Genomic DNA, 55,332 nt, shown 5'->3' with positions numbered 1-55,332 from the left:
CGATCCGGCGGATCCTGGGCGAGGAATTCGCCGCCAGCCTCCGCTGACCTTTTCCCGGCCTTCGGAATGGCCTAAAAGACGCCAAATTCACAGGAGTTCCCGATGGCGTCCTATCAGTTCGTGTATCACATGGACGGCGTGTCCAAGACCTATCCCGGCGGCAAGAAGGTGTTCGAGAATATCCGCCTGAACTTTCTGCCCGGCGTCAAGATCGGCGTCGTTGGCGTCAACGGCGCGGGGAAATCGACCTTGCTGCGCGTGATGGCGGGCCTGGACAAGGATTTTACCGGCGAGGCCTGGGCGGCCAAGGGCGCGACTGTCGGCTATCTGCCGCAAGAGCCGCAGCTTGACCCGACGCTTGACGTGCGCGGCAACGTGATGCTGGGCGTGGCGGCAAAGAAGGCCAAGCTGGATCGCTACAACGAACTGGCGATGAACTATTCGGACGAGACCGCCGAAGAGATGGCCGCGCTTCAGGACCAGATCGACGCCGAGAACCTCTGGGATCTGGACAGCCAGATCGACGTGGCGATGGAGGCCCTGCGCTGCCCGCCCGACCATGCCAATGTCGAGACCCTGTCGGGCGGTGAGCGTCGTCGCGTGGCGCTGTGCAAGCTGCTGCTGGAAGCGCCCGACATGCTGCTTCTGGACGAGCCGACCAACCACCTCGACGCGGAAACCATCGCCTGGCTGCAGAAGCACCTGATCGAATACAAGGGCACGATCCTGATCGTAACCCATGACCGCTATTTCCTGGACGATATCACCGGCTGGATCCTCGAACTGGATCGCGGCCGCGGCATCCCCTACGAAGGGAATTACTCGGCCTGGCTGGAACAGAAGGCCAAGCGGCTGGAGCAGGAAGCCCGCGAGGACAAGGCCAGACAAAAGACGCTGGAACGCGAACTGGAATGGATCCGCGCCGGCGCCAAGGCACGCCAGGCCAAGTCCAAGGCCCGGATCAACGCCTATAACGAAATGGCCAGCCAGTCCGAGCGTGAAAAGCTGTCGCGCGCCCAGATCATCATTCCGAACGGCGAGCGTCTCGGCAACAAGGTGATCGAGGTCGAGGGTCTGAAAAAGGCCATGGGCGACAAGCTCTTGATCGAGGATCTGTCCTTCAGCCTGCCGCCCGGCGGCATCGTCGGCGTGATCGGCCCGAACGGCGCGGGCAAGTCCACGCTGTTTCGGATGCTGACCGGCCACGAGACGCCGGATGCCGGCACGATCACTTTCGGCGATACGGTGCAGTTGTCCTATGTGGACCAGTCCCGCGACGCGCTGGACCCGAACGCAACCGTGTGGGAGGAAATCAGCGGCGGCGCCGAGCAGATCGTTCTGGGCGACGCGCAGATGAACAGCCGCGCCTATTGCAGCGCCTTCAACTTCAAGGGGGGGGATCAACAGAAGAAGGTCGGCCAGCTTTCGGGCGGGGAACGCAACCGCGTCCACATGGCCAAGCTGCTGAAATCGGGCGGGAACGTCCTGCTGCTGGACGAACCGACCAACGATCTGGACGTGGAAACCCTTCAGGCACTGGAAGCCGCGCTGGAGGATTTCGCAGGCTGCGCGGTCATCATCTCGCACGACCGGTTCTTCCTCGACCGTCTCTGCACGCATATTCTGGCGTTCGAAGGCGATGCCCATGTCGAATGGTTCGAGGGCAACTTCCAGGCCTACGAGGAAGACAAGATCCGTCGGCTCGGCCCGGATGCGGTCGAGCCCAAGCGCGTGAAATACAAGAAATTCACGCGCTGATCCCCGGCATGACAAACAGAAACGCCGCCCCGAGGGGCGGCGTTTTGCGTTCCAGTGCGGATGATCCCGGACCTATTCCGGCACCACGCGGACCGCGCCCTTGGCGGCGCTGGTCGTCATCGCGGCATAGGCCCGCAGGGCGGTCGTGATCTTGCGCTTGCGCGGCCTGGCGGGCTTCCAGCCCAGGGCCTCGCGCGCGGCACGGCGGGCGGCCAGGGTCGCGTCATCCACGACCAGTTCGATGGTGCGATTCGGGATGTCGATGCGGATCAGGTCGCCCTGCTCGACCAGGCCGATCGTGCCGCCCTCGGCCGCCTCGGGCGAGACATGGCCGATAGACAACCCCGACGACCCGCCCGAGAAGCGCCCATCAGTCACCAACGCACAGGCTTTGCCCAGCCCTTTCGATTTCAGATAGCTGGTCGGATACAGCATCTCCTGCATCCCGGGCCCGCCGCGCGGACCCTCGTAGCGGATCAGCACGACCTCGCCGGGCTTGACCTTGCCGGTCAGGATGGCGCTGACGCTATCATCCTGACTTTCAAAGATATGCGCTGGCCCCTCGAAGGTCAGGATCGATTCATCGACGCCTGCGGTCTTCACGATGCAGCCGTCCTCGGCCAGGTTGCCGTAAAGCACGGCCAGACCGCCATCCTTGCTGAAGGCATGGTCGGCACTGCGGATCACGCCCTTTTCGCGATCCAGATCCAGCACGTCGTATCGGCGGTCCTGCGAGAACGCCGTCTGCGTCCGCACACCCCCCGGCGCTGCCCGAAAGAAGCGATGCACCTCGGCGTCATCGCTGCGCCTGATGTCCCATTTCGCCAGGGCCTCGCCCATGCTGGGCGCATGGACGCAGGGCACATCGGTATGCAGCAGGCCCGCGCGGTCAAGCTCGCCCAGGATTGCCATGATGCCGCCCGCGCGGTGAACGTCCTCCATATGGACATCCGGCTTGGCCGGGGCAACCTTGCACAGGACCGGCACCTTGCGCGACAGGCGGTCGATGTCCGACATGGTGAAATCGACGCCCGCCTCATGCGCGGCGGCCAGCAGGTGCAGCACGGTATTGGTCGAGCCGCCCATGGCAATATCAAGCGTGATCGCGTTCTCGAAGGCGCGGAAACTGGCAATACTGCGCGGCAGGACCGAGGCGTCGTCGCCCTCGTAATAGCGTTTTGCCAGATCGACGATCAGGCGTCCCGCGCGCAGGAACAGCTGCTTGCGGTCGGCATGGGTCGCCAGGGTCGAGCCGTTGCCCGGCAGCGACAGGCCAAGCGCCTCGGTCAGGCAGTTCATCGAATTCGCGGTGAACATCCCCGAACACGAACCGCAGGTCGGGCAGGCCTCCTGCTCGATGGCGGAAACATCCTCGTCGCTGATCGAATCATCGGCGGCGGCGACCATCGCATCGACCAGGTCCAGCGCCTTGACGGTGCCGTCCTTCAGCACGACCTTGCCCGCCTCCATCGGCCCGCCCGAGACGAAGACGACCGGGATGTTCAGCCGCAGCGCCGCCATCAACATGCCCGGCGTGATCTTGTCGCAATTCGAGATGCAGACCATCGCATCGGCGCAATGGGCATTGACCATGTATTCCACGCTGTCGGCGATGATTTCGCGCGAGGGCAGCGAATAAAGCATCCCATCATGGCCCATAGCAATGCCGTCATCGACGGCGATGGTGTTGAACTCCTTGGCGATGCCGCCTGCGGCCTCGACCTCGCGGGCGACCATCTGACCCAGATCCTTCAGGTGGACATGGCCCGGCACGAACTGGGTGAAGCTGTTGACGATAGCGATGATCGGCTTGCCGAAATCGCTGTCCTTCACGCCTGTCGCGCGCCACAGGCCACGCGCGCCGGCCATGTTGCGGCCATGGGTGGTGGTGCGGGAACGATAGGCGGGCATGGGTCATCTCCTGTTGCTGGCAGTCGCGTTTAGCATCCATTCCAGCGGAAGGAAATTACCCTCGGGCGACTATCCAGGACGGTTTATGTCGCTCTTGCCAAGGCTGCGGCACCGGACGGCCCGAGGCGGGGGGGCCGGGGCAGCCCCTGGCGCTTCGCGAGACCCAGCACAGGCTGCTTGCTGTCAGTGCAGGCCCAGCCCTGCGCGCATCATCAGTCGGCGGACTGGGGCGATACCGTAAAGCCCGCCCAGCGCGGCGGCGCGCAAGTCGCGCAAGGGGCGCAGGCCGGCCTGACTGGCACGGTTCAGCACGTCGATGCCCAACAGACGGGCCAGCGCCTCGGGGCGGCGGGCGCGTTCATAGCGCGCCAGGGCCGCCGCATTGCCCGGATCGCTTCGGTTCAGTTCGACCAGCAGCGCCAGATCGGCAAGGCTCATGTTCAGCCCCTGGGCGCCGATGGGCGGGACGACATGCGCCGCCTCGGCGATCAAGGCGGTGCGCGGCGCGGTGAAGCGGTCCGCGATCTGGCTGATGATCGGCCATTCCGTCAGCCGGGTGGCCTGCCGCAGATGCCCCAGCACCCCGGCCGAGCGCGCATTCAGTTCGGCCTCGAAGCCCTCGGGCGGCAAGGCGCGCAGGCGGGCGGTCTCGCGGCCGTTCTCCATCCAGACGACGGCAGAACAGGGGCGGCCCTCGCGGTCGGGCAACGGCACCAGCGTGAAGGGCCCGCCCGAGCGATGCACCTCGGTCGAGACGTTGTTGTGCGGGAATTCATGTGTGACCGCAAAGGCCAACGCCTTCTGGCCATAGCGCAACCGCCGCGCGCCGATGCCAAGTGCCTGCCGCACCGGCGAATCGCGGCCATCGGCCCCGATCAGCAGCCGCGCGCGCAGGCGGCGGCCATCCGATAGCGTGACGATCGCGCCCTCGTCGCGGGTCAGGACCGAGACCGTGCCGATACCCGCATGAAACCGCACGGATTGCAGCGATTCCAGCCGTGCGACGATCTCGCGCCGCAAAAGCCAGTTGGGCAGGTTCCAGCCAAAGGGCTGATCGCCGATCTCCGCCGCGTCGAAATCGCGCGTCAGCCGGGCGCGCGGCTCGGCGCCGCCCGCATCGACGATCCGCATGACCTGCAAAGGCGTCGCATGGGGTGCCAGCCGGTCCCATAGCCCAATCCGCTGCAACAGCACGACCGAGGGCGCCAGGATCGCGGTGGTCCGCAGATCGGCGCCCTCGTCGGATTCATCCGTCACGGGCGGGGCCGGGTCGATGCAGAGGGTCGAGAAGCCCTCGGCCCCGAAGGCCGCCGCCGCGATCAGCCCGGCAATCCCGCCGCCCGACACAAGGATATCGACATCTTCGATTGCTGGTGCCGGCAAGGCGGACTCCTGCGGTCAGTTCCCGGCGGTGAAAGCCAGCATGACGCCAAAGATCAGCACGGTCGCCACCAGCCCGAAGATCCCCAGGCCCGCCACACCGAACAGCATCACGCAGGACGCCAGCAGCACCGCAACAAGGGTCAGCAGCCCCAGGATCACGCCAAGGGCAGCACGGTTGGAAAGGTCGGTTTCGTCATGCGCAGTCATCGCTTCGGTATCCTCGGACAAGTTGCGCGCGTTCACATCACACCTAGCCGGCTGCCGAGCCGGTTGCAATGCGACCAAGAAACGCGGTCAGATCGTCGGTCTGGTGCTGGACATGGGCGGGCACCGGCGCGCCACGCAGGATGGGAACGGGCCCATCAAGGCCCTGCCCGACCAGCACGGTCCGCATCCCAAGCGCATGGGGCACGGCCAGATTGCGGGGATCGTCCTCGAAAAAGGCCGCCTCGCGCGGGTCGATCCGGGCGGCGTCCAGAACGCGGCGAAACGCGTCCGGGTGCGGTTTGGGGCGGAAACCGGTCTCCTCGATGCCATAGACGGCCTCGAACAGATCGCCATCCAGCCCGCGCGCGGCCAGAACGCGGCGGGCATAGGCCGCGTCGCCGTTGGTGTGGATGATCCGCCGCCCCGGCAGGGCCGCGATGGCATCGGCCAACGCCGCGTCCGGCCGCAGAACCGAAAAGTCGATATCATGCACGTCGCCGAGGTAATGAACCGGATCGACCCGGTGTTCGGCCATCAGCCCCGCCAAGGTCGTGCCGTGCAGTCTCCAGTATTCGGCGCGCAGCCGGTCGGCGTCTTCCTGGGGCACACCGAGGACGCGCATCATGTAGGCCGTCATGCGCCGCTCGATCTGGGCGAAAAGCTGGGCCTCGGGGGGATAGAGCGTATTGTCCAGATCGAAGATCCAGACGCGAACATGCAGAAAATCCATCCGTTCCACATAGCGCCGCGCCGCCGCGCTTGCAATTCGCGCCGCCGCGGCCAATCGTGGCGCCATGAAGGACGCCTATTCCCTGATCCTGGCCGCGATCGAAAGCGGCACCTATCGCCCTGGCGACCGGCTGGTGGAATCCGAACTGGCCGACCGTTTCGGTGTCAGCCGCACCCCCGTCCGCGAGGCGCTGCAAAGGCTGGAAACACAAGCCATGCTGGTCCGCGACGGGCGCAGCCTGATCGTCGCCTCGCTGGATCACAACCAGCTGGCGGAGCTTTATGTGGTGCGCGCCGAGCTTGAGGCGCTGGCAGCGCGCCTTGCCGCCCGCCATGCCAGCCCCGAGGAGGTGCGCGTCCTCAGCCAGATGGTCGAAGAGGACCGCCAGAACCAGCACGACCCCGAGGCTCTGGCGCGGTCGAACCGGCGCTTTCACCGGCAGATCCATCTGGCCTCGCACAACCGCTATCTGGTGCAGCAGCTTGATCTGGTCCATCGCAGCATGGCGTTGATGGAAAAGACCTCGCTGGCCGCCGAAGGACGCAGCGCGGCGGCGCTGGTGGAACATGCCCGCATCGTCGAGGCGATCGCCTCGGGCGATGGGGTGGCCGCAGACAAGGCGCTGCGCCAACATATCTCGATGGCTTGGGAGACTCGTCTGAAGCTGGAGGCCCAGGCCCATGGCTAGGTCATGATCCGCCTGATCCGGACCGAGGCCGACCTGGCCGAAGGCACCGCTTATCTGGCGCGCATCTGTCCTGTCTGGGCAAAGGCCCTGCCGCTGATCCAGCCCCTGCCCTTGCGCCGCCGCGAGGCCGGTTTCGCGACAATGGCCGAGGCGATCATCGGACAGCAGATCTCGGTTGCGGCGGCGGCCTCGATCCGGGCGCGGCTCGAGGCGGCGGGCCTGTTCTCCGAGGCAGCAATCAGGGCCGCCACGCCCGACGACCTGCGCGCGGCCGGCCTGTCGCGGCCCAAGGCGCGCTATCTGGCCGCCATCGCGCAAGCGGGGCTGGACTGGGACGGGCTGGCCGCCCTGCCCGATGACGAGGCAATCGACCGGCTGACCGCCTTGCCCGGCGTGGGCGTCTGGACGGCCGAAATCTACCTGAAATTCGCGCTTGGCCGCGCCGATGTCTTCGCGGCGGGCGATCTGGCGCTGCAGGAAGGCGCGCGGTTGCTCTATGGGCTGCCCGAACGGCCCCGCCCCGCCGCCCTGCGGGTGCTGGCCGAACCCTGGCGGCCGTGGCGGGCGGTTGCGGCGCGGGGGCTCTGGGCCTATTACCGGCTGGCCAAGGGCCGCGAGGGCGTAACATGACCGACCGACTGACATCCGACCGCAAGGGTCCGCCACAGGCGGATTCGGCGGTGATCTTCCTGCACGGCTACGGTGCCGACGGCGCCGACCTTCTGGGTCTGGCCGATCCCCTGGCGCCGCACCTGCCGCGCACGGCCTTTTTCGCGCCGAACGCGCCCGAGCCCTGCCGGAACAATCCGATGGGCTATCAGTGGTTTCCGATTCCCTGGCTGGACGGCTCGTCCGAGGCGGATGCGCGATCTTCCATGATACGTTCGGTGGGCCTGCTGGACGCCTATCTCGACAGCGTTCTGGCCGCAGAGGGGCTGACGCCGGACCGGCTGGTGCTGGTGGGTTTCAGCCAGGGCACGATGATGGCGCTGCATGTCGCGCCCCGCCGCGACAAGGCGGTGGCCGGGATCGTCGGCTTCTCGGGGCGGCTTCTTGCACCCGAAACGCTGGCGGCCGAGGCGCGTGTCAAACCACCCGTGCTGCTGATCCATGGCGACGAGGATCAGATGGTCCCGTTCGAGGATATGGGTCTTGCCGGCAACGCGCTGATGGCGGCGGGCTTTACCGTCTATGGGCATGTGATGAAGGGAACCGGCCACGGCATCTCGCCCGACGGGCTGTCGGTAGCCTTGGCCTTCATCCGCGACCGGCTGAGCGCCTGACAACCGGGTTGCCATCGCCACGACGCACCCTGCCGAGACACGGATTGCCACATTCCCGGGCAGGACGCGTCATCGCGCTGTTACCTGATGCGGCTATCTGTCCGAGGGGCGGCTATAGATGCAGAGGCTTGCCAGACGGCTTGCACGAGATATAGTCGGACCATGGATCTGATGGATGCCCCGGTCGATCCAAGGGGCCAGGCAGGGCAAGCGACATGCTGGACGACCATCACCAGACTGAATTCCGAACCAGGTTCGTGCGCGAGCCCGCGGCCTTGCGCCACCACCCCGCCCTGGTGCTGAATGCCGATTACCGCCCGCTGAGCTATTACCCCCTGTCGCTGTGGCCCTGGCAAGAGGCAATCAAGGCCGTCTTTCTGGACCGGGTCAGCATCATCGCCGAATATGACGAGGTCGTGCGAAGTCAGAGGCAGGTCTTCCGGATCCCCTCGGTCGTCGTTCTGAAGGATTATGTCAGACCCCAGAAGCGCGTGGCATTCACGCGCTTCAATCTTTTTCTGCGAGACGAATTCTGCTGCCAGTATTGCGGGGCCAAGGGCGATCTGACCTTTGACCACGTGGTGCCGCGCTCGCGCGGGGGTGTGACCAGTTGGGAAAACGTCGTGGCCGCCTGTTCGCCCTGCAACCTGAGAAAGGCCAATCGCAGCCTGCGCCATTCCGGCATGAGCCTGCGCCGCAAGCCGCGCCGGCCCACCCCCGAGGAAATGCACGCGATCGGGAGGCGCTTTCCACCGAACCACCTGCATGACAGCTGGATGGATTACCTCTACTGGGATGCCGAGCTGGAAAGCTGATCAGGCACGCGGGTCGCGATGGTCACGCGGCACCAGATGCAGGACCAGCGCGGCGCCAAGCGCGACCAGTGCCAGAGCTGCCAGCGGCACGCCCGAGGCGAAGGCGGCCCAGAGCGTCAGCCCCGCGGCCAGGATGACCGAAGCGATCAGCAGAAGGAAATGCGGCAGCGGCATGGGCGACTCCTCTCCTTGGACAGAATATGTGCTTGCCCGAGGGGTTTGAAAAGGCCATGCGACAAATGCGCGATATTCTGCCCGAAGGATGATCAGATCAGACCGGCATGTTCCATCGCGGCATCAATCTGGCGGCGCACCCCCTCGCTGAGCGGGGTCAGCGGCAGCCTCACCCGTTCGTTGCACAGACCCAGCCGCGACATTGCATATTTCGCACCGACAAGACCGGGTTCCAGGAAGATTGCATGATGCAGCGGCATCAGACGATCCTGATATTCCAGCGCGGTGCGGTAATCGCCGCGCAAGGTCGCCTCCTGAAACAGCGCGCAGAGGCGCGGCGCGACATTCGCGGTGACGCTGATGCAGCCCACGCCGCCATGCGCGTTGAAGCCAAGCGCAGTCGCATCCTCGCCCGAAAGCTGCACGAAATCCGGCCCGCAGGTCATGCGCTGCAGGCTCACACGCTCCAGCTTGCCGGTCGCGTCCTTGACGCCGATGATGGTGGGCCGTTGCGCCAGAATACCCATCGTCTCGGGCGTCATGTCCACGACCGAACGGCCGGGAATGTTGTAGATCACGATCGGCAGGTCGCAGGCTTCGGTCAGGGCGGTGTAATGCGCGATCAGGCCGGCCTGGGTAGGCTTGTTGTAATAGGGGGTCACGACCAGCGCGGCATCCGCGCCGACGCTGGCAGCGTGCTGCAAGAGGCCGATCCCCTCGCGGGTCGAGTTCGACCCCGCCCCCGCAATCACCGGGATGCGGCCATCGACGGCGCGCACAACTTCTTCGATGACCAGGCGGTGTTCCTCGTGCGACAGCGTCGGGCTTTCGCCGGTGGTGCCGACCGGCACGATGCCGTGGCTACCCTGGTCCAGATGCCATTCGACCAGCTTCCTGAGCGCGGTCAGATCCAGCTCGCCGTCCGCAGTGAACGGCGTGACGAGGGCTGGCATGGACCCTTTGAACATGACACGCTCCTTGGTGGTCGATCGGGTTTTCGTTGCGCCGCTCTCAGTAGCGAGAGGCGCGGCACTTGCCAAGGATGTGTATTGCATCGGCGGGCTTTGGCCGCGACACAGGGCGGTGATGCGACTTCTGCGTGACATGATGCTGGCCGCGATGCTGGCAACCCTGCCGCTGGCCGCCCCCGTGCGGGCCGAGGAACCGGGCGCGATGGCGCTGGCGCTGGCCGCTGCCGATGCCCGCGACTGGACGACCGCGCGCGCCGCCGCCGCCCGTGCGGGCCCCCTGGCCGAGGCGCTGATCGGCTGGCAGGCCCTGCGCGCGGGCCATGGCGACTTTACCGATTTCCTGGATTTCGTGGCCCGCAATCCCGACTGGCCCGGCCTTGACCAGATCCGCCAGCGCGGGGACGCCAAGCTGCGCCCTCTGACCCCGGACGAAGCCGCGATCTGGTTCGCCGATCGCCGCCCGGACACCCTGCGCGCGCATGAGGCCCTGATCGCCGCCCTGCCCCCCGCCGAAGCCCGGGCCGAACGCGCACGCTTCTTCATCGAGACCCCTCTGGAACCCGCCGATGAGGCCGCGCTGCTGGCCGCCCATCCCGATATGCTTGTCCCCCTGATCCCCGATCGGATCACCCGGATGCTGGACCGCCGCCAATGGGCACAGGCCGAACGCCTGCTGGACCGGCTGCCCGAAGAGGACCGCGCCCTGCCCGCCGCCCGTATCGCGCTGCAAGCCGGGCGCGAGGGGGTGGACGCGCTGATCCTGGCCCTGTCCGACGAGGCGCGGGCCGATCCCGGCCTGACGATGGACCGCTATCTGTGGCGCGTCGGCGCGCGGCTGCACGAGGGCGCGCAGGCGCTGATGCTTGAGGCCTCGACCAGCGCGGAAGCACTGCGCGATCCGGCGCAATGGGCTCCGATGCGGGTCGATTACACGCGGCTGGCGATGCGGAACGGCGACTGGCAGCGGGCGCTGGACCTGGCCGCGCCGCATTTCCTGACGCCCGACAACCGCCACTATGCCGATCTGGAATGGCTGGCGGGCTGGGCCGCGCTGCGAACCGGCGATCCGGCCCGCGCGCTGGAGCATTTCCGCCATCTTGAAACCGTGGTCGGCAGTGCAATCAGCCTGGCGCGGGCGCATTACTGGCAGGGCCGCGCGCATGAGGCACTGGGCAACCCGGCCGAGGCCGAGGCCGCCTTTCGCCGCGCCGCCGCTTGGCCGGGCGTCTATTACGGTCAACTGGCCGCTGATCGCGTGGGCGTCTCCCTGCCCGCGGATTACGCCATCCCCGGCCCGGGCCATGACACATTGCCCGACTGGCGCGGCTCGGCCCTGGCCGGGAACGCCGTCTATCGCGCGGGGCTATGGCTTCTGGCGACCGGCCGCGCCGCCGAGGCGCAGCGCTTCTTCCTGCATCTGGCCCGGGATGCCGCCCCCGAGGATATCGCCCGCATGTCGCGCCTGATGTATGAGGCGGGTTATCCCTGGCACGGGCTGCGGCTGGCCAAGCAATCGGCCAATCGGGGCGTGATATGGCCGGTCGCGCATTTCCCTCTGACAGGGCTCGAAACCCAGGATCTGGGCCCGCCGCCGGAACTGGTCATGGCCATCGCGCGGCAGGAATCGGAATTCAACCACACGGCCTCCAGCCCGGTGGGCGCGCAGGGTCTGATGCAGGTCATGCCCGCCACCGCCGAACAGGTCGCGCGCCAGATCGGCCTGCCCTTTGACGCCGCGCGGCTGTCCGGGGACGCGGCCTATAATGCGCGGATCGGGTCGCAATACCTGATGGACCTGACCGAGCGCTTTGGTCCCTCGGTTGCGCTGATCGCGGCGGGCTACAATGCCGGGCCGGGCCGCCCGGCGCGGTGGATCAACGATTTCGGCGACATCCGCAGGGGTGCCGACCCTGTGGAATGGGTCGAACTGATCCCCTTTGACGAAACGCGCAACTATGTCATGCGCGTGGCCGAGGCGCTGCCGGTCTATCGCTCGCGCATCCATGGCCGGCCGGCACCGATCGTGCCGCGTTGGGATCTGTCCGGCGGGGGCATGATGCCGCCGCCTCCGCTGCGGCTGACGCTGGCCCTGTCGGCGCGGCCTTCGCCGAACCCGGCGCGGCTTATCGGTCCGGCCCTGCCGCCCGACTGGCCTGCCGTGATCTCAGCCGCTGCCGAAGCAGAGTGAACACCCCCGCAGCGACCACGATCACCGAGCCGAATACCACATTCGCGCGCAGCGTCTCGGAAAAGACCAGCACGCCGATGATGCTGACCCAGACAAGCTGCGTGTAGGCGAAGGGCTGCAAGACCGCGGCCTCGGCCATCTCGTAGCTGCGGATCATCAGATAATGCGAGGTCATCCCGCAGATACAAAGCAGCCCCATCCAGACCCAATCCACCGGCGCCAGCCACTGCCATTCCCAGATCCCGGCCAGGGTGATCGCCACCGCCCCCGCGATGCCCGTCCAGAAAAAGCTGACCATCGCCGGGTCATCGCGCGAGACATGCCGCGTCAACAGGCCATAAAGCGCAAAAAGCAACGCGGCGATCAGCGGCAGCAACGCCTCGATCGTCAGGACGCCGCCGCCGGGATTCAGGATCACCAGGATTCCCGCGAAGCCAATGCCGATGGCGCTCCAGCGGCGCCAGCCGACGCGCTCGCCCAGGATCGGGCCGCTCAAAGCCGCGACCAGCAGCGGATAGACGGCAAAGACGGCATGAGTCTCGATCAGCCCCAGGCGGACAAAGGCCTCGACCATGATCAACACCTCGAAGGCCAGGATCACGCCGCGCGCAATCTGGGTCAGCGGCCGCCTGGTGCGGATCGCCCGACGCAGCCCGCCCGGCTGGCGCGAGACCAGCGCGATCACGAAAACCGCAAAGACCCAGTAGCGGATCATCACGATCAGGACAGGCGGATAATCGCCCCCCAGGATGCGTGAAAACATGTCCTGAAGCGCGAAAATGAAGCTGACCGCGCACATCAGGATGATCGCCAACCCGGTGCGGTCGCGCGGCGGCTGTGTCACCGGAGGGATCGGAGGCGGTGCCGAGGCCGTGGCGGCCGATGCGGCATAGGGCGGGTGAGATCGGTCGTCGGACATGAGCGCGCCTTTCGGGTCGCGCCCGGTCTGCGCCCCGCCCGCCCCAAGGTCAAGCCGCCCGCCGCCTTGCACGTCCTGCAAGGCGGCGCCTGTTGCGGCTTAGTCGCGGGCGCGGATGATCCTGGCGAAAGGCTCGAGCAGGGTCGGGTTCGCGGCGATGATACGGCCCGATTCCAGCGGGTTGTCGCCTTCGCGGATGCCTTGGACGAAACCGCCCGCCTCGCGCACCATCAGGATGCCTGCGGCCACGTCCCAGGGCTTGGTGCCGCGTTCCCAGTAACCGTCGAACCGCCCCGAGGCGACATAGGCCAGGTTCAGCGCCGCCGAACCGAAGCCGCGCACACCGGCGGCGGCGGGCATCAGTTGCGCCAGATCCTGGATCATCGCGGGCAAGGGGCCGGTGCCGGAATGGGGAATGCCCGTGGCAAAGACCGAATCGGCCAGCCGCGTGCGCCCCGAGACGCGCAGACGCTGGTCGTTCATGAAAGCCCCGCCGCCCTTTTCGGCCACGAACAATTCGTCCTTGGCCGCGTCGAAGATGACGGCGGCGACGATCTCGCCCTTGTGTTCCAGCGCGATGCTGACGGCCCAATGCGGCAGGCCGTGCAGGAAGTTCGTCGTGCCGTCCAGCGGATCGACCAGCCAGCGGCGGGTGGGATCGTCGCCTTCCTCGGCGCCGGTCTCCTCGCCCAGCCAGCCATAGCTGGGGCGGGCGCCGCGCAGTTCTTCCTTGATCAGACGCTCGGCCTCGCGGTCGGCGCGGGTGACGAAATCGCCCGCACCCTTGACGCTGACCTGAAGGTTCTCGACTTCGCGGAAATCCTTGACCAGCGCACGCCCAGCCTTGCGGGCGGCCTTGATCATGACGTTCAGATTGGCGCTTGCCATCACATGCTCCGGGAATAGGGGTTGGGCGCGTCATAGGGCAGGCGCGCCGGAAAGCCAAGCGGCAGGCGTCCGGCCCTAGCTGGCGGCGCCGCGCAGCATCCGCAACGGCTCGGTCCGCGACAGGCGCAGGACATGCGCCATGTAGGGCTGGGCCAGATCGCCGGTCCGCACCGCCGCGTAAAGCCTGCGCCGGATGCCCTGCGGCCCAAGCGGCAGCAGCGCCAGTTCCGGGTTCGCCGCCTCGCGCCGCAGCACCCAGTCGGGCATGACCGCCACCCCGCGCCCCGAGGCGACCAGCATCAGCGCCACGGCGGTCAGCTCGACCGTGCGCTGGCGGGCGGGCTCGATCCCCGCAGGGGTCAGGAACTGGCTGAACACGTCCAGCCGCGCGCGGTCCATCGGATAGGTGATCAGCGTCTCGGCCGCCAGATCGGCCGGGTCGGCATGACCCTTGGCGACCAGCGGATGCCCGGCAGGCACGACCAGCGTGGGCGCGTAATCGAACAGCGCCTGAAAGGTCACGTCGGGCAGATCCTCGGGATCGGACGAGATGACCAGATCGACCTCTTCGCGCACCAGGGCGGGCAGCGCGCCAAAAGCCAGGCGCTGGCGGATATCGACATCCACATCCGGCCAGGCGCGGCGGAAGATGTCCAGAACCGGCAGCAGCCAGTCGAAACAGGCATGGCACTCCATCGCGATATGCAGCCGGCCGACGCGACCGGCCTCGACGCCCTTGAACTCGGCCTCGGTGGCGGCGACCAGAGGCAGCACCTGCTCGGCCAGCCGCAGAAGGCGCATCCCCGCCGCCGACAGCCGCATGGGCTTGGCGCGGCGGACGAACAGCTCCACCCCGGCCTGTTCCTCCAGCGCCTTGACCTGATGGGACAGCGCGCTTTGGGTGATGTTCAGCGCCTCGGCCGCGCGGGCCAGACCGCCCTGTTGGTGGATCGCGTGGACCGTGCGCAGATGCCGCAATTCCAGATGCATGATGAACGGAACTCAGGTTGATCTTGAGGATTATGAATTTGTCTCACGCCGCGCCGCGTGGCACAAGGGGCGCCAACAGAAAGGAACCGCCATGCCCGCGCCGAGAGTGAGCTTTGAATTCTTCCCGCCCAAGACGCTGGAGGCATCGTTCAAGCTGTGGGAAACCGCCCGCGCGCTGGCGCCGCTGGCGCCGGATTTCGTGTCGGTCACCTATGGCGCGGGCGGCACGACCCGCAAGCTGACGCATGAGGCCGTGACCACGATCAACCGGCAGTTCGGGCTGGAGGTCGCGGCGCATTTGACCTGTGTCGAGGCAACCCGCGCCGAAACGCTGGAGATCGTGCAATCCTACGCCGATGCCGGCATCCGCGAAATCGTCGCCCTGCGCGGAGACGCGCCCAAGGGGGCCAAGCGCTTCACGCCCCATCCCGAGGGCTTCGCCCATTCGATCGAACTGATCGAGGCCATCGCCGCGCGCGGCGACATGACGATCCGCGTCGGCGCCTATCCCGAGCCACACCCCGACAGCACGGGCCCAGAGGCGGATATCGCCTGGCTCAAGCGCAAGATCGACGCCGGCGCCAGCAGCGCGATCACGCAGTTCTTCTTTGAGCCGGACACGTTCTTCCGCTTCCGCGACCGCTGTGTGGCGGCGGGCATCGAGGCGCCGATCATTCCGGGCATCCTGCCGGTCCAAAGCTGGGCCGGAACCAGGCGTTTCGCCGCGACCTGCAACACGACCGTTCCCGACTGGGCGGAACAGGCGTTCCAGCTGGCAGCCCTGGACGGCCCCGAAGCTGAACGCGCCTTGGCCACCAGCCTCTGTGTGGATCTGTGCGAGACGCTGATCGCGGGCGGGGTGGACAGGCTGCATTTCTACACGCTGAACCGGCCCGAACTGACACGCGATGTCTGCGCGGCGCTTGGGGTGCACCCAGCGCGGGGACTGGACGCCGTCGCCTGAGGCGGGCTCAGCCCCGGCGGGCGGCGCGGCGGCGCGTGACGCGATGCGCCGGGTCGGCACAAGAGGCCAGATCACCCGTCAGCAGCGCGGGACCGGGATAGGGGACCGGAACCGTCTCGTGCAGGCTTTCGGTCGAATAGCGCCCAGCCATGCGCGGGGCGCGGGCCAGGAACAGCACGCCCCACCGCCGCCAGGATCCGATCGGAGGCGCGGAAGCATCGACCGGAAACAGCGCCTGCCAACCGGTCGGCAGCGGCAATCCAAGCGCCTGCGCCCGTTCCAGCATCCAGACCAGCGGAATGTTCGCCAAGGGGCGCGCGGGTTCGAACCCTGACAATTGGCCGCCAATATCGGGATGGGCACCGCGGAACCAGACTTGCTCGATCCGTCCGGCGGCGTGGTCGTCATCCCAGAGCAGGGGCGCAAAGGCCGCCCGCGTCTCGTCCAGCGCCAGGGCGTGAAAGCCGTGTTCGATCCCCTGACCCAGATGCGCGTCGTGAAAGCGAAAACGCGGCTCGGTCAGCATCCACAGCAGCGGCAGACGCAGGCCAAGCGCCATGACCGTGTCGAAACAGCCCAGCATCCGGATCGGCGCGTCATCGTGGCAGCGCCGCCGGAAGGCCGCCATCGCCTGTGCCGCGCCGCCATTGCGATAGAGGTGCCAGGCCAGCCGGATGTTGCGTTCGGTCGCGTGTTCGGGCCTGAGCAGACCGACCCGGTCGATCATTCCCGCAAGGCTGCGCAGCGCAAAGGCGCCGCGTGAATAACCCAGCATGAAGATCGGCTGGCCCGGCCGCCAGCCCGAGGCCAGCCAGCCATAAGCCTCGGCGATGCGGGCTTCCAGAACACCCCCTGCGGCCAGTTCCGGCAGGGTGCGCCAGCGATTCCATTGCTGACCCATGCCGTAATGGATGCGCAGCCGCCCCGGCGCGGGCGGCAGGCCCAGTTGGCCCGTCACCAGCCGATGGATGCGCCCGATCGAGCTGCGCTGCCCGTCCAGAAGCGAGGCGAAGGTGCCGTCCATCAGCACAAGATGGGTGGTCGAGGCGCTCACGGTCATGGACTCAAGTCTGGCACAGGTCCATAAACGAAGCCTTGATGCAAGAGAATGCGTCCCTAGTCCAGACGCATGACGGTTGCGTGCCCCATCAGGCCGAATCCGTTGAAACGGGTATTCGTCACCGTCGAATAGGCGCCCGCGCCGTGGAAGATGACGAAATCGCCCTCGGCCACGTCTTCGGGCAGGCTCAGTTCACCGGGCAAGCGGTCAACCGAATCGCAGGTCGGGCCGAAGATGACGCGGCCGCTGCGTTCGCCCTGACGAGGACGGCCCGCAGGGTCCAGCACCTCGATCCGGTCGATATTGCCGATGATCGGCAGTTCCGCCAGCCCGCCATAGGTGCCGTCATTCAGAAAGACATGCGCCCCGTCGCGCACGCCCTTGACCCGTGTGATCAGCGAAAACGCATCCGCGACCAGCCCACGGCCCGGCTCGCAGACCAGTTCGGGCGCGTCCGCGCCGAACATTTCGGTCGTGGTCTCGCCGATCTTGCGGAAGATGGCCTGCAGGTCGGGTTCGACCCCCACGACGCGATACGAGGGAAAGCCGCCACCGACATTGAGGCGCCGCGCCCGCAGGCCGGCCATATCGCAGATTTCGCGCGCAACGCGGATATAGCTTTCCCACGCGATCGGATCGGTGCATTGTGTGCCCGGATGGAAGGTCAGCGAGGCGACATAGCCCCGTTCGGCCACGCGGCGCAGGATCTCGGCGGCCAGATCCGGCGAAGCGCCGAATTTCGAGCCGAAATCATAGGCCGCCCCCAGAACCGGCAGCTTGAAGCGGGGCGAGATCTCGACCCCCTTGCCCTCGACCGTCAGGGGAACCTGCTCGAACAGCTTGTCCAGTTCCGACAGGCTGTCCACCGACCAGGCGCGGATGCCCGCCGCAACGCCATGCGCGATCTCGGCGCGCGAGCGGACAGGGTTGTGGTAATGGCGCGCGGCACGGGGGGCGAGCCGGCCGATCAGGTCGATCTCGAAGGGCGATGCCACGTCAAAGCCACGGATGCCCGCCGCGGTCAGGTTCTGGATCACGGCCTCGTCGGGATTGGACTTTACCGCATAGGTGACAAGACCCGGAAACCCCTGAAGAAACTGTTGGGCGCGATCCTGCAGCACCGTCGGCGCAAAGACCATCAGCGGATGTTCGGGCGCAAGGTGCCGGACGATGTCGGCGGGATTGTCCCAGACGGTCTTGTGCTGTCCCATGGCAGTTCCTTTCGCGCGCAAGGGTGGCAGGGTGGGGTGAAAACCCAGAATGGCGCGTATGATTTCCGATTTCACCGATGAAAAGGATAGATTCGCGCGTTCGATCAGATAATATGCCCGAATTCATGTCATTCTGACGAAGGCTGCCTGTTTGGACGATCTGGACCGCGCCATCATCGCGCAACTTTCCACCGATGCCCGCATGTCCGTGGCGGTTCTGGCCCGCAAACTGCGCGTCGCGCGGTCCACTCTGCAAGCCCGGCTTGAGCGGCTGGAGGCCAACGGCACCATCGCAGGCTATACCCTGCGTCTGGGCGAGGCCGCGCGCGCCGGGCGCATCCGCGCTACCGTCCTGTTGGGGATCGAGCCGCGCAGCCTGCCCAGCATCCTGTCGCGCCTGAAGGTCATGCCCCAGATCGAACGCATCCACACGACCAGCGGGCGCGTCGATCTGCTATTGCAACTGGCCACGGCCTCGACGGCCGAGCTTGACGACACGCTGGACCGGATCGGCGCGATCGAGGGGGTGCGCTCGTCAGAAAGCCTGATCCACCTGTCATCCAAACTGGACCGCGCACCCTGACGGGGGTGGCTAACATCTATCGGCTTGCGTTCTCGGCGCGGGGGATCGACCATCTACCCACAACCAGAGGAGGCGACCATGACCTATTACACCGGCTTCGTGCTGCCCGTCCCTGCGGAAAACAAGCAGGCCTATGCCGATCACGCAACGGCAAGCTGGCCCATGTTCAAGCGCCTCGGCGCGCTCAGGATGGTCGAATGTTGGGGCGAGGATGTCCCGCATGGCGAACAGACCGACTTCTACCGCGCCACCAACGCGCGCGAGGGCGAGGTGCCGATGTTCTCGTGGATCGAATGGCCAGACCGTCAGACCGCCGATGCTGCCTGGGCGCGGATCATGGAGGACACTCAATCCTTCCGCATGACCGACATGCCCTTTGACGGAATGCGGATGTTCTGGGGTGGATTCTCTCCGCTGGTGGACGAACGCTGAGAGCCCAGAGGCGCAGGCAACAGGTGCTTGGCCTTTTCCGCTGCTTTCGCTAATCCCGCTGCAACAGATGGGGATTTCGCGATGACGATGGACAAGAGCTTTGACGCGGCGGCCGCCGAGGCCCGGATCAGCGCCGAATGGGAACGCCGGAACGCCTTTGCAGCCGGGGCCAATGCCCGGCGGTCCGAGACCTTCGCCGTGATGATCCCGCCGCCCAATGTGACCGGCAGCCTGCATATCGGCCACGCGCTGAACAACACGTTGCAGGATATTCTGGTCCGCTGGCACCGGATGCGCGGCTTCGACACGCTCTGGCAGCCCGGCCAGGACCATGCCGGGATCGCCACCCAGATGGTGGTCGAGCGCAAGCTGGCCGCCGAGGGCAAGCCTCCGCGCCGCGACTGGAACCGCGACGATTTCGTGGCCGAGATCTGGAAATGGAAACAGGAATCGGGCGACAGGATCATCGACCAGCTCAAGCGTCTCGGCGCCAGCGCGGACTGGTCCAGGAATGCCTTTACCATGTCCGGCGCCCCCGGCGCGCCCGCGGGCGAAGAGGGCAACTTCCATGACGCGGTGATCCGGGTTTTCGTTGACCTCTACAACAAGGGTATCATCTATCGCGGCAAGCGGCTGGTGAATTGGGATCCCCATTTCGAGACTGCGATCAGCGATCTGGAGGTCGAGAACCGCGAGGTTCCCGGCCAGATGTGGCATTTCAAATACCCGCTGGCCGCCAACCCTGAAACCGGCGAACGCGAGACCTATGAATATGTCGAACGCGATGCGGATGGCCGCGTCACCCTGCGCGAGACGCGCGACTATATCTCCATCGCGACCACGCGCCCCGAGACCATGCTGGGCGACGGCGCGGTGGCCGTGCACCCTTCCGACGAACGCTATGCCCCCATCATCGGCAAGCTGGTCGAGATCCCGGTCGGCCCCAGGGAACACCGCCGCCTGATCCCGATCATCACCGATGAATACCCGGACCCCGATTTCGGGTCGGGCGCGGTCAAGATCACCGGCGCGCATGACTTCAACGATTACGGCGTGGCGATGCGCCACGGAATCCCGCTCTATACGCTGATGGATACCAAGGCCGCGATGCGCACCGATGGGCTGTCCTATGCCGAAAGCGCGGCCATCGCGACCCGCGCCGCACAGGGCGAGGATGTGGGCGATGTCTCGGCCGTCAACCTCGTGCCCGAGGATCTGCGTGGCCTTGACCGGCTGGAGGCCCGCAGGCGCGTGGTCGAGCAGGTCACCGCCGAAGGTCTGGCCGTTACTTATCTGCACAAGGAAATCGACCCCGAGACCGGCGCCGAACATATCGAGCGCCGCGTGCTTGTCGAACAGAAATCCATCATGCAACCCTTCGGCGATCGTTCGGGCGTGGTGATCGAGCCGATGCTGACCGACCAATGGTTCGTGGACACCAAGCGCATCGTTGCGCCCGCGCTGGAGGCGGTGCGGGAAGGCCGCACCCGCATCCTGCCCGAGCAGCACCGCAAGGTCTATTTCAACTGGCTGGAGAATATCGAGCCCTGGACGATCAGCCGCCAACTCTGGTGGGGTCATCAGATCCCTGTCTGGTATGACGAGGAGGGCAATCAGTATTGCGCCCCGTCCGAGGCCGAGGCGCAGGCCATGGCGCCGGGCAAGACCCTGACGCGCGACCCTGACGTGTTGGACACCTGGTTCAGTTCGGGTCTCTGGCCCATCGGAACGCTCGGCTGGCCCGAGCCGACCGAAGAATTGAAGAAATATTTCCCGACCGACGTGCTGGTCACGGGCTTTGACATCATCTTCTTCTGGGTCGCCCGGATGATGATGATGCAGCTTGAGGTCGTGGGCGATGTGCCCTTCAAGACCGTCTATGTCCACGGGCTGGTGCGTGACGAGAAGGGCGCCAAGATGTCCAAGTCCAAGGGCAATGTCATCGACCCGCTGACGCTGGTGGACGAATACGGCGCGGATGCGCTGCGCTTCACGCTGACCAGCATGGCGGCGATGGGGCGCGACCCCAAGCTGGGGCCGAAGCATGTCGAGGTGAACCGCAACTTCGTCACCAAGATCTGGAACGCCACCCGCTTTGCCCAGATGAACGGCGTGCGCGGCGGCGGGGCGCGCCCGCAGCCCGCGCATGTCGTCAACCGCTGGATCATCGGCGAGACGGCGCGCACGCTGATGGCTGTGGACGAGGCGCTGGCCTCCTATCGTTTCAACGACGCGGCAGGCGCGCTTTATGCCTTTGTCTGGGGCAAGGTCTGCGACTGGTATGTGGAATTCGCAAAGCCCCTGTTTGACGGCAATCACGCGGACGAGACTCGGGCCACGATGGGCTGGGTGCTGGATCAGTGCTTTGCCATGCTGCACCCGATCATGCCCTTCGTGACCGAGGAGCTGTGGTCCCTGACCGGCGACCGCGACCGGATGCTGGTCCATGGCGACTGGCCGGAGCTGGGCGCGGACCTGATCGACGCCGAGGCGGATCGCCAGATGAACTGGGTCATCGCGCTGATCGAGGGCGTGCGCTCGGCCCGCGCGCAGATGGGCGTGCCCGCAGGCGCGAAGCTGGACCTGATCGTGACCGAAGCCGACGATGCCGCGCGCGCGGCATTGTCGGCCAACGCGCCCCTGATCGAGCGTCTGGCACGGGTCAATGCGCCTGCGGATGGCGTCGCGGGTAAGGGAATGATCGCGGTATCGGTGCAGGGGGCGAGCTTTGCGCTGCCCATCGGGGACGTGATCGACGTGGCAACCGAGACCGCCCGCCTGCAAAAGGCCTTGCAGAAATCCGCGAAGGATGCCGAGGGTTTGCGGAAGCGTTTGTCGAACCCGAAATTCGTCGAGAATGCCGAGGCCGACGTGATTGAGGAGACTCGGGGGAAGCTGGCCGCCTTGGAGGATGACATCGCGCGCCTTGACGCAGCGCTGGCGCAGCTGGCGGCGATGTGAGCCTGCGATCCGGCGCGCTCGGAGCGGCCGGGTCATGGGTATTTCGGCAACGGAGAAACGCGGAGGAGGCCCCCTTGGGCTGGCTGGGGCAAATCGCCAAGAGGGTGATGGCGAAGGTCAGGACCGAGGGAACGCCTCGGGGCTGGAGGGCGAGGGGCAGCCCCCGCCCGCGCGGCCGGTCGAGACGGATGCGACCGCCGCGGGGTTTCGGATCATGGCGCAGGCGGGCCGTTCTGCCCGGCGAGATCGTGTTGAAGAAAGCGGTTCAGGCCGCGCAGGCCCGCTTGGCCGGGATCCCCGAGGGGGCGGAGCGCGCGGCCCTTCTGGCCGAGATCGCGCGGCTGCAGATGCGCCAGGCCATCGCCGAGAAGGCACGGCGGCGCTTCATGCGCGACTGAGGGCCGCAAGGGCGCGGGGCAGCGCGTCCTCGAACACGGCGAGTTCGTGTAGCGGGGCCGCGCTGACGCGGATGCAGCGGTCCAAGGGGGGCACGCCGGGCATCCGGGCAAAGACGCCTTCGGTCACCAGCGCGGCGATCAGGGCGCGGGCGAAGCCGCCGTCGCGATGCGTGTCCAGCGCGACGAAATTGGTCGCCGATGGCAGCGCGGTCAGGCCGTTCGCCGCACCGATGGCCGCGATCCGGTCGCGGGCGGCCTCGACCTCGGCCACGACATGGGCAAGCCAGCCCTGATCGGCCAGGGCGGCCAAGGCGCCGGCCTGTGCGATACGATTGACGCCGAAGTGGTTGCGGATGCGGTCGAAGCCTGCGATCAGGTCCGGCGCGCCGAGCGCATAGCCGATCCGGGCCCCGGCCAGCCCGTAACCCTTGGAAAAGGTCCGCATCCGGATCACGCGGGGATCGTCGGCCGCTATGTCGGGCATGGCCGAGGCCGGCGCGAATTCGGCATAGGCCTGATCCAGGATCAGCAGGCAGTCGGGGGGCAGGCGGTCGAGCATCGCCTCGATCACTGCGCCGTCATGCCAGCTGCCCATCGGATTGTCCGGATTGGCCAGATAGACCAGCCTTGCGCCGGTGGCATGGGCGCGGTCCAGCAGGGCCTGGGGGTCTTCGGCATCGTGGCGATAGGGCACCTTGTGCAGGACGCCCCCGAAGCCCGCGACATGATAGTTGAAGGTCGGGTAGGCCCCGTCCGAGGTCACGACGGCATCGCCCGGCGCGATCATCAGCCGGACCAGATTGCCCAGAAGCCCGTCGATCCCCTCGCCCACCATGATGTTGGCGGGCGCGACGCGGTGATGGGCAGCCAAGGCCTGGATCAGATCGAAGCTGGTCGCGTCGCCATATTTCCAGACCTGCCCCACCGCCTCGCGCATGGCGCGGGCGGCCAGGGGGCTGGGACCGAAGGCGCTTTCATTCGCGCCAAGGCGGGCGGCGAAGGGCGCGCCGCGCTGGCGTTCCAGAGTCTCGGGCCCGATAAAGGGAACGGTGGCGGGCAGGCCCGCGGGCAGGGGCGCGATCCGCATCAGAAGGCGCGGAAGGTTATCGTGGTCAAGGTCCGGCTGATATGGGGAATGTCGAACAGCCGGTCCGACAGGTAGCGGCCGACATCCTCTGCTTCGGGGATATAGACCTTGGCGATCAGGTCGTAGTCGCCCGAGGTCGAAAAAAGCTCGCTGACCACCTCGCGGTCGTAGATGGCTTCGGCGACCTGATAGGTCTTGCCGGGCTCGCAGCGGAACTGGACGAAGACGGCGCGCATGAGACCTCCTGTTGGCAGCGTCAGGTTAGACCGCCGCGGCGGGCGCGGTCCAGTCCCCGCGCGCAAGGCCGCGCCAGAAGCGCAGCATCAGAAGGACCGCCGCCACGCTCAGACCGACGCAGAGCCCGAGCCACAGACCCGCCGGGCCAAGGTCAAGCGGAAAGGCCAGCGCCCAGGCAGCGGGCATACCCACGACCCAGTAGCTGAAGCCCGCGATCCACATCGGCACCTGCGTGTCCTGCACCCCGCGCAGGAAGCCGAGCGCGATCACCTGGAAGGCATCGGTCAACTGAAACAGCGCTGCATACATCAGCAGCATCGCGCCAAGTGCCACGATGGCGCCCGCGTCAGGATCGGTCGGGTCCAGATACAGCCTGACCAGAGGCTCGGCGAAAAGCAGATAGGCGGCGATGGCCAGGGCCGCGAACATCAGCGACAGGCCGACCACGGTCAGCGCCGCATCCCGCATCCAGGCCCGGTCGCCGCGCCCCATCGCCTGGCCCACGCGCACCGTGGCCGCGTTCGACAGGCCCAGATGCGCCATGAAGGTGATCGAGGTGATCTGCAGCGCAATCCCATGCGCGGCCAGTTCGGCCGTGCCGATCCAGCCCATCATGATGTTCGATGCGACGAACAGCCCACCCTCGGCCACCATGGTCAGACCGATGGGCCAGCCGATCCGCGCGACCTGCCCCATCGCCTGCCAGTCTGGCCGCCAGAAGCGCTGGAACAGGTGGTAGCGCCGCGCCTTGGGAAGCCAGCGCGCATAAGCGATCAGCAGGACAAGCTGGGTGGCCTGCACCACCACGCTGGCGATGGCCGCGCCGCGCACGCCAAGTTCGGGCGCGCCGAGATTGCCGAAGATCAGCACCCAGTTCAGGAACAGGTTCAGCGGCAGCCCCGCCAGCGTCACCCACATCACGACCTGCGTGCGCTCCAGCGCGGCCAGATAGGACGACAGCGTGACCTGCCACAGGATCAGGACCAGTCCCCAGCCTGCAATCCGCAGGTAATCCTGCGACAGGGCCGAGATGGCGGGCGTCTGCCCCAGCGCCAGCAGGATCGGCTCGGACCACCACATCAGGGGCATGGCCAGCGCGGCAAAGCCCGCCGACAGCCACAGCGCCATGCGAGCCCCTCGGCGCACCTCGGTCTCGCGGCCGGCGGCGACATGGGCGGCGATCACGCCCATCACCCCGGTGCCGAAGCCCATGCCAAGAAAGAACAGGATGTGAAAGAACGAGGTGGCGATGACCAGCGCCGCCAGAGGCTCGACCCCATACCAGCCGATCATCACCGTATCGCCTACGCCGATGGCCATGCGCGCCAGATGGCTGCCGATCAGCGGCAGACCCAACGACAGGGTCGCAAGGACATGGGGACGATAGCGGCTTTGCGTCATCCTCTGCCCTTATCCTGCGCCCTTGAGCCGGGCAAGAGGGACAATTGCACGTCCTGCAATATCATGCCCGATGCGGGCGAGTGGGCCACGATGCCCCGCTTGCCGCCCTGCACCCCATCTGCGATAGATCGCGCGACCCTTGACGCAAGAGGCCGCCATGAGCTTTCGCGCCCGCCATCTGCTGGGCATCGACCATCTCAAGCCCGACGAGATCACGACGCTTCTCGATCTGGCGGGGGATTACGTCGCCCTGAACCGCCGCACGGTGAAACATGCCGATGCGCTGGCGGGGATGACGCAGATCAACATGTTCTTCGAGAACTCGACCCGGACCCAAGCCAGCTTTGAACTGGCGGGCAAACGGCTTGGGGCGGACGTGATGAACATGGCCGTCGCGCAATCCTCGGTGAAGAAGGGCGAGACGCTGATCGACACCGCGCTGACGCTGAACGCGATGCAGCCCGATCTGCTGGTCGTGCGCCATCCCCATTCCGGCGCGGTGAACCTGCTGGCGGAAAAGGTGAACTGCGCGGTCATCAATGCCGGTGACGGCCGGCACGAGCATCCGACGCAGGCGCTGCTGGACGCGCTGACGATCCGCCGCGCCAAGGGCCGGCTGCACCGCCTGACCATCGCCATCTGCGGCGACATCGCCCATAGCCGCGTGGCGCGGTCGAACCTGATCCTGCTGGGCAAGATGGAGAACCGCATCCGCCTGATCGGCCCCGCGACCCTGATGCCCGCGGGCGTGTCCGAGATGGGGGTCGAGCTTTACGAGGACATGCGCGAGGGGCTGCGCGGCGCCGATGTCGTGATGATGCTGCGCCTGCAGAAGGAACGCATGGATGGCGGCTTCATCCCCTCCGAGCGCGAATATTTCCACCGCTTCGGGCTGGATGCGGAGAAGCTGGCCCTGGCCGCGCCCGATGCCATCGTCATGCATCCCGGCCCGATGAACCGGGGCGTCGAGATCGACGGCACCATCGCCGATGACATCAACCGCAGCGTCATCCAGGACCAGGTCGAGATGGGCGTCGCCGTCCGCATGGCCGCGCTGGACCTGCTGGCCCGCAACCTGCGCGCCGAACGCGGCCGCGCCGCCGCCGGAGAGCCGCAATGGACCTGATCTTCCGCAATGCCCGCCTGATCGACCCCGAGGCGCTGACCGACGCCCCCGGCAGCCTGCGCGTGACCCGGGGCCTGATCGCCGGACGCGGCGCGTCCGATGAGCCCGCCCCCGAAGGCGCCACCGTGATCGACTGTCGCGGGCGCGCGCTGGCCCCCGGCCTGATCGACTGGGGCGTCAAGATCGGCGAGCCGGGCGAGCGCCACAAGGAAAGCTTCCGCAGCGCGGGCCGCGCGGCGGCCGCGGGCGGCGTCACGACGATCGTCGCGCGCCCCGATACCACGCCCCCCATCGACACCCCCGAGGCACTGGAATTCGTCGCCCGCCGCGCCAGCGACGCGCCGGTGAACATCCGTCACATGGCCGCCCTGACCAAGGGCCGCGAGGGGCACGAGATGACCGAGATCGGCTTTCTGACCGATCTGGGCGCGGTGGCCTTCACCGACGGTGTGCGCGTGGTGCGCGATGCCAGGCTGATGGGCCGCTGCATGACCTATGCGCGGGGCCTTGGCGCGCTGATCGTGGGCCATCCACAGGAACCCAGCCTGTCGCATGGCGCGGCGGCGACTTCGGGCAAGTTCGCCTCGCTCTACGGGATTCCCTCGGTTTCGCCCGTGGCCGAGGTGATGGGCCTGGACCGCGACCTGGCTCTGGTCGCGATGACGCGGGGCCGCTACCACGCCGACCAGATCACCGTGGCGGCCAGCCTGCCCGCCTTGGCACGGGCGCGCGATACGGGGCTGGACGTGACGGCGGGCATCTCGATCCACCACCTGACGCTGAATGAATTCGACGTAGGCGATTACCGGACCTTTTTCCGCTTCACGCCCCCCCTGCGGTCCGAGGATGACCGGCAGGCCATGGTCCAGGCTGTCGCGGACGGACTGATCGACGTGATCGCCAGCTTCCACACCCCGCAGGACGAGGAATCCAAGCGCCTGCCCTTCGAGGCCGCGGCCCCCGGCGCCGTGGGACTGCAAACGCTGTTGCCCGCGGCGCTGCGGCTTTACCATCAGGGCGGGCTGAGCCTGCCGCAGCTGTTCCGCGCGATGGCGCTGAACCCTGCGCGCAGGCTGGGCCTGCCGGCGGGGCGGCTGTCGGATGGCGCGCCGGCTGACCTGATCCTGTTCGATCCCGACGCGCCCTTCGTGCTGGACCGCTTCGCGCTGCTGTCGAAATCGAAGAACACCCCCTTTGACGGCGCGCGGATGCAGGGCCGCGTGTTGGGAAGCTGGGTCGCCGGACATCCCGTTTTCGGAGAACACGCATGATACTCTGGGCGATTTTCGGCTATCTTCTCGGATCGGTCCCCTTCGGGTTGGTCATCGCCCGCGCGCTTGGGCTGGGCGATCTGCGCCAGATCGGGTCAGGCAATATCGGCGCGACGAACGTGCTGCGGACGGGGAACAAGCCCGCCGCCCTGGCCACGCTGCTGCTGGATTCCGGCAAAGGCGCCATCGCGGTGCTGCTGGCGCGCCACTTCGGCGGTGAAAGCGCCGCTCTGGTCGCTGGCGCGGCGGCATTTCTGGGCCATTGCTATCCCGTCTGGCTGCGCTTTCGCGGCGGCAAGGGCGTGGCGACCTTCCTCGGCACGCTGGTCGCGCTGAACTGGCCGCTTGGCCTGATCGCCTGCGCGACCTGGGCGGCGACGGCGGCGATCAGCCGCATCAGCAGCCTCAGCGCATTGATGGCGGCCGCGCTGGCGCCGGTCTTTGCCTGGGGGATGGGCCGCACCGACATCGCAGCGACGGCCGCCTTCATGGCGATCCTGATCTTCGTGCGGCACAAGGCCAACATCGCCCGCCTTCTGGACGGGTCCGAGCCCCGGATCGGCGCCGGCAGGAAACGCTAGCGAGTCGCGACCAGCACGCGGCCCGTGCGAACAGGCCGCGCCGGGGTCTCGGGCTCGGTCTTGGTGTCGGCCGGCTCGTCCTGCGCGATCCTGATGCGCGGCGCGGCAGGCTGCGCGGGCGCCTTCGCCGCGACGGGCAAGGCCATTCCCTGCCTCAACGACACCGCGATCGAGATCAGCGCAAGGCAGGCCCCGGCCAGCAGGATCAGCACGACCAGCCCCATCAGGCCGACAAGGATCGGCAGGGGCGGCACGCCCTCGGCTACCCGCACCAGCATGATGACGGTCCCGACCAAGGCAATGACGCCCAGCCCGAAGACAGCGGCCACAAGCCAGCCGATCCACCGCATCACATCACCCCGCATCGCTCTGCCCCGGCATTGGTTCTTTTCTCCGAGGTGCCAGCACCGGCCCGCCGGATCAAGCCGGACGCTGCTCACAGTCGCGTGCGCGCGGCAGCCGTGCCACGCCTGGGCCCTCGCGCGGGCAGGGGGTGCGGGGGGACGGCGTCCCCCCGCCGTCGCGGGACGCAACCCGCCTTCAGTAGCTGTAGGCGCCATAGATCCGTGTCAGATCGCCCGCCCAGTCGCCGTGATAATGCGCCAGCAGGTCGTCGGCCGGAACGCGCCCGGTATCCACGCTTTCCTTCAGCGCGCTGAGGAAATGGGTCTCGTCCGGCACCAGCCCGCCCTGCCCCGAACGCGCGCGCGCCTTCAGCCCGGCCTCGGCAATGGCCAGAACCTCGCGCGCCAGATCGTGCATCCGGATGGCCCCGACCTCGGCCTGCAGCCCATCCCGGCCCGCGGCGACGCGCAAGCCCTCACGCGTTTGCGCATCCCAGCCCTTGACCAGATCCCAGGCCGCATCCAGCGCGCCCTGATCATAGATCAGCCCGACCCACAGCGCAGGCAGCGCACAAAGACGCCGCCACGGTCCGCCATCAGCGCCGCGCATCTCGATGTATTTCTTCACCCGCGCCTCGGGGAAGACGGTCGTCATGTGGTCCGCCCAGTCCGACAGGGTCGGCACCTCGCCTGGCAGGGCGGGCAGGCGGCCGTCCAGAAAATCGCGGAAGCTCTGGCCCAGAGCGTTGATGTATTTCCCGTCGCGATAGACGAAATACATCGGCACATCGAGCACGTAATCCACCCAGGCCTCGTAGCCGAACCCGTCCTCGAAGACGAAGGGCAGCATCCCCGTGCGCGCCGGGTCCAGATTCTGCCAGATATGCGCGCGCCAGGACTTCATTCCGTTGGGCTTGCCATTCAGAAAGGGCGAATTGGCGAACAATGCCGTCGCCACCGGTTGCAGCGCCAGCGCCACGCGCAGCTTCTGGACCATGTCGGCTTCGCTTGCGAAGTCCAGGTTCACCTGCACCGTGCAGGTCCGATACATCATCTGCGTGCCAAGCCTGCCGACCCGGCCCATATAATCGGTCATCAGCCGATACCGCCCCTTGGGCATCATCGGCATCTCGTCCTGCGACCAGATCGGCGCCGCGCCCAGCCCGATAAAGCCCGCACCGATATCGCGCGCCACGGCCTGGACCTCGGCCAGATGGCCGTTCACCTCATCGCAGGTCTGGTGGATCGTCTCCAGAGGCGCGCCGGACAATTCCAGCTGCCCGCCTGGCTCCAGACTGATATTGGCGCCGTTCCGCTCCAACCCGATCAGGTTTCCGGCCTCCAGCACGGGCGACCAGCCGAAACGGTCGCGCAGCCCCGTCAGCATTGCCGTGATCGAGACCGGCCCCTCATAGGGCAAGGGCTTCAACGTGGCGATGTCATAGCCGAATTTCTCGTGCTCGGTCCCGATGCGCCAATCCGCCTTCGGCTTCTCGCCGCTGGCGATATAGGCGGCAAGCTGATCACGATGCTCGATCGGGCCGCCGCCCTGCTGGGGAATCGACATGGGGGTCTGGCCTTTCGTGGTCCCTCGGTCGGTCACAGGTGGCAAGCGCGCCGGGGCAAGTCAAGCCGCCTCGGTCAGACCTCAGCCAAACGGCGCGCATGGTCGCATACCCCTCCGCCACCGCCCGCAACAGCGCCCCTGATCCGGACCGGCCAGCAAGCGCCACAATCGGACCCAGAGCCCGCAGCACATAGCCGTCCTGCAGCACCGCACCGGCAAGCCGCCGCGCTTCGACATGAGGGACCGCCAGCGCAGCATCTCGGGACGAAAATCAAGGCGGCCCCAGGGGACGGCCCGCCTGCCATCGCGCCAGCGAGGCCTCGTCCTCGTCCCTGGCCGCGACCCAGGCGGCCGATCCATCACGCCGGATCTCGCGCTTCCAGAAAGGCGCGCGCGATTTGAGCCAGTCCATCAGGTAGTCAGCCGCGTCAAAGGCCGCCCGACGATGCCGCGCGGCCGTTGCGACCATCATGATCTGCTCGCCCACAGCCATTCGCCCGTAACGATGCACGACGCGCCAACCGGTCAGGCCGAAACGCGCAGCCGCCCCCTGGCCGTAATCGGCCAGGGCGGCCTCGGTCATGCCGGGATAATGCTCGATCTCCAGGGCGGACAGATCGCCGTCATCGCGCACGATGCCGACAAAGGTCACCAGCGCACCTGCCCCATCGCCCAGACCGGCCGTCACAAGGGCCGGATCGAAAGGCTCTGACTGAACCCGCGCAGCCATCAACCGCCCGTCATCGGCGGAAAGATCGCGACCTCGCGCACCCCGGCCAAGGGCGCATCCAGCCCGGTCAGCTTCTGGTCGATCGCGCAGCGCAGGGCCGCGTGATCCTCCAGCGCCGCCGCATGTCCCGGCGACCGCAGAGCAAGCTCCGCCAGCAGATCGCGGATCGTCGCCGCCCCCGTCTCGATCCGCTCGCGCGGCAGACCGACCCGCTCGCGCACCCAGGCGAAATAGAGAACCTCAATTGCCATGACGCTTCTCCTTCAGATGCGGCAGCGCCTTGCGGAAGTAATCCCAGCCGGTGATCGCGGTCAGCAGCGCGGCCAGCCAGATCAGAGCCAGTCCGGCATGGGTCGCCAGCGCTGCCCAGCTTCCCGACCAGACCAGCCCTGCCTCACCAACGCGCGGAGGGCGGCCATGTTCGACAAAGCTCAGCCCGGTCCCCAGAAACAACACGGCGATTGCGACCATCTGGAACGTGGTCTTCCACTTCGCAAGACTGGTCACCTTCAGACTGCGCGACCGGTCCCCCAGATATTCGCGCAGACCCGAGACGAACACTTCGCGGAACAGGATCACCGTCACCGGCAGGATCAGCCAGGGGTTCATCCCCGAATAGCCCGTGATGACGACCAAGGCGATGACCACCATCGCCTTGTCGGCAATCGGGTCCATCGCGGCCCCGAACCGGCTCTCCTGATTCCAGGCACGCGCCAGATAGCCGTCGAACCAGTCGGTGATGGCCGCCAGCAGAAACAGCGCCAGCGCCGCCCAGTCCGCCCAGGGCCGATGGAAATACAGAAACATCAGCGGCACGCCGGGCGCTGCCAACAGCCGCATCAGGGTCAGGATATTGGGCAATGTCCAGCGCATGGCGGCAAGCTAGTCCCTGCGGCGGCTCTTGGAAAGAGGCCGCGGCGAAAAGCTCTTCTTCGTTGTCCAAATACCCCGGGGGTCCGGGGGCTGGCCCCCGGCGCCATCGGCCGGGCGGATTCAGTCGCGGGCATTGAAGTGGTCATGGACCTTCTGCGCCATCGCCGCCGATATCCCCTCGACCGCCTGCAGATCAGCCAGACCCGCACGGCTGACCGCCTTGGCGCTGCCGAAATGTGCCAGAAGCGCGCGCTTGCGCGCCGCGCCGATCCCCGGAATCTCGTCCAGAGGGTTTGCCATCGCCGCCTTCGCGCGCCGCGCGCGGTGGGTTCCGATAGCCCAACGATGCGCCTCGTCGCGCAGGCGCTGCACGAAATACAGAACCGGGTCGTTCATCCTCAGGGCGAAAGGTCGCTGACCGTGGCGATGAAATTCCTCCTTGCCATGGTCGCGATCCTCGCCCTTTGCGACGCCGATCACCGGAATGTCCTCGACGCCCAGCTCGGCCATGACGCTGTGGACCGCACCGACCTGCCCCGCGCCCCCATCGATCAGCAGCAGATCGGGCCAGGCCTCGCTCTGCCGGTCCGGATCATCCTTGAGCAGCCGCTGGAAGCGCCGCGTCAGCACCTCCTTCATCATGCCGAAATCATCGCCCGGCGTGATCTCGGTCCCCTTGATGTTGAACTTGCGATACTGGTTCTTCATCCAGCCGTCGGGCCCGGCCACGATCATGCCGCCAACGGCGTTCGTGCCCATGATGTGGCTGTTGTCATAGACCTCGATCCGGCGCGGCGGAGCGGGCAGGTCGAAAGCCTCGGCCAGCCCCTCCAGCAGGCGCAGTTGCGTGGCGCTTTCCGACATGCGCCGGGCAAGACTTTCGCGCGCATTGCGCAGGGCGTTCGTGACCAGATCGCTTTTTTCGCCCCGTTGCGGGACCAGCAATGCGACCTTACGCCCTGCGCGCTCGGACAGGACGGCACTGGTCAGGTCGGGGTCTTCGGGCGGATGCGACAAGAGCACCTGCCGGGGCGGGGGCTTGTCGTCATAGAACTGCATCAGGAAGGCCTGCATCACCTCGTCCGGGCTCTCGGCCCCACCGAGGCGGGGGTAGAAGTCGCGGTTGCCCCAACTCTGATTGCCGCGAATGAAAAAGACCTGAACGCAGGCTTGCCCGCCTTCCATGTGCAGCGCCACGATATCGGCTTCGGCCACGCCCTTGGGGTTGATCGCCTGCACCGATTGCACGGCGGTCAGCGCCTTGATGCGGTCGCGCAGCGCGGCGGCGCGTTCATATTCCATTGCCTCGGCGGCCTCGGCCATCTCGCGCGCCAGATCCGCCTGGATCGAAGTCGTCTTGCCCTGCAGGAACCGCTCGGCATCCTCGACCAGTGCGGCGTAATCCTCAAGGCTGATGCGGCCCGTGCAGGGCGCACTGCATCGCTTGATCTGAAACAGCAGACAAGGCCGGGTGCGGCTTTCGAATGTGCTGTCGGTGCAGTTGCGCAGCAGGAACACGCGCTGCAACTGGGTCAGCGTGCGGTTCACCGCCCCGGCGCTGGCAAAGGGACCGTAATAGTTACCCTTTTCCGATTTTGCGCCGCGATGCTTCTTGATCTGGGCAAAGGGGTGGGACTTGGCCACCAGGATATTGGGAAAGCTCTTGTCATCGCGCAAAAGCACGTTGTAGCGCGGCTTGAGCTGCTTGATGAGGTTCTGCTCCAGCAGCAGCGCCTCGGTCTCGGTCCGCGTGGTCAGGAACATCATGCTGGCGGTTTCGCGGATCATGCGCGCGATGCGCGGCGAATGTCCCGATGGTCGGGCATAGTTCGACACCCGCGCGCGCAGGTCGCGCGCCTTGCCGACATAGAGAACCGCCTGGCTTGCATCCAGCATCCGATAGACGCCGGGGCTGCTGTCCAACGTGCGAAGGTAGTCCTGAATCAGCGCGTGGCCGGTTTTCTGGGTCATGGCTCAAAGAAAGTGATTCTGCGGCGTCGCTGCAAGTTTCGGATGACAGATGCAAGTCGGAACCTGTCCACGGAATCTGTGGATAATTCTGTGGGCGGCCTGTGAGGCAGACCCCGGCAGGCCAGCAATCACTAAGGTTTGGTGAAACTGCCCATCAATTAGGCAATCTCAGAGGGCATTGAATTTGCTTGTTTTTTATTTTCGGCATTGGAGATGGCGCGGAAAATCCAGCAGAATCCGCACCATCGTGAAACGTCTTGGGGGGCTCGCAAGGTCGGGGGACAAGATATGGTGGCCGCGCTATTCCGGGCCCAGAACGTCGGGCGTCTGCCAGGCCAGATGCTGCCCGCCATCCACGCAGATCAGCTGCCCCGTAACCGCTCGCGCATCCAGGAAATAGCCCAGGGCCTGGGTGATGCCTTGCGCGTCGGCGCCCCGCTTGAGGATGGTTGCCGCTCGCTGACGGGCGAAATGCCGGGGACTTTGCCTTGCGCCCTGCAGGGTCGGGCCAGGCCCGATCGCGTTCACCCGGATGGCGGGCGCCAGTGCCTGCGCCGCCGTCCGGGTCAGCGACCACAGCCCGGCCTTGGCCAGCGAATAGGTCATGAACTCGGGCGTCGGCTTCAAGACGCGCTGATCGACCATGTTGATGGCCAGCGCCTGCGCCTCAGGCTCTCCGTTCTCGTCGGTCAGGGGGGCGGGCGCCTGCGCGGCCAGCGCCTGAAGCAACTGGAAGGGCGCACGCAGGTTCGAGCCGAAATGCCGGTCCCAGCTTTCCATCGTGGCGCTGCGGATATTGTCATATTCGAAGATCGAGGCGTTGTTGACCAGCACCGTCACCGGACCCATGGCCTGGGCCACCTGCGGCACCAGCGCGGCGGTGGCATCGGGGTCCAGCAGGTCGGCCTGAAAGCAGGCGGCCGCGACGCCAAGCGCGCGCGCCTCTGCGGCAGTCTGCCGGGCCTCTGCCTCTGATCCGGCATAGTGGATCGCCACGTCATACCCGCGTCCCGCCAGATACAGCGCCATGGCGCGGCCAAGCCGCCTTGCGCCTCCGGTGATCAGCGCGACGCTCATAGCAGCACCCAGACATAGGCGGCATAGGCCAAAAGCAACAGCGCGCCGGTGACGCGGCCAATCGGCAGGGCACGAAACAGGAAGGGCGCCAGCAGGGCCGAACTGGCCAGCATCACCCACAGGTCGAAACGCATCAGCTCTGGCGGGATGGGCAGCGGCGCGACCAGCGCGGTGACGCCCAGGATCGACAGGATGTTGAAGATGTTCGACCCGACGACGTTACCAAGCGCGATGTCCGACCGCCCCCGCAAGGCTGCCGCGACCGAGGCCGCCAGTTCCGGCAGCGAGGTGCCGATGGCGACCAGCGTCAGGCCGATCACGACTTCGGTGACGCCGAAGGCGCGAGCGATGTCGGTCGCGCCGCGCACCAGCAGGTCGGCCCCGACCGGCAGCAGGACAAGCCCAAGCGCCAGCCAGGTCAGGATCTGTAGCCAGCGGGCGCCAAGAGCCGCGCCCTCTATCCTGTCCGCATCCTCGGGCCGGGCGGTGGACAGCTGGCGCCAGATGATCAGCGCCAGCGCCGCCAGCAGCACCATGCCATCGATCCGCCCCAGCGATCCGAAAAAGGCCAGCCCGATCAGCAGGGCCGAAGCCGCCATCATCATCGCCCAGCTTTCGCGCAGGTCATGGCCGCGCGTCACAATGGGCGAGAAGATCGCCGCCGCGCCAAGGATCACAAGCACATTGGCGATGTTCGACCCCACCACATTGCCAAGCGCCAGATCGGTCGCCCCGCGCCACGCGGCGGACAGCGAGACGACCATCTCGGGCGCCGAGGTGCCGAAGGCCACCACGGTCAGACCCACCACCAGCGGCGTGATGCCAAGGCGCAGCGACAGGTTTACCGCCCCCTTGACCAGCATGTCGCCACCGAACACCAGCAGGGCAAGCCCTGCCACCACGAACAGAATGTCAACGATCACGACGGATTCCCAGATAACGCGCAAGGGCCCTGCGAAAGGCAGGGCCGCGCCAGACGGCCATGACCACCATGACCAGCAAGAAGACCAGAACGACGCGAAGGCTCATCCGCGGGCGCCGAACCGCAGGAAGGCCAGGCGATCCTCGGCCGCGTCGATCAGCGTCTCGGCCGACAGGCCAAGGCGGCGCAACAGCGGGCGGCGCAGACCATGCAGCTCGAACCTGGCCTTGTCGCCGTAAAGCGCGCGCATCTTGGGCACCAGATGGGCGATACCGTCAGCCAGCCCCAGTTCGACCGACTGGCGGCCCGCCCAGAATTCCCCGGTAAAGAGGTCGCGCCCCTCGGCCAGGCGCGTGCCGCGCCGTGCGGTGACGTGATCCTTGAAGGCCTGGTGGATCGGCTCGAGGATGGCTTGCAACCGGGCCACATCCTCGGGGTTCTCCGGGCGGAATGGGTCCAGCGTCGATTTCGACCGCCCTGCCGTGTGGATGCGCCGTTCGATCCCCCATTTGTCGATCAGCTCGTGAAAGCCGAACCCCGCCGAGATCACCCCGATCGAGCCCAGGATCGAACTGTCATCCGCCCAGATCTGGTCTGCCGCGCAGGCCAGCCAGTAGCCGCCCGAAGCCGCGACATCCTCGACAAAGGCGTGCACGGGGGTCTCGGTCTCGTCCGCCAGACGCCGGATGCGGGCGGCGATCAGCGAGGATTGCACCGGCGATCCGCCGGGCGAATTGATCGCCAGCGCCACGGCGGCGGGCTTGCCGCGGCGAAAGGCGCGCTCGATCACGGGGGCCAGGGCGGCGTCGTTCAGCCCTCCGCCGCGGCCTGCGCCGCCGATGGTGCCGGACAGGCGGATCACCGCGATCAGCGGCGGCTTGGACAGAAGGCGGGACAGGATCGGGATGCGCATGGTCCCCATCTAGGCGCGGCCATGAGCGGCGGCAAGATGGCAGCGAGACAGAGCCGCAGCCTCAGACCTCACGGATCGTGTCGCCGGGCATGAAGGTGGGGGTCAGGGCGATCACGCGGCCCTCGGGGGCGGTGTCCTTGCCCGCGACCAGCCGGGCGGCGCGCCGGCCCACATCGACCCGGCGCGCATCCGTCGTGGCCAGCCGGACGGGCAGACCGTCCAGCAGATCGACCCCGTTGAAGCCCGCAAGCCCGATCCGGCCCGGAATGTCATACCCCTTGTCGAGACAGTAAAGCAGCCCGCCCGCCCCGATCATGTCGTTGGAATAGTAGATGAAATCCAGATCGGGCGCGCGGGTCAGGATGCGTTCGGTCAGCTCGCGCCCCTTCAGCAGCGACGAGCCGCCCTGATAATATTCGCGTGCCTCCAGCGGCACGCCGGCGGCCAGCAGACCCTCTTCGAAACCGGCAAGGCGTTTGCGGGCGCGGTGATCTTCGGGCATGTGGGTGCCGACGAAGCCGATGCGGCGATAACCCGCAGCCAGGATGCGCGCCGCCATCTCGCGCCCCGCCCGGATATGCGAGATGCCGACCAGCATGTCGATCCCCTCGCCATCGACATCCATGATCTCGACCACGGGGATGCCTGCGTTTTCCAGCATCGCGCGCGACGCCTTGCTGTGCTCCAGCCCGGCCAGGATCACGCCCGACGGCCGCCAGGACAGCATGTCGTAAAGGACCATCTCCTCGCGCGCGGGGGAGTAATTGGTGACGCCGATCACGGGTTGCAGCCCGGTATCGTCCAGCTCGGCCGAGATCCCGCCCAGCACATCGGGAAAGACCAGATTCGACAGCGAGGGGATGACCACCGCGACCAGATTGACGCGCTGGCTGGCCAGCCCGCCCGCGATCTTGTTCGGCACATAGCCAAGCGCCTTGGCCGCCGTCAGCACCTTTTCGCGCGTGGCCGCCGAGACATCGCCCCGGTTCCGCAGCACGCGGCTGACGGTCATTTCCGAGACGCCCGACGCCTCGGACACATCGCGCAGGGTCAGGGGGCGGCGGGGGCGGGTGGGGTTCATGGCGGGACCGGGCAGGGGTTGTCTTTGCCCGATGCTAGCGGAGCCCATGGGCGGGGACAACGCCCATCGGGCGCTGTGCGCGACCGCAGACCAAGAGAACGTCACGGCGAAGGGATCAGCGCTTTGCCGGATGTGCCGCCGTCAGAGTCGTGCCGCTGACGCATGACCGGGCACCAGCAGCAGAGGAAAATCGTCCTCTTGGCGCGGGGCCGGTTGCGGAAGGCCGTCATCTGCAGGCTCGGGGTCACGATGTCCGGGACGCTGCCTTGGCTTGCAAGGCCGTCGAATGCAACGATCTGGGCCAATCATCCCTCTTTCAGAACCGCTGTCGTCAGCCGCATCATGATGCCCTGACGGTTGCCTTCCCGCAGAGCAGAGCCTCTGCCAGGCGAAAAGACCCCGCCATGCGCACATGACGGGGAGGTGGCCCCGGGCTGAAGGCGCGGGACTGGCGAAACGGATGGATCCTGGGGACGGCCGCGCGGGATCAGTTGGGACGGCGGGCTTCGCCTTCCAGCTCGGCGCGGATCTGCTGGCGCAGGATGTCCAGCGGGATCATTTTCCCCTCGCGCCGGAAGTGCCAGTAGGTCCAGCCGTTGCACGAGGGCGCGCCCTCCAGCGCGGCGCCGACCTGGTGGATCGAGCCCTTCACGTCATTGCCGATCAGGCTGCCATCGGCGCGGACCTTGGCCTTGTGGCGGTTGCCGATCGAGTAAAGCTCCTCGCCCGGACGCAGCATCCCGCGCTCGATCACCTGACCGAAGGGGATGCGCGGCTCAGCGCGCTTGGCGCGGGTCGTGGCCAGAGCCTCGGCGTCCAGAGCGCGGACGCGCGCAAGGCGGCGGGCGGCAACCTCGCGGTAAGCGTCTTCGCGCTCGATCCCGATATAGTCGCGGCCCAGCATCTTGGCGACCGCGCCTGTGGTGCCAGTGCCGAAGAACGGGTCCAGCACCACGTCGCCCGGATTGGTCGTGCCGATGATCACGCGGTGCAGAAGGCTTTCGGGCTTCTGCGTCGGATGGGCCTTTTCGCCCGACGCATCCTTGAGACGCTCGCTTCCATTGCAGATCGGCAGCAGCCAGTCGCTGCGCATCTGCGTGCCTTCGTTCAGCGATTTCAGCGCCTCGTAGTTGAAGGTGTATTTCGACGATTCCGACTTCGCCGCCCAAATCAGCGTCTCATGCGCATTGGTCAGGCGCTTGCCGCGGAAATTCGGCATCGGGTTCGACTTGCGCCAGATCACGTCGTTCATGATCCAGAAGCCCTGATTCTGCAGCTCGGTGCCGACGCGGAAGATGTTGTGATAACTGCCGATCACCCAGATCGCGCCATTCGGCTTCAGCAGGCGGCGCGCAGCGGCCAGCCAGTCGCGGGTGAAGGCGTCGTAGCTGGCGAAGCTGGAGAACTGGTCCCAGTGATCGTCCACCGCATCGACGCGGCTGTTGTCGGGCCGGTGCAGGTCGCCCTTGAGCTGAAGGTTATAGGGCGGGTCGGCAAAGATCAGGTCCACACTGCCCTCGGGCAGGCTGTTCATGATCTCGATGCAGTCACCGCCCAGGATCTGGTTCAGCGGCAAGGATCGCACGGGGGCCGCGCGTTTCGGGGTGGTTTTCGTCATGCTCTGCCTCTGGGGTCGCCGGCTTTTGCCGGTCTGATCTGACCCCAAAGATGATTCAGAGCCGATTCGGCGTCAATTTCTTTTTTGAATCAGCTACTTACTGATCGGACTTTACACAAGATATTGTGGACGGGTGCAAAAGAGCGCCTATGATGTGGGGTCACACCAAGATCTAGCAGCGCCCGTTTATGCGCGGGCGTAGGATAACCGGCATTCACCTCCCAGCCATAACCGGGATGCTGTTGCGCCAAATCCACCATGATACGGTCGCGCATCAGCTTGGCCAGGATCGAGGCGGCGGCGATGGACAGGCTGCGGCCGTCGCCCTTGACGATCGCCTCGCTTGGGCAATCCAGCCCGGCAGGCACGCGGTTGCCGTCGATCAGCGCCATGCAGGGCCGCCGGTGCAACCCGGCAATGGCGCGGTGCATGGCCGCATGGGTGGCGTGGTAGATGTTCAAGGCGTCGATCTCGGCCACATCGACATGGGCGACGGACCATTCGCAATGCGCCATGATCCACGCGCCCAGCACCTCGCGCCGCGCGCGGCTGAGTTTCTTGCTGTCGTCAAGGCCCAGGGGCAGAACGCCATCGGGCAGGATCACGGCCGCGGCGGTAACGGGACCGGCCAACGGGCCGCGCCCGGCCTCGTCCACCCCGGCGATCAGGCGGGCGCCGCGAGCGCGGGCGGCATTTTCAAAGGTCAGATCAGGCATCAGGCAATGATCCTGACGGGGGGGATGACGACTTCCTCAAGGTTCACGCCTGCGCCCTCTCGGTCGATGACCAGGAAATCGGCGGGCCGATCCAGCGGCGTCAGGACACCGTGCCATGTGCCCGCGCGCAGGTTCACGCCCACGCCCGGGGGCACCAGGAAGGCGCGCAAGGGGCCGGGGCGGCCGTGCTCGTCGGGGGCCACGACCGAGAGCCAGGCATCCGGCCCCATCGGCATGAAGGCCTGGCTGCCAAGCGGGTGGCGTTCGAGAAGGTCGCAATCATAGGGCAGGCTGACCGGCTCGGAACGGAAGATCGAGATGATCGCCTCGCCATCGCCCCGTTCGACCATGGCCAGCGCGTGATGCCGTTCGCAGCGCCCGGCATTGATCATGCGGTCGGCGACGGGTTTCGGGGCCAGCACCTCGCCAAAGGGGGCGAAAGCGGCGGCGGTCAGGGGTTCGATGCGGATCGTGCTCATGGCGCCTGTCTAGCGCGCGGCGGCCAGCCCGTCGAGAATCAGCCGCATCAGCGCGCGCCGTGCGGCGGGGTCGCGCAGGTGCCGGACCTCGGCGCGGGCGCGGGCGGATATGGCCTGACATTCGGCCTGGTTGGCGCGCGCCCAGTCCAGTTTCTCGGGCAGGTCGGTCAGGTAGCGGGCGACGGGGATGTAATGCTGCCACGGAAGGAAGCGGCCCGAGTAAAACACCTGCCAGCCGTCATCCTCGGCGAAGAGCACGCCGTTCTGGTCCAGTCCCGAGATGAAGTTCGAGCCGTGATCGTAGCCCGTCATGCAGAGCTGATAGCGAAAGCGCCGGAAATCGCCCGGCCCCATGCGCGGGCGGCAGAAGGGCGCCAGAAGCGGATCATCGGCAAAGGCGCGGAAGGCCGGGGCCATCACGATGCCGATGTCGAAGTCGGGATGGTCGATCCAGCGGCGGATGAAGGCCATGCGATTGGTGCGGCACAGCCCCTCCCACGCCTCGGCACGGGTATCGGCGTCCCGGGCCTCGGCCAGACGGGACAGCCAGACATGGCTGGCGGGGCCGGGCTTCACCCCCTCGCGCATTTCCGAGCCCGAGATCATGCCGCGCCAGACCAGCCGGTCGTGCTTTTGCGACCACGGAATGTCGTCGGGGGGGCTGGCCGCGTCGAAACCCGGCAGGCCGGTCGCGTGCTGGTCGGGCAAGGGCCACAGGACCGCATTCACCGCCCCCGCGCGGCGATTGTGGCACAGGACTGGTTCGCTGACGGGTGCGCCCTGAGGGCTGCCCATCCAGCGGCTGTCCTCCATGTCGATCCAGACCGGGTCGCGGCGGCCAAGGCGCAGGATGTCGTTGATCACGCCCTCGGCCCGGATCAGCTTGAAATGCCGCCCGTCACGGGCCAGGGCCAGCGGCCCCGCGCCATCGGGCCGGAACACCGCGAACTGGCGCGGCGCGCCCGCGCGGTCGATTACCGGGACCAGGCCCGCGCCGACGCGGCCATCCCAATGGCAGGCCAGGGGTGACAGACCCTCCATTCCTCCCTCGCGCATGGGCGCCAAGCCCTGAAGGCAAAAGAGCGCCACATCCTCGGGCCAGGCGGCAGGGGCGGGATCGGGGCGCGGCAGAGGGGCGGGGGCGGGCGAGGCGTCGGACCAGCGGCTGATCGGCAAAACCGGCAGGTCGATGAATCCCGCCAGACGCGCGGCCAGATCAGAGGGGCTGTCGCGGTCCAGATCCAGCTCGATCAAGCGGTCGCTGCCCGCGAAATGGGCGCGGACGGCAGCCAGATGGTCCTGCCATTCGCGGCGCCACAGGACGGCGACGCCATCGGCATCAAGGCCGTGATGATAGGCGTGGGCGCGCAGGACGCGCCCGCCATCGGCGGCCAACCGGGCGGCGATCAGGTCGTCCTCGGCCCGCAGGGTCAGCAGGAACCGCGCCTTGGGGAAGCGGTCGGCCAGAAAGGCAAAGCTGCGCCAGGCGTCAAGCGGCGGGCGCCAATGCGGGCCGTGGCGCCACAGCCCCGCCAGCAGGCGCGCCTTGGGCCAGGGTTGCAGCAGCGGCCCGCCGCGTCCCTGGGCATAGAGGATGTCCGCGGCCAGCCCGCCCCCTTCGTGACAGGCGACCGGGTGGCCATTGGCGGCGAAGAGGCGCGCCAGATCCTGTTCGCCGCAGCCTTGGGGGCTGACATGGAACAGCCGCGCGCCGGGCATCTAGCCCCCCGTCTGCGCCCGGCGCGGCAGCAGCACCGTCAGCAGACCCAGAAGCGGCAGGAAGGCGGTCAGCCGAAAGACCGTCTCGATCCCACGCGCATCGGCCAGCAGGCCGAGCGCGGCGGCCGAGATCCCGCCCATCCCGAAGGAAAAGCCGAAGAACAGCCCCGCGATCATCCCGGTCCGGCCCGGCACCAGTTCCTGGGCAAAGACCACGATGGCCGGAAAGGCCGAGGCCAGGACCAGCCCGATCAGCGCCGCCAGCGCACCCGTTGCGTAAAGCCCCACATGCGGTAGCAGCAGCGTGAAGGGCAGGACGCCCAGGATCGACACCCAGATCACCGTCAGCGGCCCGACGCGGTCGCCCACCATGCCGCCCATCAGCACCCCGGCGGCCATCCCGGCCAGGAACAGGAACAGCATGATCTGCGCGCCCTGCGGCCCCAGCCCGAACTTCTCGATGGTGAAGAATGTGAAATAGCTGGTCATCGCCGCCGAATAGATGTTCTTGGCAAAGGTCAGGATCGCCAGAACCACGATCGCGCGCAAGACCGTCGCGCGCGGCAGGCGCAGCGCCGTGTCGGGGCGGGCGGCCACTGCGCGGCGGCGCGTCTCGGCCCATTGGCCGACATGCCACAGCACAGCCGCGCCCAGAGCGGCCGCCACCGCGAACCACGCCGCCGCAGGGCGCCCCAGCGGCACCACGATGAAAGCCGCCAGCAGCGGGCCGATCGCGGTGCCGGCATTGCCGCCCACCTGAAACAGGGATTGCGCCGTCCCGTAGCGCCCGCCCGAGGCCAGCCGCGCCACGCGCGAGCTTTCGGGATGGAACACCGCCGAGCCGACGCCGATCAGCGCCGCCCCTGCCAGAAGCAGCCCGTAAGTCGGCGCGAAGGCCAGCAGCAGCACCCCGATCAGCGTCGAGCCCATGCCGAAGGGCAGCGAACGCGGCTGCGGGTGGCGATCGGTCGCAGCCCCGATCAGCGGTTGCAGCAGCGAGGCCGTCACCTGGAAGGTCAGCGTCAGCACGCCGATCCGGGCATAGGTCAGGTCGAACTCGGCCCGCAGCAGCGGATAGATCGCGGCCAGCATCGACTGCATCACGTCATTGGCCATGTGGCACAGGCTGATCGCAGCCAGGATGCCCCAAGCCGGGCCGTGCCCCGCGACAGAGCGCGGCGCGGCGGCCATGATCCGTTGTTCCATCCTGCTCTCCCGCTCTTGCGTATGATGCGGGATTACCGCGCTCTTGCCCCGCCGGAAAGAGGTCATTGCACGTCGTGCAAGATCTGACCATTCGCAATGCCCCGCCGCCCCGCTGCCGGCTGACGATGGGCGAACAGGGCACGTCGAATCAGGACGCGTCCGGATCGCGCAGGGCGCGGAAATCGGGCGTCCGGCGCGCCAGGAAGGCGCTGATCCCCTCGGCCGCCTCAGGCGAGGCCAGCGCCTCGGCCATGGCGTCGCGTTCGGCGGCCAGCTGCGCCTCGAAGGCGGTGCGGCGCCAGCCCGTCAGCAGCCGCTTGATCGCCGCCTGCGCCCGGGCCGGACCCGCCGCCAGACGGTCGGCCAGCGCCATCGCGGCCATGATCGCCTCGCCCGGTTCGGTCAGTTCGGTGACAAGGCCAAGCGCGTGCAGGCGCGTGGCCTCGACCGGAAGGCCGGTCAGCGCCATATGCGCGGCCATCTGCGGCGGCAGCCCCGCCGCCAGCGCCGCCGTCAGCCCCCCGTCCGGCACCAGACCGGCATTCACATAGGCCGCCGTGAACCGCGCGTCGCGGGCCGAGATCACCATGTCGCAGGCCAGAGCCAGGGACAGACCCGCCCCCGCCGCGCCGCCCTCGATCACGGCGATGACCGGGCGCGGACAATCCACGACGGCGCGGATCAGGTCGTTCAGCGCGTCGATCCGGGCGCGGCGTTCGCCTTCGTCCATGGACTGCGCGGTCAGCAACTGGTTCAGATCGCCGCCCGCGCAGAAGAAGTCCCCCTCGCCCATCAGGATCACGGCGCCGATACGCGGCTCGTCCGAGGCCAGGGTCAGCGCGTGCAGAAGACCCTCCTGGAACTCGGGCGTCAGGGCGTTGCGCCGCGCGGCGTTGCGGTTTTCCACCACCAGCCGGTCGCCGAGGTCGCTGATCTCGCAATGCGCGTTGGTATAGGGATTCATGCCGATGCCTTCAGCTTGCGGAATACGCCGGTCGCGGTGGCGATCAGCGTGCCGTCCTCGTGTCGCAGATCGCCCTCGACAAACAGGGTCGAGCGGCCGCCGCCGGTCAGCCGGCCGGTCGCCGTCACCCGGCCCGGACGGCCAGGCGCCAGATAGTTCACGTTCAGCGAGACGGTGCTGACCGGATGGCGCCCCGACGGATCGTTCGTCAGGCTGGCCGTGACGCCAAGCGCGCTGTCCAGCAGCGTGGCCGCGATCCCGCCATGCAGGATGCCCATGCGGTTCAGGTGGCGGTCGTCCAGGTCCAGGATGCAGCGCGCCCGCGCCCCGTCGCTGATGTCCAGCGCGAAACCGATCAGGCGCTGCGCGCCGCTGTCATCGTCGGTCGGGGTCATGGCAGCTCCGTTCGTGGGTCGGGGCGGATGTGGCCCATCGCCCCGGCCAAGGCAAGGGCCTGCTGCCCTATCCCATCGCCGCCGGCAGGATCAGCGACAGCGCGGGAAACAGGACCAGCGCCGCAAGGACCAGCAGATCGACGAACAGAAAGCGCGACACGCCCGCAAAGATCGGCTGCACCCCCGCCCCCCGCGCCACATTCGACACGACGAAGACGTTCAGCCCCACGGGCGGCGTGATCAGCCCGATCTCGATCAGCTTGACCAGCACCACGCCGAACCAGATCGGGTCCATCCCGTAAAGATCGACCAGCGGCATCGTGAAGGGCAGCGTCAGCACGAGAACCGCCACCGGGTCCAGCACCATCCCCAGGGCGATGTGCAGCACCACCACCGCCAGCATCACCGCGACGAAGGACAGGCCCGCGCGATCGACCCACTGGGTCAGCGCCTCGGCCAGTCCGGTCAGGGCCACCAGCGCAAAGAGCAGCTTGGCCGCCAGCAGGATCACCGCCAGCGCCGCGCTTTGGCGCAGCGTCTCGCGCAGGGCCTGCAGCAGCGTCTCGGGCGGCAGGCGGCGGCTGGCCAGCCCGACGGCAAGCGTCAGCGCGATGGCCAGCGAGACGGCGGCAAGCGCGCCGAGCCGGCCCGACTGGATGCCGCCCAGGATCACCGCGAACAGCAGCAGGGCGGGCCAGGCGGCCAGCAGCGCCTGCCCCCGGCTGGCGCCGGCGGCCTGCCCGCGCGGGGCGGCGGCGGGCTCGGTCGCGGTCCACCAGAGGATGACGAGGATCATCCCCGCCAGTGACAGCAGGCCCGGCAGCAGCCCGGCCATGAACAATTGCGCGACCGGCGTGGCGCTGAGCAGGCCGAAAAGGATAAACAGCACCGAAGGCGGGATCAGCGCCCCAAGCGTGCCCCCCACGGCCACCGAGGCCGTGGCCAGGCGCGGATCATATCCCGCGCGCAGCATCTCGGGGATGCAGATCCGGCCCATGGTCGAGGCGCAGGCCAGGGACGAGCCCGAGATGGCCGAGAACCCGCCGCAGCCGATGACCGAAGCCACCGCCATCCCGCCCGGCAGCGGCCTGAGCCAGACCAGCGCCGCATCATAAAGCCGCGTGGCGATGCCGCTGTAGAAGGCCAGATTGCCAAGCGCCACGACCAGAGGCAGCAGCAGCAGGTCCGGATCGGCCGCCAGATCGCGCAGTCCGCCGAGAAAGGCGCCGGTCGCGTCGGCGGGCGCCAGCCAGTCGGCCAGCAGCAGCGCGGGCAGCGCCACGGCGGCGATGGCCAGCGCGGCAGGCAGGCGCAGCGCCAGCAGGACCAGCATCAGGCCGAACGCGGCAAGTCCGATCGCCACGGGCATCAGCCGGCCCCGTGCGACCCGGTGCCGCGGCCCGTCGGGCCGCGTCGCGCCCCTGCCCCCCTGAACGGGTTGATTTTCACGGCCTCCTCCTCGATTCCGGGCAGGCTGGCACCGCGATGACCCGAAGGCAATCGGGAATTGACCGAAAGTTGACCGGGGCGGTATCTGGCGCAAGCCATCGGGACAAGGGATTGTCCCTGTGACCCTTTTTCGGAGTGTGCAATGAAGCGGATGACCGGCCCCATGTTCCCGGCCCTGATCGTGACCCTGTTGCTGGGCCTTCTGACCCCGGTAGCGCCTGCCCGCGCGCAGGAGGATCGCCGCTTCACCGCCGCCGATATCGAGGCCGCGCAATATGATGGCGGCACCCTGCCCGAAGGTCGCTCGCCCCTGACAGCCAAGGTTCAACTGCTGCTGGACCGCGCGGGCATCTCGCCGGGCGTGATCGACGGTTTCAAGGGCGGCATGAGCCAGAGCGCGATCAAGGCCTTCGAGCGTCGGGCAGGTCTGCCGATCGACGGCGTGATGGACCCGCATGTCTGGAACCTGCTGCAAGCCTTTGCGGAACGTCCGGTCACGCAGACTTATACCATCACCGAGGCCGATGCGCAGGGCCTGGTTGCCTCGATCCCCACCGATTATGCCGAAAAGGCGCAGATGGAATCGATGGGCTATACCAGCGTGGCCGAGCGTCTGGCCGAGCGGTTCCATATGGACGAACGATTCATCCAGATGCTGAATCCCGGCATCGACTTCGTGCCCGGCGCCACAATCCAGGTCATGGCCCCGAACCCGCCGATCCGGGGAGAGGTGACGCGCATCATCATCGACAAGGAAAACCGTCGCGTCGCAGGCTATAATGCGCGCGGCGAGTTGCTGGTGGATTACCCCGCCACGATCGGATCAAGCGCCACACCCTCGCCGACTGGCACGCACAATATCGCGACGGTTGCGATCAACCCGAACTATACCTACAACCCGGCGATCAATTTTCAGCAGGGCGACAATGACCGCAAGCTGGTGATCCCGCCGGGGCCGAACGGCCCGGTCGGCACGGTCTGGATCGGTCTGACCAAGCCGACCTACGGCATCCATGGCACGCCCACCCCCTCGCAACTGTTCCGTAATCAGTCGATGGGCTGCGTGCGGCTGACGAACTGGGACGCCGAGGAACTGGCAGGGTTGGTCCGGATCGGCGGCACGACAGTCGAGTTCCTCGATCCGGGCGTGACCATCGCGGACGTGACCGGCGCGACGCGCGCCGAACCGCCCGCGCCAGAGCTTTCGCTGCCCGAAGGCGCTGCGGATTCCGGTGCGACACCCGCCGCCCCCCAAGCGGCGGCCGCCGAGGCGACTCAGGACGCGCTTGGCGAGGCCCTTGGCGCGGCCTTGCCCGAGGGCTTTGTTATGCCCCTGCCCGAAGATGATCAGCCCTGACGCTCAGGTCGGTTCGCGGCCAAGGTCCAGATAATCAGGGTCGAATCGCGCCAGCCTCACCAGACCGTCCCAGTCGAGGATCGTGATCTCGGCGCCGACCCAACGCACCAGACCACGGTCACGCAGATCACGCACCGCGCGGTTCACGTGGATCGGCGAGTATCCCAGAAGATCGGCCAGTTCGCGCTGCAGAAGCGGCATGGAAAAGTGCAGATCCGTCGCCGCGCCGACCACGTTCAAACGCGTGTAGATCTCGCACAGCAGATGCGCCAGATGCGCGTTGGAGCGCAGCGAGGCCGCCGCGACCAGCCATTGCCGGTGGATCTCGGCGTCGATCAGCGTGGCTCGCCACAAAAGGCGGGTCAGATGGGGATAGTTGCGCGTGATCTCGACCAGTTCCGAGTGGTCAACGAACTCGACCTCGACCGGACCGATGGCAATGACGGCATGGGACAGGCCGTTCAGAACAAAGCCGTGCAGATCGACAAAGTCGCCGGGCACATGCAGCGCGGTGATGACCTGCTGCCCGCTGCGGCCCTTCAGCCGATGCAATCGCGCGCTTATTCCGCGCAGCATCATGCAGCTCTGGCTGGCCTTGGGTCCGGGCTCGACGATCACCTCTCCGGGGGCGGCCTGATAATGTCGGGTGGGCATGGCGCGCAGCCGCGCGAGGTCGGCATCAGACAAATGGTCACATCGTTGTAAATAGCGAATAAAATATTCCGAGATTGCCATTTCCCGACCCCCTTTCCCTTGGCTGGCGGACAGTTGCAAATCGGGAATCCGGGCGCAATGGGGCGTGGACCCCGTCTAACATTCATCAACATCTGCAACGCGCCCGGCCACAGGGCGGTTTCAGCGCCTTGCCGTCGTCTGGTGCAGGGCGGCGCCAAGTTCGGCGAAGCTGGCCGCGACCGAGGGGCTCGGGCGTGCGACAAAGGCATCCAGTGCGGGTTGCAGGCGGACAGCCTCGTCCAGCCGCGGGTCCGAACCGGGCGCGTAAAGGCCCGCGCGGATCATCAATTCCGATTCGGCATAGACGCCAAGCGCGGCGCGGGCGCGGCCGATCATCTGGTTCTCGGCCGCATCTGCCGCCTCGGGCAAGGCACGCGAGACCGAGCGCACGACATCGACTGCCGGAAAGCGCCCGCGTTCGGCAATGGCGCGGTCAAGAACGACATGTCCATCCAGCGTGCCGCGCAGGATGTCTGCGACCGGCTCCTCCATGTCTGAGCCGGCCACAAGAACGCTGAAGATCGCGGTGATATCGCCTGCGCCTTCCGGGCCGGGGCCGGCGCGTTCCGCGAGCCCCATGATCAGGTTCGACACCGAGGGCGGATAGCCGCGATAGCTGGGCGGCTCACCGGCGGCCAGCGCGATTTCTCGATGCGCTTCGGCAAAGCGGGTAATCGAATCGGCCAGCAACAGAACATGTTTGCCCCGGTCGCGGAAATGTTCGGCCACCGCCATCGCGGCCCAGGCACAGCGCCGCCGCAGAAGCGGTGAGCGGTCCGAGGTCGCCGTCACGATCACCGCGCGCGCCATCCCCTCGGGGCCCAGGGTGCGTTCGACAAATTCGCGCAGTTCACGCCCGCGCTCTCCGATCATGGCGATGACGACGACATCGGCCTCGACCCCGCGCGCCATCTGCGACAACAGCGTGGACTTGCCCACGCCCGATCCTGCGAAAAGCCCGATCCGCTGCCCGCGCACCAGGGGCAGCAGCGTGTCGAAGACCGCAAGCCCTGTTGCCAGCCGCCCCCCCAGCCGTTTGCGCCCCACCGCAGCGGGCGCCTCGCAGCGGAAGGGGCGTGGCGTATCGCCCCGGCTGAGCGGGCGGCCATCCAGAGGTTGGCCCAGCGGATCGACGATCCGGCCGACCCAGTCGTCGGCGGGCGCGATACGGGGCGCAAAGAGCAGCTCGACCTCGGCGCCCACGGACAGGCCGTCGATTTCGCCTTCGGGCAGGATTTCGGCATGGCGCGGGCCGAGGCCCACGATCTCTCCGCCCACGGGGGCAGGCTCCAGCGCGATCTGCACACGATCCCCGACCGAGGCGCGATCACTAAGCCCCGAAACCCGGATCAACCCGGCACGGATGGATTGGACATGTCCGAAATAGCGCGCCAGCCGCATCGCGGCGATCTGGCGGGTGATCGATTCAATTCTATCCATTTCCGGTTCCTCGCCTGCCGGGGGAATCGCTCGCCCCGAAAGGGTTTCTAAAGGAATCGGGGTTAAGACCGGGTTTAAGGTGAATGAGGAGAAGCCTCATGTTTGAACGAATCGAGATGATGCGGATGGCCCGTGCGATGGGCCATCACGTGGCGCAGCGCCAGATCGTGACGGCGCGCAACATAGCCAATGCCGACACACCAGGCTATCGGGCCACCGACCTGCCTGCCTTTGCCGACAGCTATCGCAGCGGGTCCGCCCCGGCGATGCGGGCGACCCGCGCCGGTCATCTTCCGCCCCCCAACTGGGCCGATCGCGCAATTCGTCCCGTCGCGGTCGAAAGCACCGCCTCGCCCAACGGCAATTCGGTCTCGCTGGAGGCCGAGATGGTCCGCGCGGCGGAACTGAAACGCCAGCATGACATGGCGATCGGGATCTACCGCTCGGCGCTGAACCTGATGCGCAGCAGCATCGGCCGCCGGTGAGGGGACAGCATGAGCGAACCGATCTCTGCCCTGGGTATTTCGGCCTCGGGGATGCGCGCCCAAGCCGAAAGGCTGCGTCATACGGCCGAAAACATGGCCAATATCGACACGCCCGGCTACCGCCGCAAGCTTGTCACCTTTGAAGAGGCGATGCGCTTCGGCCGCCCTTCAGGCGAGGTGCAGCCGGGGCGGATGCGCCTGGACCAGACGCCGCTGCCGCGCATCCATGATCCAAGCCATCCCATGGCCGACCAGGACGGTTACTACCTCGGCTCGAATGTCGATCTCATCATCGAGATGGCCGACAGCCGCGAGGCCGGCCGCAGCTACGAGGCCAATCTGCGTATGTTTGAACAGACCCGCCAGATGAGCGCGTCGCTTCTTGAAATCCTCCGTCGATGAAAGAATCTGCCATGCTGACCAGCCTGAACGCCGCCAATGCCTATTCCGCCGCCCGCACCGCCACCGCTCCGGGGGCGCAAGCGCCCGACGCGCTGCGTCGCGTGGGCGAGGCAGCTGAAGAATTCGCCCGGCATATGGGACAGGTCGATCAGGTCGCGACCGCCGCGATGATCGGGCAGGCCAACACCCACACCCTGGTGCAGACCCTGGCCGAGGCCGAACTGGCCATGGACACGGTCGTCTCGATCCGCGACCGCGTGGTCGAGGCCTATCAGGAAATCCTGCGTATGCCGGTCTGAGGCATTCCATGACCGAGATGATGCTGTTCGACGTGCTGCGGCAAGCCCTGCTGGTCGCGGTCAGGATGTCGGCGCCGCTGCTGATGGTGGCGCTGGTCAGCGGGGTGGTAATCGGCCTCTTTCAGGCGCTGACCTCGGTGCAGGAAATGACGCTGACCTTCGTTCCCAAGATCGCGCTGATGCTGGTCGTCTTCTGGGTCGGCATGAGTTTCATGACCAGTGCCCTGTCCGACTTCTACATCGGTCAGATCATCCCCCTGATCGAGGCAAGCTGATGGACAACGCGACCTATGCCAGCCTGAACCGGCAATCGGGCCTGATGGCCGAGATGCGCGTCATCGCCAACAACATCGCCAACGCGAACACGCCCGGCTTCCGCCGCGAAGGGGTAATCTTTGCCGAGCACCTTGCCGCGCTGGACCGCCGCGGGGACACGCTGTCGATGGCTCACGCGCGCGGCCGGCTGCTGGACCTGAATCAGGGCGGGCTGAGCCAGACAGGCAACCGCTTCGATCTGGCCATCGAGGGCGAGGGCTTCTTTCTGGTCGAGACGCCTGACGGCGTGCGGCTGACGCGGGCGGGCGCCTTCACGCCCTCGGCCGAGGGCGAGCTGATGAATTCCGACGGCCACCGGCTGCTGGACGAGGGGCAGGCCCCGATCATCATCCCTGCCGGCGCCAGCGCGGTGGCGGTGGGACAGGATGGCACGCTGTCCGCGAATGGCGTGCCCTTCGGCCGCGTCGGCGTCTTTGCCCCGCCCGAAGGCCAGACCCCCACGCGCGAGGGCGGCACGCTGTTCCGCATCGACGGCGCGCCAGAGCCGCTTGAGACCACCGGCATCCGGCAGGGTTTTCTGGAGGACAGCAATGTCGATGCCGTCTTCGAGATCACCCGCATGATCGAGGTCCAGCGCGCCTACGAGCTGGGCCAGAGCTTCCTCGAACGCGAGGACCAGCGCATCCGCAACACCCTTTCCGCCCTGACCCGATAGGACCCCGCCATGAAAGCCCTGCAAATCGCCGCCACCGGCATGAGCGCGCAACAGACCCGTGTCGAGGTGATCTCGAACAACCTCGCCAACATGTCCACAACCGGCTACAATGCCCGACGCGCCGAATTCGCGGATCTGCACTATCAACAGGCTGCCCGGCCCGGCGCGGTTACGGCCTCGGACGGCACGGTCATTCCCGCTGGCGTGCAGCTGGGCCTTGGCGTCCGGCCGACCGCTGTCAGCATCACGTTACAGCAGGGATCGCTGATCCAGACCGGCGGCGACCTTGACCTGGCCATTGATGGTGACGGCTACCTTGAGGTCGTGCTGCCCTCGGGAATGTCCGGCTATACTCGCGACGGCGGGCTGAAACGCTCGGCCGACGGGCTGGTGGTCACATCGGATGGCTATCCGGTCGTGCCCGAGATCACCATTCCGGACGATGCGCGATCAATTTCGATCAATGCGGCAGGCGAGGTCTATGCCTATTTCGGCGACCGGGTCGAACCCGAGATGCTGGGCCAGTTCACCCTTGCAGGCTTCTCGAACGAAAAGGGGCTGGAGGCGATCGGAGGCAACCTGTTCATCGAAACAGCCGCCTCGGGGGCACCGCAGGTCGTCAATCCGGGGCAGGAGGGCCTTGGAACGCTGCGGCAAGGCTATCTGGAGGAAAGCTCGGTCGATGCGGTGCGCGAGATCACCGAGCTGATCAAGGCGCAGCGCGGCTACGAGCTGAACGCCAAGGTCATCACCGCCGCCGACCAGATGCTGGCGGCGACCTCGCAGGTGCGCTGATGCGCGCGGGCTTTCTGGCGCTGGCGCTGTGCTGGCCGGTCTTCGTCCAGGCCGGCACGCTGGCGGCCGCGCGCACCCTACCGGCGGGCACCATCATCACGGCCGACGACCTGCGCGCAGTGGACAGCGACCGCCCTGGCATTAACAACCCGTCCGAGGCGATCGGAATGCAGACCCGTGTCACCATCCACGAAGGACGCCCGCTGCACGCGACCCTGCTGCAATCGCCTCGTCTGGTCAGCCGCAATCAGATCCTTCGCGTCATCTTTTTGCGCGGCGCACTACGGATCGAGGCCGAGGGCCGCGCCCTGTCGGACGGAGCGGCGGGTGACACGATCCGGGTGATGAATCTCGCCTCGCGCAGCACGCTTTCGGCGCGCGTCATGCCTGACGGCAGCGTCGTGGCGCATTAACCACAGGAATTTCAAATGAAAACCACCAGGATCTTGTGCCTCTCTCTTGCGCTGACCGCCTGTGCGCGCGTGGACCATCTGGGTCGGCCGCCCGAATTGACATCGCCGCGCGAGACCGAGGAATTCATGGCCATGGTCAACCCGCCGCTGGATCTGCCCATCGGCTCGGGGCGGCCCGAGGCTGCGGCCTCGCTCTGGTCGGGCTCGACCAGTGCGCTGATCAACGACCGACGCGCCGCGATTCGGGGCGACATCCTGACCGTCGTGATCGAGATCGACGACCGCGCCGAGATCAGCAACAGCTCGGGCCGCAGCCGCAGTTCTCGCGAGAGCGCCAGCATCCCGCAAATGATGGGCATCCCGCAGCGTCTTGCTAACAAGTTACCCGAAGGCGCCAGCTTCGATGAACTGGCCGACGCCTCGGCCTCGTCCAGTTATCGCGGTAACGGCAACATCTCGCGGCGCGACAAGCTGACGCTGCGGGTGGCGGCGACGGTGATCGACCGACTGCCCAACGGCAGCCTGCATATCAGCGGCACCCAGGAGGTGCGCGTCAATCACGAACTGCGTGAACTGACGGTCAGCGGCTTCGTGCGCCCCGGCGACATCGACCGCAACAACGAGATCGCCTATGACCGCATCGCAGGCGCCCGAATCAGCTATGGCGGGCGGGGTCAGATCAGTGACGTGCAGCAGCCGCGCTACGGCCAGCAGATCGCCGACATCCTGCTGCCCTATTGAGGCCCGCCATGATCAAGAAAATCACGTTTCTGGTCATCCCTCTGCTGGCCATGCTGGGCGGCGCCTTTGCAGGCGACATGCTGCGCCCCCGCCCCGAGTCCGACCCAATGGACGACCTGCCCCTGAAACCTGCGGCCCCCGCGGCTGAGCCGGGCTGGTTCACTTTTCCGACGCAGTTCTTCGTGCCGCTGGTCAGACAGGGGGACATGTCCGCCATCATGGTCCTGACCCTGGTAATCGAGACCGACGCAACCGAGGTCGGCGCGCTTGAACACCAGGAACACCGCCTGCGCGACGCGCTGCTGCGGCAGTTGATGATCCACGCCAATACCGGGGGGTTTGACGGGAATTACACGCTGGACCGAAACCTTGAAACGCTGCGCGAGGGATTGCTGAAGGCCGCGCAATCCGCGACTCAGACCCCTATTCGGGCAGTGCTGATCCAAGACTTGGCGCGACAATCGGGCTGAGCTTGGACCCGGTTTCGGAACGCGCCGGCATCTTGGCTCGTCTGCGCCATCGCATTGTGGGTATTGACGCCGATGGGTTATTCCCCCATCGATGGGCCTTCAGGAGAGTTCCGGTTCCTCTACCTGCCGGTTGCCCATCCTTGAGTCGGGCGCCATCCGTTGACACGCGGCGCCGGGGTTTTGTTGACGTGGGCTCGGAACGCAAAGTGCCTCCCGTTCGGGATGCTCTTAAGCGTTCGATATATTTCATGATTTTGGTTTCGGGGACAGTATTTGAACCTGTGACCTTAAGGTCATGAAGGCAACCCAACGGGGCCAGAACAGCTTCGTTAAATCAGCTTCTTAGGCGATTTTCGGGCTCACAGCGTCGTTTACGTGCCGTACGGAGCAGACGCAAACCCTTGGAAGAGAACGGAAATCCTTTTGCTGCCGCAATCATTGCCGCTCCGGATGCCACGGGCCCGGCGCACAGGAGCGCTCGAACCGCAACCGGTCCCGCAACGCCTCGTTGTCGACGTTTCGCTATGCGCAAGGCGGGACAAACGGCGTGAGTGACCTGCCACGGGATTTTTCCTGCATCGTCGATGAGGGTCCGGCCCAACCTGAGGACGGACAATGAAGCGAACGAGATTCACTGACGAGCAGATCATCGGCATCTTGGCCGAGCACGGTCGACGTATACGTCCACGGCGCGACCCTATCGCGTGATTTGAGCGATGTGGAGAGGAAACTTGTATGGTACAGCGAACCTCGCTGGGTGATATGCGCCTGCCTATGCTTCAGCGGGATCATGCCGCCGTCAGCGCCGGAGCGTGACCGAGGCTGCGCCGCCCCACATTCCCAAACATTCCCAATAGCTTGAGGGCCCGTTTCAGGCGATTCTGTCGCCCATGCGGACCTTCTTCCATCGCCTTCTCGGACTCGCGCGGGCTCGCGGCTTCGACGCTGCGGGTGGCGGGCGGC

At 67.0% G+C, this 55,332-nt stretch carries 60 protein-coding genes (1 of these 60 only partly in view); 25 read left to right on the top strand and 35 right to left on the bottom strand.

All coding sequences use genetic code 11. The features are described from left to right. Together KY389_RS04485 and ettA are read left to right on the top strand one after the other, a co-directional pair. Window positions 1–47 carry the 3' portion of a sulfotransferase family protein gene (locus KY389_RS04485; protein ID WP_219829612.1) on the top strand. It extends 871 nt beyond the left edge of the window, so 47 of the gene's 918 nt are visible here — the last part of the coding sequence; its start codon lies off the left edge, out of view; the stop codon is at window positions 45–47. A 55-nt stretch (window positions 48–102) separates the two neighbouring features. Next, window positions 103–1,758: an energy-dependent translational throttle protein EttA gene (gene ettA, locus KY389_RS04480; RefSeq protein ID WP_219829611.1), complete on the top strand. Its 1,656-nt coding sequence runs from the start codon at window positions 103–105 to the stop codon at window positions 1,756–1,758. A 72-nt stretch (window positions 1,759–1,830) separates the two neighbouring features. On the opposite strand, the gene ilvD is transcribed toward ettA, so the two are convergent. The 4 genes from ilvD to KY389_RS04460 all read right to left on the bottom strand — a co-directional run bounded on the left by ilvD (window position 1,831) and on the right by KY389_RS04460 (window position 5,989). Beyond that, window positions 1,831–3,669 carry a dihydroxy-acid dehydratase gene (ilvD, locus tag KY389_RS04475; protein ID WP_219829610.1) on the bottom strand — a complete coding sequence of 613 codons (1,839 nt, stop codon included), beginning with the start codon at window positions 3,667–3,669 and terminating at the stop codon, window positions 1,831–1,833. A gap of 183 nt (window positions 3,670–3,852) precedes the next feature. Further along, on the bottom strand, window positions 3,853–5,052 hold the full coding sequence (locus KY389_RS04470) for a UbiH/UbiF family hydroxylase (RefSeq protein ID WP_246587947.1): 1,200 nt from the start codon (window positions 5,050–5,052) through the stop codon (window positions 3,853–3,855). 15 nt (window positions 5,053–5,067) lie between these two features. Beyond that, window positions 5,068–5,259, bottom strand: coding sequence for a hypothetical protein (locus KY389_RS04465; RefSeq protein ID WP_219829609.1), 192 nt, complete (start codon window positions 5,257–5,259; stop codon window positions 5,068–5,070). Between the two features lie 43 nt (window positions 5,260–5,302). Then, window positions 5,303–5,989: a pyrimidine 5'-nucleotidase gene (locus KY389_RS04460; RefSeq protein ID WP_219829685.1), complete on the bottom strand. Its 687-nt coding sequence runs from the start codon at window positions 5,987–5,989 to the stop codon at window positions 5,303–5,305. A gap of 64 nt (window positions 5,990–6,053) precedes the next feature. On the opposite strand from KY389_RS04460, the gene KY389_RS04455 reads away from it, so the two are divergent. The 4 genes from KY389_RS04455 (at window position 6,054) to KY389_RS04440 (ending at window position 8,775) form a co-directional block, all read left to right on the top strand. Beyond that, on the top strand, window positions 6,054–6,677 hold the full coding sequence (locus KY389_RS04455) for a GntR family transcriptional regulator (RefSeq protein WP_219829608.1): 624 nt from the start codon (window positions 6,054–6,056) through the stop codon (window positions 6,675–6,677). A gap of 3 nt (window positions 6,678–6,680) precedes the next feature. Continuing rightward, window positions 6,681–7,307: a DNA-3-methyladenine glycosylase family protein gene (locus KY389_RS04450; RefSeq protein WP_219829607.1), complete on the top strand. Its 627-nt coding sequence runs from the start codon at window positions 6,681–6,683 to the stop codon at window positions 7,305–7,307. Next, window positions 7,304–7,960 (top strand): alpha/beta hydrolase, encoded by a 657-nt coding sequence (locus KY389_RS04445; RefSeq protein WP_219829606.1) that lies wholly within the window; start codon window positions 7,304–7,306, stop codon window positions 7,958–7,960. The genes KY389_RS04450 and KY389_RS04445 overlap by 4 nt, the downstream gene beginning before the upstream one ends. Window positions 7,961–8,175: 215 nt before the next feature. Then, window positions 8,176–8,775, top strand: coding sequence for an HNH endonuclease (locus KY389_RS04440; protein WP_219829605.1), 600 nt, complete (start codon window positions 8,176–8,178; stop codon window positions 8,773–8,775). Here KY389_RS04440 and KY389_RS04435 read toward each other — a convergent pair whose 3' ends face one another. Together KY389_RS04435 and dapA are read right to left on the bottom strand one after the other, a co-directional pair. Beyond that, window positions 8,776–8,949, bottom strand: coding sequence for a hypothetical protein (locus KY389_RS04435; RefSeq protein WP_219829604.1), 174 nt, complete (start codon window positions 8,947–8,949; stop codon window positions 8,776–8,778). It abuts the gene before it with no gap. A 92-nt stretch (window positions 8,950–9,041) separates the two neighbouring features. Continuing rightward, the gene (dapA, locus tag KY389_RS04430) at window positions 9,042–9,917 is read right to left on the bottom strand and encodes a 4-hydroxy-tetrahydrodipicolinate synthase (RefSeq protein ID WP_219829603.1); all 876 of its coding nucleotides are present in this window, start codon (window positions 9,915–9,917) and stop codon (window positions 9,042–9,044) included. A 118-nt stretch (window positions 9,918–10,035) separates the two neighbouring features. On the opposite strand from dapA, the gene KY389_RS04425 reads away from it, so the two are divergent. After that, complete coding sequence (locus KY389_RS04425; protein WP_219829602.1) at window positions 10,036–12,108, top strand: lytic transglycosylase domain-containing protein; 2,073 nt, start codon at window positions 10,036–10,038, stop codon at window positions 12,106–12,108. On the opposite strand, the gene KY389_RS04420 is transcribed toward KY389_RS04425, so the two are convergent. From KY389_RS04420 to KY389_RS04410, 3 genes are all read right to left on the bottom strand, one after another. Continuing rightward, complete coding sequence (locus KY389_RS04420) at window positions 12,044–13,099, bottom strand: DMT family transporter (protein ID WP_343222902.1); 1,056 nt, start codon at window positions 13,097–13,099, stop codon at window positions 12,044–12,046. The two genes, KY389_RS04425 and KY389_RS04420, sit on opposite strands and share 65 nt — an antisense overlap. Window positions 13,100–13,126: 27 nt before the next feature. Further along, window positions 13,127–13,918, bottom strand: a complete 792-nt coding sequence (locus KY389_RS04415) for an inositol monophosphatase family protein (RefSeq protein ID WP_219829601.1) — start codon at window positions 13,916–13,918, stop codon at window positions 13,127–13,129. Window positions 13,919–13,990: 72 nt separating this feature from the next. Next, window positions 13,991–14,905: a LysR family transcriptional regulator gene (locus tag KY389_RS04410; protein WP_219829600.1), complete on the bottom strand. Its 915-nt coding sequence runs from the start codon at window positions 14,903–14,905 to the stop codon at window positions 13,991–13,993. A 91-nt stretch (window positions 14,906–14,996) separates the two neighbouring features. Between KY389_RS04410 and metF the strand changes: the two genes are divergently transcribed. Next, entirely contained in the window at window positions 14,997–15,869 is an 873-nt protein-coding gene (gene metF / locus KY389_RS04405; protein WP_219829599.1) for a methylenetetrahydrofolate reductase [NAD(P)H], read from the top strand. A gap of 7 nt (window positions 15,870–15,876) precedes the next feature. Here metF and KY389_RS04400 read toward each other — a convergent pair whose 3' ends face one another. Both KY389_RS04400 and KY389_RS04395 read right to left on the bottom strand, forming a co-directional pair. After that, on the bottom strand, window positions 15,877–16,929 hold the full coding sequence (locus KY389_RS04400; RefSeq protein ID WP_246587944.1) for a DUF2235 domain-containing protein: 1,053 nt from the start codon (window positions 16,927–16,929) through the stop codon (window positions 15,877–15,879). 56 nt (window positions 16,930–16,985) lie between these two features. Beyond that, entirely contained in the window at window positions 16,986–18,140 is a 1,155-nt protein-coding gene (locus KY389_RS04395; RefSeq protein WP_219829598.1) for a type III PLP-dependent enzyme, read from the bottom strand. A gap of 151 nt (window positions 18,141–18,291) precedes the next feature. Between KY389_RS04395 and KY389_RS04390 the strand changes: the two genes are divergently transcribed. From KY389_RS04390 to KY389_RS04375, 4 genes are all read left to right on the top strand, one after another. After that, window positions 18,292–18,723: an Lrp/AsnC family transcriptional regulator gene (locus tag KY389_RS04390; RefSeq protein ID WP_219829597.1), complete on the top strand. Its 432-nt coding sequence runs from the start codon at window positions 18,292–18,294 to the stop codon at window positions 18,721–18,723. A gap of 78 nt (window positions 18,724–18,801) precedes the next feature. Continuing rightward, window positions 18,802–19,155 (top strand): DUF1428 domain-containing protein, encoded by a 354-nt coding sequence (locus tag KY389_RS04385; protein ID WP_219829596.1) that lies wholly within the window; start codon window positions 18,802–18,804, stop codon window positions 19,153–19,155. A gap of 81 nt (window positions 19,156–19,236) precedes the next feature. After that, a complete protein-coding gene (locus KY389_RS04380; RefSeq protein ID WP_219829595.1) occupies window positions 19,237–22,116 on the top strand; it encodes a valine--tRNA ligase in 2,880 nt (959 codons plus the stop codon). 188 nt (window positions 22,117–22,304) lie between these two features. Further along, entirely contained in the window at window positions 22,305–22,514 is a 210-nt protein-coding gene (locus KY389_RS04375) for a hypothetical protein (protein ID WP_246587943.1), read from the top strand. Here the strand turns inward: KY389_RS04375 and KY389_RS04370 are convergent. Genes KY389_RS04370 through KY389_RS04360 form a run of 3 tightly spaced genes read right to left on the bottom strand, consistent with a single transcriptional unit; the run spans window position 22,501 to window position 25,239 of the window. Beyond that, entirely contained in the window at window positions 22,501–23,601 is a 1,101-nt protein-coding gene (locus tag KY389_RS04370; RefSeq protein ID WP_219829594.1) for a pyridoxal phosphate-dependent aminotransferase, read from the bottom strand. The two genes, KY389_RS04375 and KY389_RS04370, sit on opposite strands and share 14 nt — an antisense overlap. Further along, entirely contained in the window at window positions 23,601–23,837 is a 237-nt protein-coding gene (locus tag KY389_RS04365) for an Lrp/AsnC family transcriptional regulator (protein ID WP_219829593.1), read from the bottom strand. The genes KY389_RS04370 and KY389_RS04365 overlap by 1 nt, the downstream gene beginning before the upstream one ends. Before the next feature lie 25 nt (window positions 23,838–23,862). Then, window positions 23,863–25,239, bottom strand: coding sequence for an MATE family efflux transporter (locus KY389_RS04360; RefSeq protein ID WP_219829592.1), 1,377 nt, complete (start codon window positions 25,237–25,239; stop codon window positions 23,863–23,865). A gap of 157 nt (window positions 25,240–25,396) precedes the next feature. Between KY389_RS04360 and KY389_RS04355 the strand changes: the two genes are divergently transcribed. The 3 genes from KY389_RS04355 to plsY are packed head-to-tail and all read left to right on the top strand — an operon-like array spanning window position 25,397 to window position 28,217. Then, window positions 25,397–26,365: an aspartate carbamoyltransferase catalytic subunit gene (locus KY389_RS04355; RefSeq protein ID WP_219829591.1), complete on the top strand. Its 969-nt coding sequence runs from the start codon at window positions 25,397–25,399 to the stop codon at window positions 26,363–26,365. Beyond that, window positions 26,356–27,636 carry a dihydroorotase gene (gene pyrC / locus KY389_RS04350; RefSeq protein ID WP_219829590.1) on the top strand — a complete coding sequence of 427 codons (1,281 nt, stop codon included), beginning with the start codon at window positions 26,356–26,358 and terminating at the stop codon, window positions 27,634–27,636. Before KY389_RS04355 ends, pyrC begins: the two co-directional genes overlap by 10 nt. After that, a complete protein-coding gene (gene plsY, locus KY389_RS04345; protein WP_219829589.1) occupies window positions 27,633–28,217 on the top strand; it encodes a glycerol-3-phosphate 1-O-acyltransferase PlsY in 585 nt (194 codons plus the stop codon). Before pyrC ends, plsY begins: the two co-directional genes overlap by 4 nt. Here plsY and KY389_RS04340 read toward each other — a convergent pair. From KY389_RS04340 to KY389_RS04250, 19 genes are all read right to left on the bottom strand, one after another. After that, a complete protein-coding gene (locus KY389_RS04340) occupies window positions 28,214–28,582 on the bottom strand; it encodes a hypothetical protein (protein WP_219829588.1) in 369 nt (122 codons plus the stop codon). The genes plsY and KY389_RS04340 overlap by 4 nt on opposite strands. A gap of 175 nt (window positions 28,583–28,757) precedes the next feature. Further along, window positions 28,758–30,128 carry a glutamate--cysteine ligase gene (locus KY389_RS04335; RefSeq protein ID WP_219829587.1) on the bottom strand — a complete coding sequence of 457 codons (1,371 nt, stop codon included), beginning with the start codon at window positions 30,126–30,128 and terminating at the stop codon, window positions 28,758–28,760. 271 nt (window positions 30,129–30,399) lie between these two features. After that, window positions 30,400–30,858, bottom strand: a complete 459-nt coding sequence (locus tag KY389_RS04330; protein ID WP_219829586.1) for a molybdenum cofactor biosynthesis protein MoaE — start codon at window positions 30,856–30,858, stop codon at window positions 30,400–30,402. After that, window positions 30,858–31,103 (bottom strand): MoaD/ThiS family protein, encoded by a 246-nt coding sequence (locus tag KY389_RS04325; RefSeq protein ID WP_219829682.1) that lies wholly within the window; start codon window positions 31,101–31,103, stop codon window positions 30,858–30,860. Before KY389_RS04325 ends, KY389_RS04330 begins: the two co-directional genes overlap by 1 nt. Then, the gene (gene pgsA, locus KY389_RS04320; RefSeq protein WP_219829585.1) at window positions 31,099–31,731 is read right to left on the bottom strand and encodes a CDP-diacylglycerol--glycerol-3-phosphate 3-phosphatidyltransferase; all 633 of its coding nucleotides are present in this window, start codon (window positions 31,729–31,731) and stop codon (window positions 31,099–31,101) included. The genes KY389_RS04325 and pgsA overlap by 5 nt, the downstream gene beginning before the upstream one ends. Before the next feature lie 120 nt (window positions 31,732–31,851). Continuing rightward, on the bottom strand, window positions 31,852–33,702 hold the full coding sequence (uvrC, locus tag KY389_RS04315) for an excinuclease ABC subunit UvrC (protein WP_219829584.1): 1,851 nt from the start codon (window positions 33,700–33,702) through the stop codon (window positions 31,852–31,854). A 300-nt stretch (window positions 33,703–34,002) separates the two neighbouring features. Continuing rightward, window positions 34,003–34,779: an SDR family oxidoreductase gene (locus tag KY389_RS04310; protein WP_219829583.1), complete on the bottom strand. Its 777-nt coding sequence runs from the start codon at window positions 34,777–34,779 to the stop codon at window positions 34,003–34,005. Then, window positions 34,776–35,702: a calcium/sodium antiporter gene (locus KY389_RS04305; RefSeq protein WP_219829582.1), complete on the bottom strand. Its 927-nt coding sequence runs from the start codon at window positions 35,700–35,702 to the stop codon at window positions 34,776–34,778. Before KY389_RS04305 ends, KY389_RS04310 begins: the two co-directional genes overlap by 4 nt. A 102-nt stretch (window positions 35,703–35,804) precedes the next feature. Then, window positions 35,805–36,614, bottom strand: coding sequence for a S49 family peptidase (locus tag KY389_RS04300; RefSeq protein ID WP_219829581.1), 810 nt, complete (start codon window positions 36,612–36,614; stop codon window positions 35,805–35,807). A gap of 61 nt (window positions 36,615–36,675) precedes the next feature. After that, window positions 36,676–37,695, bottom strand: coding sequence for a LacI family DNA-binding transcriptional regulator (locus tag KY389_RS04295; protein WP_219829580.1), 1,020 nt, complete (start codon window positions 37,693–37,695; stop codon window positions 36,676–36,678). Between the two features lie 101 nt (window positions 37,696–37,796). After that, window positions 37,797–38,000, bottom strand: a complete 204-nt coding sequence (locus KY389_RS04290; protein WP_219829579.1) for a hypothetical protein — start codon at window positions 37,998–38,000, stop codon at window positions 37,797–37,799. A gap of 182 nt (window positions 38,001–38,182) precedes the next feature. Next, the gene (locus KY389_RS04285) at window positions 38,183–39,313 is read right to left on the bottom strand and encodes a site-specific DNA-methyltransferase (protein ID WP_219829578.1); all 1,131 of its coding nucleotides are present in this window, start codon (window positions 39,311–39,313) and stop codon (window positions 38,183–38,185) included. Window positions 39,314–39,402: 89 nt separating this feature from the next. After that, on the bottom strand, window positions 39,403–40,029 hold the full coding sequence (locus KY389_RS04280; RefSeq protein WP_219829577.1) for a ribonuclease HII: 627 nt from the start codon (window positions 40,027–40,029) through the stop codon (window positions 39,403–39,405). Further along, the gene (locus KY389_RS04275) at window positions 40,029–40,508 is read right to left on the bottom strand and encodes an ureidoglycolate lyase (RefSeq protein WP_219829576.1); all 480 of its coding nucleotides are present in this window, start codon (window positions 40,506–40,508) and stop codon (window positions 40,029–40,031) included. The genes KY389_RS04280 and KY389_RS04275 overlap by 1 nt, the downstream gene beginning before the upstream one ends. 9 nt (window positions 40,509–40,517) lie before the next feature. Continuing rightward, complete coding sequence (locus KY389_RS04270; protein WP_219829575.1) at window positions 40,518–42,227, bottom strand: glycosyl transferase family 90; 1,710 nt, start codon at window positions 42,225–42,227, stop codon at window positions 40,518–40,520. Next, a complete protein-coding gene (locus tag KY389_RS04265) occupies window positions 42,228–43,433 on the bottom strand; it encodes an MFS transporter (protein WP_246587941.1) in 1,206 nt (401 codons plus the stop codon). It abuts the gene before it with no gap. Window positions 43,434–43,581: 148 nt separating this feature from the next. Continuing rightward, window positions 43,582–44,397, bottom strand: coding sequence for an oxepin-CoA hydrolase, alternative type (locus tag KY389_RS04260; RefSeq protein ID WP_219829574.1), 816 nt, complete (start codon window positions 44,395–44,397; stop codon window positions 43,582–43,584). Continuing rightward, window positions 44,394–44,792 carry a PaaI family thioesterase gene (locus tag KY389_RS04255; RefSeq protein ID WP_219829573.1) on the bottom strand — a complete coding sequence of 133 codons (399 nt, stop codon included), beginning with the start codon at window positions 44,790–44,792 and terminating at the stop codon, window positions 44,394–44,396. Before KY389_RS04255 ends, KY389_RS04260 begins: the two co-directional genes overlap by 4 nt. Window positions 44,793–44,859: 67 nt before the next feature. Then, the gene (locus tag KY389_RS04250; protein WP_219829572.1) at window positions 44,860–46,161 is read right to left on the bottom strand and encodes a TRAP transporter large permease; all 1,302 of its coding nucleotides are present in this window, start codon (window positions 46,159–46,161) and stop codon (window positions 44,860–44,862) included. Between the two features lie 222 nt (window positions 46,162–46,383). Here KY389_RS04250 and KY389_RS04245 point away from each other — a divergent pair, with 222 nt between their 5' ends. Further along, on the top strand, window positions 46,384–47,598 hold the full coding sequence (locus KY389_RS04245) for a L,D-transpeptidase family protein (protein ID WP_219829571.1): 1,215 nt from the start codon (window positions 46,384–46,386) through the stop codon (window positions 47,596–47,598). A 3-nt stretch (window positions 47,599–47,601) separates the two neighbouring features. Here the strand turns inward: KY389_RS04245 and KY389_RS04240 are convergent, their stop codons facing one another. Continuing rightward, window positions 47,602–48,285, bottom strand: a complete 684-nt coding sequence (locus KY389_RS04240; RefSeq protein WP_246587940.1) for a Crp/Fnr family transcriptional regulator — start codon at window positions 48,283–48,285, stop codon at window positions 47,602–47,604. Between the two features lie 168 nt (window positions 48,286–48,453). Beyond that, window positions 48,454–49,773, bottom strand: coding sequence for a FliI/YscN family ATPase (locus KY389_RS04235; protein WP_219829569.1), 1,320 nt, complete (start codon window positions 49,771–49,773; stop codon window positions 48,454–48,456). Window positions 49,774–49,871: 98 nt separating this feature from the next. On the opposite strand from KY389_RS04235, the gene KY389_RS04230 reads away from it, so the two are divergent. The 9 genes from KY389_RS04230 to KY389_RS04190 are packed head-to-tail and all read left to right on the top strand — an operon-like array spanning window position 49,872 to window position 54,369. Next, on the top strand, window positions 49,872–50,258 hold the full coding sequence (locus tag KY389_RS04230; protein WP_219829568.1) for a FlgB family protein: 387 nt from the start codon (window positions 49,872–49,874) through the stop codon (window positions 50,256–50,258). A 9-nt stretch (window positions 50,259–50,267) separates the two neighbouring features. Next, the gene (gene flgC / locus KY389_RS04225; protein WP_219829567.1) at window positions 50,268–50,660 is read left to right on the top strand and encodes a flagellar basal body rod protein FlgC; all 393 of its coding nucleotides are present in this window, start codon (window positions 50,268–50,270) and stop codon (window positions 50,658–50,660) included. An 11-nt stretch (window positions 50,661–50,671) separates the two neighbouring features. Continuing rightward, window positions 50,672–50,959, top strand: coding sequence for a flagellar hook-basal body complex protein FliE (gene fliE / locus KY389_RS04220; protein ID WP_219829566.1), 288 nt, complete (start codon window positions 50,672–50,674; stop codon window positions 50,957–50,959). Window positions 50,960–50,967: 8 nt separating this feature from the next. After that, window positions 50,968–51,234 (top strand): flagellar biosynthetic protein FliQ, encoded by a 267-nt coding sequence (locus KY389_RS04215; protein ID WP_219829565.1) that lies wholly within the window; start codon window positions 50,968–50,970, stop codon window positions 51,232–51,234. Then, entirely contained in the window at window positions 51,234–51,950 is a 717-nt protein-coding gene (locus KY389_RS04210) for a flagellar hook-basal body complex protein (RefSeq protein ID WP_219829564.1), read from the top strand. Before KY389_RS04215 ends, KY389_RS04210 begins: the two co-directional genes overlap by 1 nt. A gap of 9 nt (window positions 51,951–51,959) precedes the next feature. Further along, window positions 51,960–52,745: a flagellar basal-body rod protein FlgG gene (gene flgG / locus KY389_RS04205; protein ID WP_219829563.1), complete on the top strand. Its 786-nt coding sequence runs from the start codon at window positions 51,960–51,962 to the stop codon at window positions 52,743–52,745. After that, window positions 52,745–53,158, top strand: a complete 414-nt coding sequence (flgA, locus tag KY389_RS04200; RefSeq protein WP_219829562.1) for a flagellar basal body P-ring formation chaperone FlgA — start codon at window positions 52,745–52,747, stop codon at window positions 53,156–53,158. The genes flgG and flgA overlap by 1 nt, the downstream gene beginning before the upstream one ends. 15 nt (window positions 53,159–53,173) lie before the next feature. Then, window positions 53,174–53,899: a flagellar basal body L-ring protein FlgH gene (flgH, locus tag KY389_RS04195; protein ID WP_219829561.1), complete on the top strand. Its 726-nt coding sequence runs from the start codon at window positions 53,174–53,176 to the stop codon at window positions 53,897–53,899. An 8-nt stretch (window positions 53,900–53,907) separates the two neighbouring features. Next, window positions 53,908–54,369 (top strand): flagellar basal body-associated FliL family protein, encoded by a 462-nt coding sequence (locus tag KY389_RS04190; RefSeq protein ID WP_246587939.1) that lies wholly within the window; start codon window positions 53,908–53,910, stop codon window positions 54,367–54,369. The last annotated feature ends 963 nt before the right edge of the window (window positions 54,370–55,332 follow it).

The organism is Paracoccus bogoriensis, assembly GCF_019431455.1.
In the GTDB taxonomy this organism is placed as follows: domain Bacteria; phylum Pseudomonadota; class Alphaproteobacteria; order Rhodobacterales; family Rhodobacteraceae; genus Paracoccus; species Paracoccus bogoriensis.
The sequence above is the reverse complement of the archived record's forward strand: the minus strand, read 5'-3'. Positions and strand labels throughout refer to the sequence as shown.

Coding starts and splice junctions, on each gene's coding strand:
- ettA (WP_219829611.1), top strand. CDS start 103: ATGGCGTCCTATCAGTTCGTGTATCACATGGACGGCGTGTCCAAGACC.
- ilvD (WP_219829610.1), bottom strand. CDS start 3,669: ATGCCCGCCTATCGTTCCCGCACCACCACCCATGGCCGCAACATGGCC.
- KY389_RS04465 (WP_219829609.1), bottom strand. CDS start 5,259: ATGACTGCGCATGACGAAACCGACCTTTCCAACCGTGCTGCCCTTGGC.
- KY389_RS04460 (WP_219829685.1), bottom strand. CDS start 5,989: ATGGATTTTCTGCATGTTCGCGTCTGGATCTTCGATCTGGACAATACG.
- KY389_RS04455 (WP_219829608.1), top strand. CDS start 6,054: ATGAAGGACGCCTATTCCCTGATCCTGGCCGCGATCGAAAGCGGCACC.
- KY389_RS04450 (WP_219829607.1), top strand. CDS start 6,681: ATGATCCGCCTGATCCGGACCGAGGCCGACCTGGCCGAAGGCACCGCT.
- KY389_RS04445 (WP_219829606.1), top strand. CDS start 7,304: ATGACCGACCGACTGACATCCGACCGCAAGGGTCCGCCACAGGCGGAT.
- KY389_RS04440 (WP_219829605.1), top strand. CDS start 8,176: ATGCTGGACGACCATCACCAGACTGAATTCCGAACCAGGTTCGTGCGC.
- KY389_RS04435 (WP_219829604.1), bottom strand. CDS start 8,949: ATGCCGCTGCCGCATTTCCTTCTGCTGATCGCTTCGGTCATCCTGGCC.
- dapA (WP_219829603.1), bottom strand. CDS start 9,917: ATGTTCAAAGGGTCCATGCCAGCCCTCGTCACGCCGTTCACTGCGGAC.
- KY389_RS04425 (WP_219829602.1), top strand. CDS start 10,036: ATGCGACTTCTGCGTGACATGATGCTGGCCGCGATGCTGGCAACCCTG.
- KY389_RS04410 (WP_219829600.1), bottom strand. CDS start 14,905: ATGCATCTGGAATTGCGGCATCTGCGCACGGTCCACGCGATCCACCAA.
- metF (WP_219829599.1), top strand. CDS start 14,997: ATGCCCGCGCCGAGAGTGAGCTTTGAATTCTTCCCGCCCAAGACGCTG.
- KY389_RS04400 (WP_246587944.1), bottom strand. CDS start 16,929: ATGACCGTGAGCGCCTCGACCACCCATCTTGTGCTGATGGACGGCACC.
- KY389_RS04395 (WP_219829598.1), bottom strand. CDS start 18,140: ATGGGACAGCACAAGACCGTCTGGGACAATCCCGCCGACATCGTCCGG.
- KY389_RS04385 (WP_219829596.1), top strand. CDS start 18,802: ATGACCTATTACACCGGCTTCGTGCTGCCCGTCCCTGCGGAAAACAAG.
- KY389_RS04380 (WP_219829595.1), top strand. CDS start 19,237: ATGACGATGGACAAGAGCTTTGACGCGGCGGCCGCCGAGGCCCGGATC.
- KY389_RS04375 (WP_246587943.1), top strand. CDS start 22,305: ATGCGACCGCCGCGGGGTTTCGGATCATGGCGCAGGCGGGCCGTTCTG.
- KY389_RS04370 (WP_219829594.1), bottom strand. CDS start 23,601: ATGCGGATCGCGCCCCTGCCCGCGGGCCTGCCCGCCACCGTTCCCTTT.
- KY389_RS04365 (WP_219829593.1), bottom strand. CDS start 23,837: ATGCGCGCCGTCTTCGTCCAGTTCCGCTGCGAGCCCGGCAAGACCTAT.
- KY389_RS04360 (WP_219829592.1), bottom strand. CDS start 25,239: ATGACGCAAAGCCGCTATCGTCCCCATGTCCTTGCGACCCTGTCGTTG.
- KY389_RS04355 (WP_219829591.1), top strand. CDS start 25,397: ATGAGCTTTCGCGCCCGCCATCTGCTGGGCATCGACCATCTCAAGCCC.
- pyrC (WP_219829590.1), top strand. CDS start 26,356: ATGGACCTGATCTTCCGCAATGCCCGCCTGATCGACCCCGAGGCGCTG.
- plsY (WP_219829589.1), top strand. CDS start 27,633: ATGATACTCTGGGCGATTTTCGGCTATCTTCTCGGATCGGTCCCCTTC.
- KY389_RS04340 (WP_219829588.1), bottom strand. CDS start 28,582: ATGCGGGGTGATGTGATGCGGTGGATCGGCTGGCTTGTGGCCGCTGTC.
- KY389_RS04335 (WP_219829587.1), bottom strand. CDS start 30,128: ATGTCGATTCCCCAGCAGGGCGGCGGCCCGATCGAGCATCGTGATCAG.
- KY389_RS04330 (WP_219829586.1), bottom strand. CDS start 30,858: ATGGCTGCGCGGGTTCAGTCAGAGCCTTTCGATCCGGCCCTTGTGACG.
- pgsA (WP_219829585.1), bottom strand. CDS start 31,731: ATGCGCTGGACATTGCCCAATATCCTGACCCTGATGCGGCTGTTGGCA.
- uvrC (WP_219829584.1), bottom strand. CDS start 33,702: ATGACCCAGAAAACCGGCCACGCGCTGATTCAGGACTACCTTCGCACG.
- KY389_RS04310 (WP_219829583.1), bottom strand. CDS start 34,779: ATGAGCGTCGCGCTGATCACCGGAGGCGCAAGGCGGCTTGGCCGCGCC.
- KY389_RS04300 (WP_219829581.1), bottom strand. CDS start 36,614: ATGCGCATCCCGATCCTGTCCCGCCTTCTGTCCAAGCCGCCGCTGATC.
- KY389_RS04295 (WP_219829580.1), bottom strand. CDS start 37,695: ATGAACCCCACCCGCCCCCGCCGCCCCCTGACCCTGCGCGATGTGTCC.
- KY389_RS04285 (WP_219829578.1), bottom strand. CDS start 39,313: ATGACGAAAACCACCCCGAAACGCGCGGCCCCCGTGCGATCCTTGCCG.
- KY389_RS04280 (WP_219829577.1), bottom strand. CDS start 40,029: ATGCCTGATCTGACCTTTGAAAATGCCGCCCGCGCTCGCGGCGCCCGC.
- KY389_RS04275 (WP_219829576.1), bottom strand. CDS start 40,508: ATGAGCACGATCCGCATCGAACCCCTGACCGCCGCCGCTTTCGCCCCC.
- KY389_RS04270 (WP_219829575.1), bottom strand. CDS start 42,227: ATGCCCGGCGCGCGGCTGTTCCATGTCAGCCCCCAAGGCTGCGGCGAA.
- KY389_RS04265 (WP_246587941.1), bottom strand. CDS start 43,433: ATGGAACAACGGATCATGGCCGCCGCGCCGCGCTCTGTCGCGGGGCAC.
- KY389_RS04260 (WP_219829574.1), bottom strand. CDS start 44,397: ATGAATCCCTATACCAACGCGCATTGCGAGATCAGCGACCTCGGCGAC.
- KY389_RS04255 (WP_219829573.1), bottom strand. CDS start 44,792: ATGACCCCGACCGACGATGACAGCGGCGCGCAGCGCCTGATCGGTTTC.
- KY389_RS04250 (WP_219829572.1), bottom strand. CDS start 46,161: ATGCCCGTGGCGATCGGACTTGCCGCGTTCGGCCTGATGCTGGTCCTG.
- KY389_RS04245 (WP_219829571.1), top strand. CDS start 46,384: ATGAAGCGGATGACCGGCCCCATGTTCCCGGCCCTGATCGTGACCCTG.
- KY389_RS04235 (WP_219829569.1), bottom strand. CDS start 49,773: ATGGATAGAATTGAATCGATCACCCGCCAGATCGCCGCGATGCGGCTG.
- KY389_RS04230 (WP_219829568.1), top strand. CDS start 49,872: ATGTTTGAACGAATCGAGATGATGCGGATGGCCCGTGCGATGGGCCAT.
- flgC (WP_219829567.1), top strand. CDS start 50,268: ATGAGCGAACCGATCTCTGCCCTGGGTATTTCGGCCTCGGGGATGCGC.
- fliE (WP_219829566.1), top strand. CDS start 50,672: ATGCTGACCAGCCTGAACGCCGCCAATGCCTATTCCGCCGCCCGCACC.
- KY389_RS04215 (WP_219829565.1), top strand. CDS start 50,968: ATGACCGAGATGATGCTGTTCGACGTGCTGCGGCAAGCCCTGCTGGTC.
- KY389_RS04210 (WP_219829564.1), top strand. CDS start 51,234: ATGGACAACGCGACCTATGCCAGCCTGAACCGGCAATCGGGCCTGATG.
- flgG (WP_219829563.1), top strand. CDS start 51,960: ATGAAAGCCCTGCAAATCGCCGCCACCGGCATGAGCGCGCAACAGACC.
- flgA (WP_219829562.1), top strand. CDS start 52,745: ATGCGCGCGGGCTTTCTGGCGCTGGCGCTGTGCTGGCCGGTCTTCGTC.
- flgH (WP_219829561.1), top strand. CDS start 53,174: ATGAAAACCACCAGGATCTTGTGCCTCTCTCTTGCGCTGACCGCCTGT.
- KY389_RS04190 (WP_246587939.1), top strand. CDS start 53,908: ATGATCAAGAAAATCACGTTTCTGGTCATCCCTCTGCTGGCCATGCTG.